Origin of the sequence: Sporosarcina sp. USHLN248, from assembly GCF_037144575.1 — a bacterium.
GTDB lineage: Bacteria > Bacillota > Bacilli > Bacillales_A > Planococcaceae > Sporosarcina > Sporosarcina contaminans.
In genome coordinates, this window is record NZ_JBBCZC010000010.1 from 1 (window position 1) to 55,971 (window position 55,971).

Here is a 55,971-nt window from a genome sequence, read left to right on the forward strand (position 1 = left end):
GAAAGCGTCCGACCGCAGTGGAAATCAACTTTTCTAGTATTACTTCTATTTTAAAAGAAAAAAGACTGTAGGCAAACACCAAAAATTCCTGGTGTTTGTCTACAGTCTGAAGAATCCATTGTAATGGATTCTTTGTCATTTTCCACTATATCCGCGCTGATCGTTTAAAAAGTTTTCACTGCTGAATCTTCATTTTATAGTTACAATTCTGTTCCCAACTATCATTCATTCCCAACGACCAAGTCAAATGTGTCTGGAGAACGAAGAACCGAAAAGTAGTAGTCTTCAACAGGATCCCAACGCAAATGCCATTCCGTATCGTCAGTATCTTCCCTTAAATTATGGCGCTTATACCGAACTTCAGATGATACATCTACAAGCACTGAAAGGTGGACCAAATCAGCTAACCAATATGAACTGTATATTCCATCAAGAAGTATAATTTGTGAAGGTTCCTTCTCTACCCTTGTTGATAAATCGTTCGCAGTCAAAAGATAGAACGGGTGATATGCTGCCTTTTTCCCTTTAAGCAAAGGCAACAGAGCCTCATTGCGTAATCTCTCCCAATCAATACAGTAACGGCATCTCTTTTCAAGTGAGAAAGTGTCCCAATCCCCGTCAGGTATTTTAATATTGAAAAAATCATCACATTGAACGACTGTAGCCCCCTATGTATGAGGCTACTTCAGACGCAATTGATGATTTACCTGCGCCACTCCCGCCATCTATCGAAACAACCAATGGACTTGTATGATCTTTTAAACATTGTTGAATACAATTTACAACGATTTGAACTGGTTCCTTTACGTTCCATGAATGATTGCTTTCCATAACCGATTCCTCCCCCACAATGCATTTTAATTGCGGAGCTTGATAATGTATAGCTACTGTAGTTCATTGTCTTTTAATACATTTTTGAAATGAATGATATCGTATAGATAAAACACCCAATGCAATTCCTACTTTTTTATTCTTACCCAAATGATGGTCCCCCCTTCATACTAATTCTTACATTCCTCAGTCAATGGCTAAGTTTATCTACATCTTCAAATACGGTAGATTCTGATTGCCCGTTAGTAATCGTAATTTACTTGGCACAATCACAGTTTAAGCTTCATTCCTTTTCCACATAAAAAAGTTATAAACGATCTGTATTAAAAATAGGAAAACAAAAAATAACCCGATTAATGTATTTCCCAACGTACTCCAGTTTGAAAAGCTGTAAAGAACGATGAGTAGCAAAATGATTATCGGAATGTTTGCGAGTGTTCTAATCATTTTTCGTCTATACGATAATTTAAAATAATTCAACTCAACTCCTTTATCCGCTTTCGAAGAATTTTTAAAAACCAATGACAAAATAAGAGTACCAATTAATGCTACCACGGCAGGCATAATGAAATAGATCATACGCTTCCCCCCTTCATGAATCGTGGATTTGGATTGCTGCTTGAACGAATCGATCCGACAGGATGTTGTTACTTATAAAGATAACTAAATTTGGATTCTATAATTGCCTAAATAAAAGAGAATTATCTCTATGCTCTTTAAAACTTATATGCTTTTTAGTTGAAGTTCCTACGATAATCTTCTTTTGGATCAGCTATTTCATTTTCAATTAAAAATTTAGCCTCATCTATCATATATTCTATATAGTTCTTCCTCTTAAAAGGTTTCGTATGTTTATAAATTCCTATAAGACTTCCTTTAGCCACGGTAGTTTGGCTATGAACATTTACAAAGACAGTCAAATATACCTTATCATTATGTTTGACTTGGCCAGTAACTTGCCCACTTTCCAAGTCCACTATATACTCGGGGATAATCCTTAATTGGGCAAATGTTGTCCTACCTCCATTGTGAGGCCTTTTTCCAAACAGGCTAAACGCCCTTTCCTTATAGTATTCTTTGAGTTTATTCATAATCTTTCTCCCTCAACGACTTCATTACATTACTATTCAACATACACTTGGTAATTCCCTGCACATTCAATTAAATGACGAAATGGGTCACCATTTTTACTGTGTGGTAGGCTAAATATACGTTAAGGCTCTGGAGAGAAGGCTAGACGATAGAATTTTTTGTATTTTTTCGATTGGAATTATAGGTAATGTAGTTGGCACGTTGGTAGGAGGTGCTGGACTGATTAGCTTACCAGCGATGTTACTTATGGGAATACCAGTGCATTCAGCAATCGGTGCGAACAAGGTTTCCAATACGGTCAGTTCACTCTCAAGCTTTCTTGTCATCTTTAAGAGTAAAGAAGTTTCCATGAAAGAAGCATTGTCGGTCCTCATGTTCTGTCTAGGGGGAGGTATTTTAGGTGGACTTATTGCGTCCTTTTTAAGTGGAAGTATGCTGACAATCATTGCAATACTTTTATTAAGCTTTGCATTTGTAACTTCTTTCCTAAGTAACGGTAATTTTGATGGTACTGAACAGTTTAATGTTAATTATAAATCTGGTCCTGCACTGATTGGTATAGGAATGTACGATGGAATGTTTGAACCAGGAAGCAGCACGCTTGCGTTGTACTTATATGCAAGTCGAAAAATAGCTTATATTCGAGCAGTTGGCTTAGAATTGGCGTTTTTGCGAGTTGCTTTGGATCTGCCATCACCTATATCGCAGCTGGTAAAATCATTTGGCCACTCACTTTAACATTAATGCTTGGAGGAATCGTAGGTGCGCAGTTCGGAGTAAGACTAGCTCGCAAACTAAACACCGAACATGTAAAGCCACTTCTTAGATTCGTAACAATTCTTTTAATTATACAAATGACCGTAGAATAGGATTAAATAAAAATTTAGGTAGAAATTTTAAAAATCTTTTGTTTAGATGCATAAAAAAAGACGCCTTCTTACTAAAGATAAAGCGCCCGTTCGTGGATATTTTTCACCTATAAATTTAGTCTTCCTTTGATTCGACTTTATAATAAATTAGTTTCAAGAGATCACTTATCATTCATAAACGGTCACAATGACTCCATCCATATTGTCACCTGAAATCACATATTCCTGATTGATGGGTGTATTAATGATCATGTTTTCTGAAAGAGGGTAATAAGAAACTGTATATTTTTCACCTTCAATCTTAACCGAAATCTTCTTTTTCTCCTTTAGGTAATCTAAATACTCTTCTAAAACAAAATCCTTTTTCTTCATAATCGCACTATGCGGCAACCCAACATAGCGGATATGCCATGGTTCGTATTGTATGCCCGTTATGTCAGATTTATCTTGTGGATATCGTAAAATGAACCCGTGTTTCCAAGCATTTTTTTCTATCCACTCTCCTTCAGGTGCTTTAGCCATCGTCGTTTGAGTAGTTCCAACATCAAGCGATAACCCCAAATTATGTTCGCTATATCCGGCAGGCAAAGCAGCATCAGAGCCCATTTCTTGATAAAGTTTTCTTTGCTCATCAAAGTTGCGGTAGCCACTAGTAATCCAGAAATTATCAACTCCTTCTTTTTTTGCGGAAGCAATCATTTTTGAAAATTTATGTGCGATCTCCTCTGACAAATAAGTATCGTTATACAACAATCCGTATCCCTTTACCAACTCATTTTGTGTAAAAAGATTGACGACATCGGATTTTATACCTTCTTGGCGAACAGGATATTCACTATTGACTAAAAGCAGATCCCCTTGATAAATTTGTTCTTCTGTAATCTTTATAGTTTGGATATTATCAATATCCTCTCCTTGATCATTTTCCTCTACTTCTACGTTTGGAACATCTGCTTTTGGTTCGAAAAAAGAGCCATTTTTTATGAAAACAAAACACAAGCACGCTATTAATAAAACTAAAAAGCCCCACTTCTTCATTTTTAAGCTACCTCCTATTTCTCCTACATTAAAAGAGTAGCTAAAACTTCTTAAAAAAAGAGTAGGGTAATTCTTAAATTTTTCTTAATAAAGTACTTCCTTATTTTTTCTTTTGTCAATTAGTAACAAAACTGACAACACTACCACACTTAATATCACTATAAACAGAAAAGACAAGTATAGTGTCATAAATCCCCCAAATGCCTCATCAAACTTTAATAGAGCAACATCTGAGTCATACATGCCTCCTATTGAGATATATCTAGCCACTTCAAGATAAACAATATGAAAGATAATACTCATCCATAGTGTTCCTGTATACTTTCTATATAGCTGTAGAGCAATTCCAAAAGTAAAGAGTAAAATAAAATAGTCTATAGTTACTGCAAATGGATCACCAAAGAATATTGACGCAATACCCATCACCATAATCGGCACACAAATGAAAATTAACGGTTGTAAAATCAAAGAGATGAGAAATCTATATTTCTTATGCAACTCTTCAAATATTAGTCCACGGATAAAAACTTCTTCTGGAAACGCCTCATACATAAATGCCGTCACTGAATTGATTAAAATAGCAATGATAACATTTTTCGTTAAGTTCAAGCTGACATTTTCTATGCCTCCAAATAAATAAGCTGTAAAAATGCCTGATACGAGTAAAATAAAAGGCAATGCAATTCCGACCAACAACTTAGATGATGAATTCACGCCCTTCAAACCAATATTTTTGAACAGGTCTGGATTTTTTCTTTTCAGTATAAACATTACAACAAGCGTTAACCCCGTAAAAATTACACCTTGTAAAAGTACGGCTTTTTGTTTATCTATACCTTGAGTTTCTACCAAATATCGTCCGACAACATTTCCCGATACAAATAGAAATAGTGATACGAGCACAAAGTACAAAAGCAGCCGACTGACACTGAATTTCGAAGAACTCATTTGAGAATATCCCCCTATAATTAATGTGGTAATGTTATACTACGTATCAAGCATGTCCGTAGTTTCAATTTTCTTAATTTCAGTAATAAGAATAACCCTACTATCCACATCTACTATTGGGAAACAACTCACTAAACTTTATTCCATTAGCCGATTATTGGATAATATATTACAAGGATTTTGCATTGCTTTTCTATTTCTCAATAGTTCCGATCTCCGTTTCATAATTTCATCTTAAATGGTGGATTTATTATTAGCTTCTCCATCAAGCGCCATGGAAACCATTGATCTATCCGTTGCCTTTTCTGTGTGGACAGGAATTGGTACAGTAGTATCTTCTTCTGTCGAGTCATCCCTTTTATAAAAAAGATGAGCCTATTTCGTGTCTCATCTATTTTTGGAGTTATTGTTTGTGTCTTAGTATTAAGAATTTTGGCATAAAAAAACCCCTTCCCGATTCTCTCGGGAAGAGGCTGTAAACATCGGCATGTAGCCAATATTAACGTTTTGAAAATTGAGGTGCACGACGAGCGCCTTTAAGACCGTATTTCTTACGTTCTTTCATGCGTGCGTCACGTGTTAGAAGACCTGCTGCTTTCAATGGAGCACGGAAGTCAGGGTCTACGTTAAGAAGTGCACGAGCAACACCGTGACGGATTGCGCCTGCTTGACCAGTGTAACCGCCGCCGTGGACGTTTACATGGATATCGTAGCTGCCAAGAGTTTGAGTTGCCACGAGTGGTTGTTTAATCACTTCACGAAGTGTTTCGAATGGTACGTAGTCTTCTACGTCGCGTTTGTTTACGACGATTTTTCCATCGCCAGGTACGAGACGTACACGAGCTACTGAGCTTTTACGACGGCCAGTGCCGATATATTGTACTTGTGCCAAAAGTGTTTCCTCCTCTTAATTATCCGCGAAGCTCATATGCTTCTGGTTTTTGTGCCGCATGTGGATGTTCCGGTCCAGCGTAAACATGAAGTTTTTTGATCGTTTGACGACCTAATGGACCTTTTGGAAGCATGCCTTTTACTGCTAGTTCCAACATTTTTGTTGGGTAGTTTGTACGCATTTCAAGCGCTGTACGAGACTTGATACCGCCTGGGTGGTTCGTGTGACGGTAGTAGATTTTGTCGTTTAATTTATTGCCAGTCAATTGGATTTTTTCAGCATTGATAATGATTACGTGATCGCCAGTGTCAACGTGTGGCGTGAACGTTGGCTTGTTTTTGCCGCGCAAAATAGATGCAACTTCAGAAGCAAGACGTCCAAGCGTCTGTCCTTCAGCGTCGACAACGAGCCATTTACGCTCTACTTCGTGACCTTTAGCCATGAATGTTGTACGCATGTGTTGTTTCCTCCTAAGTTTTCAAATCAAATTGTTCCGTTTTCTCTATCCCTAAACACAAATAAACTTTCCGGGGCTTATTGTGGGGTTATTGAAATACCATTTACCATCTTATATCGTTTACCGCTTTAAGTCAAGCATTTTCATAGAAAACACCTGGAAAAGTTGGCTCAGTCATCATATGTCACACTCATCAAGTACAAACCGTGAGCTGGCGCAGTTTTACCCGCTTTTTTGCGATCTTTTGCTTCGATGATTTTCTTCATATCTTCAGGGTCGTTCCAGCCGATTCCAACTGCGAACAGCATCCCCGCTATAGTGCGCACCATATTGTATAAAAAGCCGTTTCCTTCAATCATCATAATCAGCTCTTCATCCCTCTTCGTAAGCGTCAATTCACGAACTGTACGCACTTTCGTCGATGTCGCTGTTTTCGATGAGCAAAAGCTCGTAAAATCATGCGTGCCAATAAAATAGTGTGCTGCTTCCCGCATACGCTCGATATCTGGTCGCCACTTCCCTAAATGGACGGAATAATTCCGATCAAAAGGGCTTTGTACTTCGCTATACGACCACTTGAACATATACGTCTTCCCGGTCGCTGAATAGCGCGCGTGGAACTCATCATCAACATATTCCGTTCCGACAATACGGATATCTTTTGGAAGCAAAACATTTAACGCCATTTGCCACCGATCCAATTCCAACTCAAGTGGAGTATCGAAATGGATCACTTGGCCCCATGCATGTACACCTGCATCCGTTCTGCCGCTCGCTACCGAGTAAATGGCAGGATCTTTATGCAGCTTTCTGAGCGCCTTGTCGATCTCTGATTGGACAGTGCGCATTTTGGGTTGGAATTGATAGCCTGCAAAATTTGTGCCATCATATGCGACCGTAGCTTTCACTCGATTCATTTCAATTTACCCCCTGAACCAAAACAAGGCTGCAACGAGTGCAGCAAATACAAAAAGGATAAGCGTGTCCCGCCAGCCCCATTGCAATTGCCGATACCTTGTCCTTCCTTCTCCTCCACGATAGCCACGCACTTCCATCGCAATCGCTAAATCTTCAGCCCGTTTAAATGCGCTGACGAATAATGGCACTAAAAGCGGAACCACAGCCTTGATTCGTTCTTTCATCGTTCCGCTCGTTAAATCGGAACCACGGGCCAACTGTGCCTTCATAATTTTATCCGTCTCGTCCATCAATGTTGGAATAAAACGGAGCGAAATCGACATCATAAGCGCCAACTCGTGGACCGGTAATTTCAATCGCTTCAATGGATTTAGCAATGTTTCCATGCCGTCCGTAATGGAAATCGGCGAAGTCGTTAGCGTCAATACAGTCGTTATAAGCACCAACACTAAAAAACGGACCGATATGTAAATCCCTTGCCGAATCCCTTCCTCATAAATTCGGATGAACTTCCACTCGAACACCAATGCTCCTTCTTTAGTAAAAATAATATGCATGAGCAAGGTGAAAATAATTAAAAATAGAATCGGCTTTAATCCGTTAAATAAAAAATAAGGACGAATGCGCGATGATAGGATAACGATTAATGTAAACGCCAATAAAATGACATACGTTGCAGTATTATTTGCTAAAAAAACTGCGACGATAAATAAAAAAACGAATATTAATTTGGAACGCGGATCGAGCCGATGGACGAATGAGTCACCCGGCACATACCTTCCAAAAATCATTTTTTCCAACACTATTGGCCACCTTCTTCCTTCAATGCAGCCGCGATGGAAGCAGATAGTTGCTCTTCTGTTAGCGCAATACCGCCGAGCGGTTTACCGATAAGTTTCTCGACATCACGCTGAAAGGCTACAGAACGCGGCAGGCCAAGGCGGAAGGAGGAAAGCAGCTCTTCCTCTGCAAACACTTCTTCAGGCGTTCCTGAGAGCACAGAGCGCCCTTCGTGCATGACGATAATCTGATCAGCGTAGCGTGCCGCATCCTCCATACTATGAGTAACAAGGATCGTTGTGAGACCTTCTTCTTTATGAAGCCGCGCAAATAATTCCATAATCTCTTTACGACCTCTTGGATCGAGCCCTGCAGTGGGCTCGTCCAATATAAGGATGGATGGCTTAAAAGCAAGTACGCCTGCAATCGCAACACGCCGCATTTGCCCACCCGACAATTCGAACGGTGACTTCTGAGAGACATCAGAAGGCAACCCTAAAAGCTCGATCAATTCCAAAGCTCGCCGCCTTGCTTCCTCTTCCGGCACACCAAAATTCATTGGTCCAAACATTATATCCTTTTCAACGGTTTCCTCGAAGAGTTGATGTTCAGGAAACTGAAAAACAATGCCGACATGCTTCCGGACATCCTTCAAGGCCTTCCCCTTCGTCTCAGAGGTAATTGTCAGGTCACCGATGCGCACTTCCCCTTCAGTCGGTTTCAATAAACCATTTAAATGGAGCAGCAACGTCGACTTGCCGGAGCCTGTATGACCAATAATCGCAGTATATGAATTGGAAGGAATAACAGCATTCACCTCATATAAAGCTCTTTTCTCGAATGGCGTCCCTTTGGCATACGAATATTCTACTTGTTGAAGTGCGATGTCCATAATTCATTCACCAACTCTTCTTCTGTCATATGTTCCCCTTTGATGTTTAGACCGTCTTTGCGCAGCATACGGGATATTCTTTGCGCAAATGGCAAGTCCAAGCCGATCGACTCCAGCTCATCACCATGAGCGAAAATTTCTTCTGGCTTCCCTGACCTTAACATTTTCCCTTGGTTCATGACGATCACCCGGTCTGCCAGTAACACTTCCTCAAGGTCATGTGTAATGGAGATAACCGTTAAACCGGTTTGCCGCCTAAGCTCCCCGACCACTCCAATCACTTCCTCCCGTCCTTGCGGGTCCAACATGGAAGTCGCCTCGTCCAAAATTAATAGCTTTGGCTGCAAAGCTAATGCACCGGCAATCGCCACACGCTGTTTCTGACCTCCAGATAAATGATGCGGTTCATGATTCATGAATTGGTCCATTTTCACTTGGGACAAAGCTTCGTGTACACGTGGCACCATTTCTTCAAAAGGCACGCCATTGTTCTCTAAAGCGAACGCGACATCGTCCTGTACAGTAGAGCCAACAAATTGATTGTCGGGATTTTGGAAAACAATGCCCATTTGCGAACGGATATCCCATAGATTCTCATCTTTTAATTCTTCTAAAAAAACTTTAATCGTACCTTCTTTTGGGAACATCAAGCCGATCATCAATTTGGCAAGCGTGGATTTACCAGAGCCATTATGGCCAACAATCGCAATCCACTCTCCGTCATTTACTGTAAAACTTATATTCTCAACTGCATTCCTACTGTTTCCCTCTTCGCTGTCATATGCAAATGTCACATGATCCATCGATAAAATTTCTTTCAATCCGGTCACCCCCGTTGTTTTCGAAATTATGTATGAAACTTGACTTCGTAATTACTTGATAGAAAGAAAAATACGCACATTTAAAGATAGCTACGGAAGCCATGCCCGCAGAAAGCATCCGCCTGTAATGAAAACCATTTACTTTATTAATTGCTTTATATACATAGTTGAGTAAATTTCATAACGACTTGTTTCTGAACGTCAATTCATATTTCTTCTTTAATGACCGATTATTGATTGAAAGAAAAAAATAAAGCCATATACGTAGAAATCGACCATTAAAAATCAAATGTATTTGGATTTTGTATTGAAAAAGATTGCTTCGAAATTAACTCAAGTATGTATATAAATAAAAAAAGCGCGCACCTCATCCGAAGAAATGCGCTCATATCTATTCTGAACCGGGTGCTCAATCCGAATCAGCGGACGAGGTACGTAGAGCTAGACCAATCGGCAATGGCCGTCAATCATAACACTCAGCTTTTAATATTGTCGTATAAATCATAAGTATAAAAAAAGGGTGTGGCTGTGCGTACGACAGACACACCCTTCAAAGAACCTAACTCTTCTTTGTTTCAATAGACCAACAAGTTTATGGATAAATCCATTCAATGCGTCCAACTATAAGCATTGAAACCGTCAGCTTTTGAATTAAACAAGTTCAATTACGACGACAGGTGCTCCGTCACCGCGGCGAGGTCCCATTTTCATGATACGTGTGTAACCACCTTGGCGGTCTGCATAGCGTGGTGCAACGTTATCAAATAATTTTTGAAGTGCAAAGATTTCTTTCTCGTTGCCTTCCTCGTCAGCAGTTTTTACAACTTCACGACGAATGAACTCAGCAGCTTGACGACGTGCGTGCAAATCACCACGTTTACCAAGCGTAATCATCTTTTCAACAACTGAACGCAATTCTTTTGCACGTGCTTCAGTTGTTTGGATGCGCTCATGTACGATAAGATCTGTCGCCAAATCGCGTAGCATCGCTTTACGTTGTGAACTTGTACGTCCAAGTTTTCTGTATGCCATAGAAGTTTCCCTCCTTCAATCTATATGTTGTTAATCTTCCGAGCGCAACTCGAGGTTCAACTCGTCCAATTTCGCCTTCACTTCTTCAAGTGATTTACGGCCAAGATTACGCACTTTCATCATTTCGTCCTCAGACTTATTTGCAAGCTCCAAGACCGTATTGATGCCTGCGCGTTTCAGGCAGTTATAAGATCTCACGGAAAGGTCAAGCTCTTCGATCGTCATCTCAAGCACTTTCTCTTTCTGATCTTCTTCTTTTTCCACCATGATTTCCGCAGCTTGTGCTTCGTCAGTCATTCCGACAAATATGTTCAGATGCTCCGTCAGGATTTTTGCTCCGAGCGAAACAGCTTCTTTCGGACCGATGCTGCCATCTGTCCAAACGTCAAACGTCAACTTGTCAAAGTTCGTGCTCTGACCTACACGAGTGTTCTCGACTTGGAAATTGACGCGTGAAACTGGAGTGTAAATAGAGTCGATCGGAATAACACCAATCGCAAGATCCTCACGTTTGTTTTGATCGGAAGGTGCATATCCTCGCCCACGTACGGCGTACATGCGCATACGCAGATGTCCATTTTTACCAAGCGTAGCAATATGAAGATCCGGATTTAGGATTTCTACATCACTGTCGTGAGTAATATCCGCAGCCGTTACTGTACCTTCGCCTTTTACATCTATTTCAATCACTTTCTCATCATCTGAATAGATTTTGAGAGCAAGTTTCTTCACATTCAAAATAATTGTTGCAACGTCTTCAAAGACACCTTCAATTGTAGAGAATTCATGAAGAACACCGTCGATCTGGATAGATGTCACGGCAGCCCCTGGCAATGAGGAAAGAAGAATGCGGCGCAAGGAATTCCCTAAAGTGTTTCCATATCCACGCTCCAATGGTTCGATAATAAATTTACCGAACTTGGAATCTTCACTGATCATAACTGTTTCAATCTTCGGTTTTTCAATCTCGATCATTCATTTACCCTCCTTCAAACGTCTAATGTATAGGCCGTTCCATATTGAAATCGATCATCAAAAACAGCAAAATGTAATCACACAATTCAGTTTTGCCATAAATTGTGTTTTTCAATCAATTGGAGAACAAACCATTACACACGACGACGTTTTGGCGGGCGGCAACCGTTGTGAGGAACTGGAGTAACGTCTCTGATTGCAGTTACTTCAAGACCAGCAGCTTGCAAAGAACGAATTGCAGCTTCACGTCCTGCGCCAGGTCCTTTAACTGTAACTTCCAATGATTTCAAACCATGTTCCATTGAAGCTTTTGCAGCAGTTTCTGCAGCCATTTGTGCAGCAAACGGAGTTGATTTACGAGATCCACGGAATCCAAGTGCACCAGCACTAGACCAAGAAAGGGCATTCCCGTGGCTATCAGTGATCGTAACGATTGTATTGTTGAATGTTGAACGGATATGCGCGATACCAGTTTCAATATTCTTTTTCACACGACGTTTACGTGTTTGTTGTTTACGTGCCATGTCTACGAAAAACCTCCTTTACCTATTATTTCTTTTTGTTAGCAACTGTCCGTTTAGGACCTTTACGTGTACGTGCATTGTTTTTCGTGTTTTGTCCGCGAACAGGAAGACCGCGACGGTGACGGATTCCACGGAAGCTTCCGATTTCCATCAAACGTTTGATGTTAAGTGAAGTTTCACGGCGAAGATCCCCTTCAACTTTTAACGCATCAATTTGTTCACGAATTTTATCAAGTTCTGCATCCGTTAGATCACGAACGCGAGTTTCTTCTGAAACGCCTGCAGCCGCAAGAACTTTTTGTGCAGTTGTTTTACCGATTCCATAAATGTATGTCAATGAAATGACAACGCGCTTATCGCGCGGTACGTCTACACCAGCAATACGTGCCATATAGATTGTGCACCTCCCTTTGTATTAACCTTGTCGTTGTTTATGTTTTGGATTTTCACAGATTACCATTACTCGGCCGCGTCTGCGAATAACTTTACATTTTTCGCAGATCGGTTTTACAGATGGTCTTACTTTCATCTTACCCAACCTCCTTCAATATTCCGGAGTTGCAAAAGTTTATTTGAAACGGTATGTGATACGACCGCGTGTTAAATCATAAGGCGAAAGTTCCATCGTCACTTTGTCGCCAGGTAGGATGCGGATGAAATGCATGCGAATCTTGCCTGAAACGTGTGCAAGAATCGTATGACCATTTTCCAATTCAACCTTGAACATCGCGTTCGGCAACGTTTCGACTACGGTTCCTTCAACTTCAATTACGTCGTCCTTCGCCATCAATCCTGTCTCCCTTCTATATCCAATAAAGGTCCTAACCATCGAGCGGCAGCAGTCGCCTTCAAAGCTTCCTTCAACATATGTCCGGATTGCATGAGTGATGTTCGAAAGACGTCTGTCACATTTTGTTTCCCGTACGTCAGTCCCCGACTTTAAATGGAATGCTCCATCGGAAAAGACACGATCAACAGGAATAGCCGTTGGTGAGTTCCAATGTTAGGATACTGTTCTTTTGACATCTACATTATACCCATTTTGTTGGACACATGCATTTGCCGAGTTTACGAACTGTATCATGATCGGAAATCAACCAGTACCTATACCGGGCACCATATGCTTTTGCAGCTCGCTAATTCAATTACGCCTCGACGTAATTGCGCCCAATTTCATGTAAAAGAAAATTTGGCAACCGCCAGAGGCACTGTCTTCATTCATATAAGAACGAAGTTGAGCGTTCTTTCCGCGCAACAGGGCGATGCTGCCCACAATATGGCGTGCATGGATTGCGCCCGGAAAGGATTACTGTCCGCTCCCTTGCAAGATAGCGTCCAAATCTTCAAAAACATCATTGATGTTCTGTTGCCCATCTATGTTCGTCAACACGCCTTTTGCATCATAGAATGCTAGCAGCGGTGCTGTTTGATTCATATTTACTTCCAGACGGTTCGTGACAGTTTCCGGATTGTCATCCGCTCGCTGATAAAGTTCCCCGCCATCCTTATCACAAACGCCTTCAACCTTCGGTGGGTTGAATTGCAAGTGGTAGGATGTGCCGCATACTTTGCAAATTCTGCGACCGGTCAATCTTGCGACAAGCTCATCTTTGTCTACTTTGATGTTGAGTACATGCTCTATTTTCCGTCCCATGTCCGCAAGCAACGCATCTAATGCTTCAGCCTGCGCAACTGTACGTGGAAAACCATCAAGCAGGAATCCATTATCGCAATCGGACTTGCTTAATCGTTCGCGGACAATGCCAATTGTCACCTCATCAGGGACAAGTGCACCTTGATCCATGAACGATTTTGCTTTGACTCCAAGTTCCGTGCCTTCCTGAATTGCAGCACGGAACATATCGCCTGTAGAAATATGAGGGATTTCGTACTTTTCGACAATTTTATCTGCTTGCGTGCCTTTTCCGGCACCCGGCAGACCCATTAATACGATATTCATACGTCTTGCCCTCCATCCTTTGACAGCCGATAGAAAAGATCTATCAGTTGCTTATTTCATAAAGCCTTTATAATGCCGTTTCACTAATTGTGACTCAAGCTGTTTCATCGTTTCAAGGGCAACCCCTACGACGATGAGCAAGCTCGTTCCACCAATTTGCAAGGACTGTGGAAGGTTTGCTAAATTGATGAAGAAAATCGGCATGACTGCAACGACAGCAAGGAAAATCGAGCCGACGAATGTCAGTCTATATAAAGTGCTTGTTAAATACTTTTGCGTATTTTGCCCTGGGCGAATGCCTGGGATATAAGCGCCTTGCTTCTTCAGATTATCAGCCATATTTTCCGGATTCACTTGAATGAATGCGTAGAAATATGTAAAAGCAAGGATAAGTGCTACATAGAGAATCATTCCGACTGGTTGATTGTAATCAAATGTTCTCGTAATGAATTTCGTCACACTATTATCGCCAAAAAATGCAGCTAATTGTTGTGGTGTTATAAAGAACGCCACAGCAAAGATTACTGGAATAACCCCAGCAGCATTCAATTTCAACGGCAGATGTGTTTGTTGTCCCGCAGTCGATTGCCCGCGGCCTGTCATACGTTTTGCATACTGAATAGGAATTTTACGAAGTGCTTCTTGTACATAAACGACTCCGACAATAATCGCCACAATGACGATCAATAGCAATACCATCGTTGCAATTCGGATGAACAAAGCGTCACCTGCATCTTGAATTTGAGTTGCGTACAGTTGGTTAACAGCGTTTGGAATGCCCGCGACAATCCCTGCGAAGATGATAATGGAAATACCATTTCCAACACCTTTCGCCGTGATTTGTTCACCAAGCCATAATAAAAACGATGTTCCAGCAGTCAAGACAATCGCAATCACGATATACGTTGATATCCCCTCATCTTGGATCAAAGTACCGCCAAACATTTGGTTAAATCCAAATGACATGGCAATCGCTTGGATGAAAGCGAGGACGACTGTGAAATATCTTGTGAATTGAGCAAGCTTCCGTCTTCCGACATCGCCTTGCTTCGCCCATTCAGTGAACTTCGGAACGACATCCATCTGCAATAATTGCACAATGATGGAAGCGGTGATATATGGCATGATTCCCATCGCAAAGATGGAGAACTGAGATAACGCGCCACCGCCAAATGTGTTTAGAAATCCAATGAATTGGTTGTTTGTTTGTTGTAACGCAGTAGCATCAACGTTTGGGACAGGAATAAATGTTCCAAGCCTAAAAACGATGAGTACAAGTAGTGTGAAAATGATTTTAGACCTTATATCTCTAACGCGCATAAAGTTGGAGATTGTCTGAAACATTATACCACCTCGGTTTTCCCGCCCGCTTTCTCGATAGCGTCTTTGGCAGAAGCAGAGAATTTATGAGCTTTGACAGTAATCTTTTTCTCAAGAATTCCGTTTCCAAGAATCTTAATACCTGATTTTTCATTGCTCACGATTCCAGTTTCAATTAGCAATTCAGGAGTGACTTCCGTGCCCTCTTCAAAACGATTAAGTACGTCAAGGTTCACGATCGCATACTCTTTACGGTTGATGTTCGTGAATCCACGCTTAGGAAGACGTTGGAATAAAGGAATTTGACCACCTTCAAATCCAAGACGCACGCCACCGCCTGAACGAGCTTTTTGACCTTTGTGTCCTTTACCGGAAGTTTTACCTGTACCGGAACCGATTCCACGACCAATACGTTTGCGTGCTTTACGAGCACCTTCAGCTGGTTTCATTTCGTGCAATTTCATCTTATCGGCACCTCCTTATTTCGAAAATGTGCATTAGTTTTCTTTAACAGTAACTAAGTGGCTTACTTTGTTGATCATGCCACGGATTGCTACGTTATCTTCATGTTCAACTGTTTGGTTTAATTTGCGTAAACCAAGAGCTTCGACTGTTTTACGTTGTGCCGGTTTTGCACCGATTACACTTTTCGTAAGGGTGATTTCAAGTTTATTTGCCATTGTTATTCCCCCCTTAACCTAACAGTTCTTCAACGGATTTGCCGCGCAATTTCGCAACTTCTTCAGCGCGTTTCAAATTCTTCAACCCTTCAATTGTTGCACGCACCATGTTGATTGGTGTGCTTGATCCCAAGGATTTTGAAAGGATATCCGTGATTCCTGCAAGTTCAAGTACCGCACGGACAGGTCCGCCGGCGATAACTCCGGTACCAGGTGCTGCTGGCTTAATAAGAATTTGTCCAGCACCAAAGCGTCCAAGGATTTCGTGCGGAGTTGTTCCGTTAACCATTGGCACTTCGATCAGGTTCTTTTTCGCATCTTCGATTGCCTTACGGATCGCATCTGGAACTTCCTGTGCCTTTCCAGTACCGAAACCGACGCGGCCGTTTTTATCTCCGACAACGACAAGAGCAGTAAAGCGGAAACGACGTCCACCTTTAACCACTTTCGCTACGCGGTTAATCGTAACTACGCGTTCTTCGAATTCACTTCTATTTTGATCATTACGACGCATGAAATATGTCCCTCCTTCTTAATTAAAATTCCAGTCCATTTTCGCGTGCTGCGTCCGCAAGAGCTTTAACACGGCCATGGAATAAGTATCCGCCACGGTCGAAAACAACCGACTTTACGTCTTTTTCAGCTGCTTTCTTCGCGATCATCTCGCCGACTTTAGCTGCTGCTTCTGCATTCGCTTTGGAATCCATCTCGAATCCTTTATCCATAGTGGAAGCACTAGCAATCGTAACGCCGTTCACATCATCGATTAGTTGTGCATAGATATGTTTGTTTGAACGATATACATTCAAACGTGGACGAGCTGCAGATCCGCTAATTTTCGTACGCACACGTGCATGACGTTTTTTACGGACTACATTCTTATCTTGTTTTGTGATCATCGTGGTCACTCCTTCCGGATGCCTAAGCGGCATTATTTACCTGTCTTACCTTCTTTACGACGGATATGTTCGCCTTCATACTTGATACCTTTACCTTTATAAGGCTCTGGCGGACGAACTTGTCTGATATTCGAAGCAAGAGCACCTACGCGTTCTTTGTTGATACCGCGAACGATAACTTTTGTGTTTGAAGGAACTTCAACTTCTACACCATCTTCTGGTGTGAACTCAACCGGGTGAGAGTAGCCGACGTTCAAGACAAGCTTTTTGCCTTGAAGCTGTGCACGGTAACCAACACCGATTAGCTCAAGAGCGCGTTCGAAACCTTGGGAAACACCCACTACCATATTGTTAAGAAGTGAACGTGTTGTTCCGTGGATTGAACGGTGTTCTTTTGAATCTGAAGGACGGCTTACAGTAATGATGTTGCCTTCCTGTTCGATCTTAATATCTTTGTTAAATGTATTTGTCAATTCGCCTTTAGGTCCTTTAACAGTGACTACATTGTTTTCTCCTAATGTAACAGTCACGCCTTCAGGAACTTCGATAGGACGATTACCAATTCGGGACATCCAATTGCACCTCCATTCATTTGTTACAGATTACCAAACGTAAGCTACGACTTCTCCGCCTACTTGTTTAGCGCGGGCTTCCTTGTCAGTAAGTACGCCGTGTGATGTAGAGACGAGGGCGATACCAAGGCCGTTCAAAACTTTTGGAACTTCATTTGTTTTTGCATAAACACGAAGACCAGGTTTTGAGATACGTTTAAGACCAGTGATAACACGCTCATTGTTTTGACCATATTTAAGGAAAATGCGGATAATGCCTTGTTTGCTATCTTCCACATATTCAACATCGCGAACGAAACCTTCACGTTTCAAGATTTCAGCGATTTGTTTTTTCATGTTTGAAGCAGGTACTTCAAGCTTCTCGTGGCGAACCATGTTCGCGTTACGGATGCGTGTAAGCATATCTGCAATCGGATCACTCATTGTCATTCCATTAACCTCCTTCCCAAGTTAGGGGATTACCAACTAGCTTTTTTAACGCCAGGAATTTGTCCCTTATATGCAAGTTCGCGGAAACAAATACGGCAAAGTTTAAATTTGCGATATACGGAATGCGGACGACCACAGCGCTCGCAACGTGTATATTCTTGTACTTTGAACTTTGGCGTACGTTTCTGTTTAGCGATCATTGATTTCTTAGCCACGTTTTCGCCTCCCTTTAGTTTACTTTTGGAACGGCATGCCGAACTGCGTCAACAACTCGCGTGCTTCTTCGTCTGTATTAGCAGTCGTAACGATGACGATATCCATTCCGCGTACTTTAGATACTTTATCGTAGTCAATTTCAGGGAAAATAAGTTGTTCCTTCACACCAAGTGTGTAGTTTCCGCGACCGTCGAATGCTTTTTTAGAAACACCACGGAAGTCACGTACACGTGGAAGTGAAACTGAAATTAACTTGTCGAGGAATTCGTACATACGATCGCCACGAAGTGTAACTTTAGCTCCGATAGGCATTCCTTCACGTAGACGGAATCCAGCGATTGATTTTTTCGCTTTTGTAACAACAGGTTTTTGACCTGAGATAATCGTTAAATCTTCAACTGCAGCATCAAGTGCTTTTGAGTTTTGGACAGCGTCGCCTACACCCATGTTGATAACGATTTTTTCTACTTTAGGTACTTGCATTACTGAACTATATTCAAACTTGCTCATAAGAGCAGGTGTGATTTCTTTCGAAAATTTCTCTTTTAATCGGCTCATCAGTTGGACCTCCTTTCATCCATTACTCATTTGTCCAGCGCTTCACCGGATTTTTTAGCAATACGAATCTTTTTGCCATCTTCGATTTTATATCCTACACGAGTTGGCTCGCCTGTCTTAGGATCAATCGGCATGACATTGGATACATGGATAGCCGCCTCTTGGCTGACAATTCCGCCTTGAGGATTTACTTGGTTAGGCTTCGTATGCTTTTTCACGATGTTAACACCTTCTACAAGCACGCGATCCTTTTTCGGATAAGCAGCTAAGATAACGCCTGTTTTGCCTTTATCTTTTCCGGTGATAACCATAACTTTATCGCCTTTTTTAACGTGCATTCTATCGCACCTCCTTGATTGGCACTGTCATGTGATTAAAGAACTTCTGGAGCAAGTGAAATGATTTTCATGAAGTTGTTGTCGCGAAGTTCACGAGCAACTGGTCCGAAAATACGTGTTCCACGTGGGCTCTTGTCGTCACGGATGATGACACATGCGTTTTCGTCGAATGTAATGTAGGAGCCATCTTTACGACGAACCCCACTTTTCGTACGGACGATAACAGCTTTAACCACGTCGCCTTTCTTGACAACGCCACCTGGTGTTGCTTTTTTCACTGTTACAACAACGACGTCACCGATGTTTGCAGTTTTACGGCCTGTTCCACCAAGAACTTTAATTGTCAGAACTTCACGTGCTCCTGAGTTATCGGCAACTTTCATACGACTTTCTTGTTGAATCATTGAGGCTACCTCCTCTCGGAATAAAATATCCGAACGTTATTAGATGATGACCGCTTTCTCGACTACTTCAACGAGACGGAAACGCTTTGTCGCTGATAGCGGGCGTGTTTCCATAATGCGAACGATATCGCCGATTTTAGCTTCGTTTAATTCGTCATGGGCCTTGAATTTCTTAGAATACTTTACACGTTTGCCGTATAAAGAATGCTTTTTGTGTGTCTCTACCATTACAGTAACGGTTTTATCCATTTTGTCTGATACGACACGGCCTGTATACACTTTGCGCTGATTACGCTCAGTCATGGCTGCAACCTCCTTCATCAGTTATTTGCACTGATCTCTCTTTGACGTATAACAGTTTTCATGCGCGCAATCGATTTGCGTACTTCACGGATGCGTGCAGTGTTTTCTAATTGTCCTGTCGCTAATTGGAAGCGAAGGTTGAAAAGCTCTTCTTTCAGTGATTTCACTTTTTGCTCGATCTCTGCAGTTGTCAAGTCACGGATTTCTTTAGCTTTCATTAGACTCACCACCAATTTCTTCACGTTTTACAAACTTGCTCTTCACAGGCAGTTTGTGAGATGCGAGTCGAAGCGCTTCGCGTGCAACTTCTTCAGACACACCTGCGATTTCAAACATCACACGACCAGGTTTAACTACCGCTACCCAGCCTTCTACAGCACCTTTACCGGAACCCATCCGGACTTCAAGAGGCTTCTTTGTATATGGCTTGTGTGGGAAAATATTGATCCAAACTTTACCGCCACGTTTCATATAACGTGTCATTGCAATACGGGCAGATTCGATTTGGCGATTTGTGATCCAACCAGATTCAGTCGCTTGAAGACCGAATTCACCAAATTGAACAGATGCGCCGCCTTTTGTCATCCCGCGCATTTTCCCACGGAATACACGACGGTGTTTAACGCGTTTAGGCATTAACATATTATTTGCCTCCTTCCTCAGAGTTCTTCTTCACTGGAAGGACTTCTCCCCGGTAGATCCATACTTTAACGCCGAGCTTACCATATGTAGTGTCAGCTTCTGCGTGTGCATAGTCAATGTCAGCACGTAATGTATGAAGAGGAACAGTTCCTTCACTATAGTGCTCCGCACGAGCGATGTCGGCACCGCCAAGACGTCCGGATACTTGTGTTTTGATACCTTTTGCGCCAGCACGGATTGTACGTTGAATTGCTTGTTTTTGTGCACGACGGAAAGATACACGGCTTTCAAGTTGACGAGCGATTGATTCTGCAACCAATTTCGCGTCAAGATCAGCACGTTTGATTTCTACGATATTAATGTGAACACGCTTGCCAGTGATTTCGTTAAGCTGTTTACGAAGTGCTTCTACTTCAGAACCGCCTTTACCAATCACCATACCTGGCTTCGCAGTGTGAATTGTAATGTTAACGCGCTTTGCGGCTCTTTCGATTTCCACTTTGGAAACCGCTGCATCCACTAAGCGTTGTTCGATGTATTCACGGACTTTCAAGTCTTCGTGCAATAGATCCGCATAGTCTTTTTCAGCATACCATTTCGAATCCCAGTCACGAATAACGCCAACCCGTAAACCATTAGGATGTACTTTTTGACCCACGAATTACCCCTCCTTCTTTTCAGATACCACTACAGTAATGTGGCTCGTACGTTTGTTGATCGCACTTGCACGACCTTGTGCACGTGGACGGAAACGTTTCATTGTTGGACCTTCGTCTACGAACACTTCGCTTACGATGAGGTTCTCAACATCCATTTCATAGTTGTGTTCAGCGTTTGCAATCGCTGATTTCAATACTTTTTCTACAACCGGAGATGCCGCTTTAGGCGTCAGGCGTAGAATCGCGACAGCTTCACCGATTTTCTTGCCCCGGATAAGATCAACGACCAAACGGACTTTGCGAGGAGCAATACGGACTGTGCGGGCAGTAGCTTTTGCTTGTTGCATCAGGAATACCTCCTCTCAAATTAGCGTTTTGTTTTCTTATCGTCGGCACCATGGCCTTTGTATGTGCGCGTAGGTACGAATTCACCTAATTTATGACCAACCATATCTTCAGTCACGTAAACTGGTACGTGTTTGCGACCGTCATAAACGGCAATTGTCAAACCGATGAATGACGGGAAGATTGTAGAACGGCGAGACCATGTTTTAATGACCTGTTTTTTCTGTGCATCTTTTTGTGCGTCAACCTTTTTCATAAGATGATCGTCTGCAAAAGGTCCTTTTTTCAAGCTGCGGCCCATGTCGAAACCTCCCTCCGTGATCGTACTACGGTCCAGTCGTTGAACCGCAGTTGTATCACATTATTTTTTACGGCGACGAACGATAAGTTTGTCGGATTTGTTGTTTTTCTTACGAGTTTTGTAACCAAGAGCTGGTTTACCCCAAGGTGTAACTGGGCTCGGACGGCCAATTGGTGTACGTCCTTCACCACCACCGTGTGGGTGATCGTTAGGGTTCATAACAGATCCACGTACTGTTGGACGTTTGCCCATCCAGCGAGAACGACCTGCTTTACCGATGTTGATCAATTCGTGTTGCTCGTTGCCCACTTGACCGATTGTTGCACGGCAAGTTGAAAGGATCATACGAACTTCTCCTGATTGTAGACGAATGATTACATATTTGCCTTCACGTCCAAGCAATTGTGCGGAAGTACCAGCAGAACGAACCAATTGTCCACCTTTACCAGGTTTCAATTCGATGTTATGGATTGTAGAACCCATTGGAATGTTTTCAAGTGGCAGTGAGTTCCCTACGCGGATGTCCGCTTCAGGTCCTGACATAACAGTCATGCCCACTTCCAAACCTTTTGGAGCAAGGATGTAACGTTTTTCTCCATCAACATAGTTGATAAGAGCAATATTAGCAGAACGGTTTGGATCGTATTCGATCGTAGCAACGCGTCCTGGAATGCCATCTTTCCGGCGTTGGAAGTCGATGACACGGTATTGGCGCTTGTGGCCTCCACCTTGGTGACGAACAGTAGTCCTACCTTGGTTGTTACGGCCGCCTTTCCGTTTTACCGGTGTAAGCAATGATTTTTCCGGCTTGTCTGTAGTAATCGCAGAGAAGTCAGAGCTTGTCATGTTACGACGTCCGTTGGAGGTAGGTTTGTATTTCTTAATCGCCATTGTTGTTCCCTCCTTCGTTTATTTACGTTTCAATTACATTTCGAAAAGTTCGATGTCTTTTGAATCAGCAGTCAATGTAACAATCGCTTTGCGGCGTTTGTTCGTGTAACCAGCATGTCTTCCCATGCGCTTGAACTTGCCTTTGTAGTTTTGTACGTTGACTTTTTCAACTTTCACTCCGAAGATTTCTTCGACAGCTTGCTTCACATGCGTTTTGTTAGCGCGAGTGTCAATTTCGAAAGTGTATTTTTTGAATTCCATTTGTTCTGAAGAACGCTCGGTAATGACCGGACGTTTTAGTACATCACGTGCTTCCATTAACCAAGCACCTCCTCAATTTTTTGGACAGCATCTTTCGTCAAGACGAGCTTGTCATGGCCGACAAGGTCAAGGACATTGATGCCATTTGCTGTAACAACACTGATGCCAGGGATGTTGCGAGCAGACAATGCTACTGTTTCATCAAGGTCAGCTGTTACAAATAATGCTTTTTTATCGATTGAAAGATCTTTAAGAACTTTCGTGAATTCTTTCGTTTTTGGAGCATCAAATGAAAGAGCGTCCAATACGATGATTTCTTCTTCGCGAACTTTAGAAGATAGCGCTGAAAGAAGTGCTAAGCGACGAACTTTCTTAGGAAGTTTGTAGCTGTAGCTTCTTGGAGTTGGTCCGAATACGATACCGCCTCCACGCCATTGTGGCGAACGGATAGAACCTTGACGTGCACGGCCCGTTCCTTTTTGGCGCCATGGTTTACGGCCACCGCCTGCTACTTCCGCGCGAGATTTTACTTTATGGTTACCTTGGCGCAACGATGAACGTTGTTGAACCAATGCTTCAAATAGAACAGCTTCGTTTGGCTCAATACCGAAGATCGCTTCGTTCAATTCGATATCGCCTACTGAAGAACCTGTTTGACTTAGTACGGATACTTTAGGCATTCTTGTTTCCTCCTTCCTCTAAAAAATTAGTTCCCTTTTACAGCGCTTTTCACTTGGATAAGTGATTTGCGTGCTCCTGGAACGTTTCCTTTAACAAGCAGTAAGTTGCGCTCAGCGTCAACTCGTACGATTTCAAGATTTTGAATCGTTACTGTATCTCCACCTGTACGGCCTGGTAATTTATGACCTTTGAATACACGTTGTCCGTCAACCGAACCTAGAGAACCTGGTGCACGGTGGAAACGGGAACCGTGGCTCATTGGCCCACGTGAATGTCCGTGGCGTTTAATAACACCTTGGAATCCTTTACCTTTTGATACTCCTGTAATGTCGACAATATCGCCTTCCGCGAATGTATCAACTTTGACTTCCTGACCAACTTCGTACCCAGCTACATCAACTCCGCGGAATTCGCGAATGAAGCGCTTAGGTGCCGTTTCAGCTTTTGCAACGTGTCCTTTTTCAGGTTTGTTTGCAAGCTTTTCACGTTTATCATCGAATCCAAGCTGGATTGCTTCATAGCCATCTGTTTCGTTTGTCTTCTTTTGAAGAACAACGTTTGGTGTAGCCTCAATCACAGTTACTGGAATAAGATCACCGTTTTCAGCAAAAATTTGCGTCATACCGATTTTTCTTCCTAAGATTCCTTTGGTCATTTGTCACACCTCCTGAATAAATGAATTTGTTATTTTTATCGATTAAAGTTTGATTTCAATGTCTACGCCTGATGGTAAATCGAGTTTCATCAATGCATCAACAGTTTGTGGTGTCGGGTTGACGATATCGATTAGACGTTTGTGTGTACGCATTTCGAACTGCTCGCGCGAATCTTTGTACTTATGTACCGCACGAAGGATCGTGTAAACAGATCTTTCAGTTGGTAGAGGTATCGGACCTGACACACTCGCACCTGAACGTTTTGCTGTTTCTACAATCTTTTCAGCTGACTGATCAAGAATTCTGTGATCATATGCTTTTAAACGAATACGAATCTTTTGTTTTGCCATTATTTTCCCTCCTTCTCGCCTATTTTCTAGACATTCTCCACGGAAATTTCCCACACACATGCCATGGCAAAGCGGCCGGGTGTGTCGGCAACCTCCCGCTTCATCGCAGTCAAAGACCAACATTCAACATTATACACAAGGAAAAAGAATCCCGCAACCCTTTTGGCGAAATTCTTTTCTCGACTTTTTAATTATATACATGGTAATTATTATTTTCAACTCCGAGCAGCAAATTGGCGGCATTTACCTATGCCTATTAATCGATTTTCATTAAACTACACCGTTTATTTAAACCGCCAATTAATATTTCAAGAAGGTTCTTTCTGAATTTTTTCTTATGATTGTTGCGGAGCGTCTATAGATGAAGAATTTCAAATTTTAAAGGATAAGATTGTTTGGTTTATCCTCAAGAATTAATCCTATAAACAACTCGCGCACCTCTCCCCGCTTTACTGTTTATAAGATGGACTATTTATTTTCATTACGAATGTATATGAGGAGAAAATTTTCTGAATAGAAGAGCGTGCAAACTTATGAATAATCAGGAGAATGTTGCTACCCTAGTCATTCACTGGCTGCCGCCTTAATGGAGGTGGAACGCTGGTGCTTATATAATAGAAGGAAGAGCATTTACTTATAAATCGTTAACTCATTAACAAGGGTTGAATAACGAGGAAAGTGATAATGTTGCTCATAAAGGAAAATCAATGCTAATCAATCATGAAAGGACGCATAAACACTAATCAAGAACGCATAAATGATGGTTGCGTACTCATCAAACGAAAAAAGAACGCATATGTACTCATTATGGACTCATAAATTGTTAGTAAAACGCATAAAACGGAGATAAGACGCATAAGTTAATCGATAATAGAGGAAAGAAAGCAGAAGCACTGATCAGAGGCTCTTTGATTGTAAGAGAAACAATGATAAAACGCATAAATAAATGATGGTTGCGTACTTATTAAGCGATAGAAGATACAGAGGTATTGTTATGCCACTCATAATTGGGTTAATGAAACAGATCCCGTGCCAATAAGGAATAAAGGTAAGGGCGCAATGTTTATAGATGGATAGAAAATGCTTTGATTACACACACTTTCAATCATAAACGGCTTGGAAAGTTGCGTATAAGCGAACAGTGAATCAATCACTTAAATGCACTGACCATTTATATTAGAACTTATCACTGCATATCAACTATTCAATGCTTATCCGCCGCCCTACAAGCATAAAAGCTGTTTTCTACAACGCTTATCGTAAGCTTGCTTAAGCATCCCGTGATTTTGTAGATTTATGGTGTTGGTAGACAAATAAATACCGTCAACTGTATTTCTACAATTTAATCTGAATGTTTATTCATTTTGACCAGCAATTATGCGTTTATAGATGCTTTTATGCGTTTTGACCAGCGATTATGCGTTTTTGACACTTTTATGCGTTTTGACCAGCGGTTATTCGTCATTCGATGTATTTTTACGTCCATTACATTCGTATCCTGCGTTTACGTTTAATAAAAAATCCCGCCTATACCATAGACGGGATTTTTGTGTGCGCACAAGTTATATTGCTAATTATTTTTCGATTGTTGCTACTACGCCAGCGCCAACAGTACGGCCGCCTTCACGGATTGAGAATTTAGTACCTTCTTCAATCGCGATCGGAGCAATCAATTCTACAGTCATTTCAACGTTGTCGCCAGGCATAACCATTTCTACGCCTTCTGGAAGAGTGATGATTCCAGTTACGTCAGTTGTACGGAAGTAGAACTGTGGGCGATAGTTAGAGAAGAATGGAGTGTGACGTCCACCTTCTTCTTTTGAAAGAACATAAACTTCTGATTTGAATTTAGTGTGTGGTGTGATTGTACCTGGTTTAGCAAGTACTTGACCACGTTCGATGTCTTCACGTGAAACACCACGAAGAAGTGCACCGATGTTGTCGCCAGCTTCAGCATAGTCAAGAAGCTTACGGAACATTTCTACACCTGTAACAGTTGTAGATTTTGGTTCTTCAGACAAACCGATGATGTCAACAACGTCACCGACTTTAACTTGGCCACGCTCAACACGGCCAGTTGCTACTGTACCACGACCAGTGATAGAGAATACGTCCTCAACTGGCATCATGAATGGTTTTTCAGTGTCGCGTTCTGGAGTTGGAATGTATTCGTCAACAGCGTTCATAAGCTCAACGATTTTTTCTTCCCACTCAGCTTCACCTTCAAGCGCTTTAAGAGCAGAACCTTTAATCACTGGGATATCATCGCCAGGGAATTCGTACTCAGAAAGAAGGTCACGGATTTCCATTTCAACAAGCTCTAGAAGCTCTTCGTCGTCAACCATGTCACATTTGTTCATGAATACAACTAGGTAAGGAACACCTACTTGACGAGAAAGAAGGATGTGCTCACGAGTTTGTGGCATTGGGCCATCAGCTGCGGAAACAACCAAAATTCCGCCGTCCATTTGAGCAGCACCTGTGATCATGTTTTTAACATAGTCAGCGTGACCTGGGCAGTCAACGTGTGCGTAGTGGCGTTTTTCAGTTTCGTACTCGATGTGAGAAGTACTGATTGTAATACCACGCTCTTTTTCTTCTGGAGCGTTATCTACGTCAGCGTATGATTTCGCTTCTCCACCCATTCTTTTTGAAAGAACTGTTGCGATTGCAGCAGTCAAAGTTGTTTTACCATGGTCAACGTGACCGATTGTACCAACGTTAGCATGCTCCTTGGAGCGGTCGAATTTTTCTTTAGCCATTTTGGAATTCCTCCTTAAAAATATGAATGTGTTTGATTTTTTTATAGCTATGGAAGCTGGAGAAATGAATTCCCTCCAACTATCCATATCTTACAAGTAATTATCTTTAGAAACAAGTCGAAACTAGCTTATTCGCCTTTATTTTTCTTGATAACTTCTTCAGCGATTGATTTCGGTACATCTTCATAGTGATCGAATACCATCGAGAATACTCCGCGACCTTGTGTATTCGAGCGAAGTGAAGTTGCGTAGCCGAACATTTCAGCAAGTGGTACCATTGCACGAACAACTTGTGCGTTACCACGTGCATCCATACCTTCAACGCGACCACGGCGTGATGTAATATCACCCATGATGTCTCCCATGTACTCTTCTGGAATAATGACTTCAACTTTCATCATTGGTTCAAGAAGAACTGGGTTACATTTTGATGCGGCATTTTTAAGTGCCATAGATGCTGCAATTTTAAACGCCATCTCATTGGAGTCAACGTCATGGTAAGAACCGTCGAATAGACGAGCTTTAATGTCGATCAATGGATAGCCTGCCAATACCCCGTTGTCAAGAGCATCGCGAAGACCTGCTTCAACGGATGGAATGTATTCACGAGGAACGACACCACCGACGATTGCATTTTGGAATTCGAAGCCTTTTCCTTCTTCGTTTGGAGAGAATTCGATCCAAACGTGACCGTATTGACCACGTCCACCAGACTGGCGTACGAACTTACCTTCAACTTCCGCAGCGCTACGGAATGTTTCACGATAAGATACTTGTGGTGCTCCAACATTCGCTTCTACTTTAAACTCACGTTTCAAGCGGTCAACGATAATGTCAAGGTGAAGCTCACCCATACCTGCGATGATAACTTCTCCTGTTTCTTGGTCTGTATGAGCGCGGAATGTAGGGTCTTCTTCTTGAAGCTTCGCAAGAGCAGTACCCATTTTGTCTTGGTCGCCTTTTGTTTTCGGTTCGATCGCAACCGAGATAACAGGCTCAGGGAATTCCATAGACTCAAGGATGATCGGTGCTTTGTCGTCACAAAGCGTGTCACCTGTTCCAGTATCTTTCAGACCAACTGCTGCAGCAATTTCACCAGAGTGAACTTCAGCAATTTCTTCACGGCTGTTCGCGTGCATTTGTAGGATACGGCCTACACGCTCACGTTTGCCTTTTGTAGAGTTTTGTACATAAGAACCTGATTCAAGTACACCTGAGTAAACTCGGAAGAATGTAAGTTTACCAACATAAGGGTCAGTCATAACTTTGAATGCAAGAGCAGAGAATGGCTCTTCATCGCTTGCATGACGTTCTTCTTCTTCTTCAGTATCAGGATTGATACCAGTCATTGCAGGGATGTCAAGTGGTGATGGCAAGTAGTCAACTACTGCATCAAGAACCAATTGAACCCCTTTGTTTTTAAACGCAGTACCGCAAACTACTGGGTAGAATTCTACCGCAAGTGTCGCTTTACGGATTGCAGTTTTGATTTCCTCAATTGAAAGTTCTTCTCCACCGAGGTATTTTTCCATGAGGTCTTCATCGAAATCAACGACAGCTTCGATTAATTTCTCACGGTATTCTTCAGCTTGCGCTTTATATTCTTCAGGAATTTCCTCAACAGTTGTATCTGTTCCAAGGTCATTACCGTACATAGTAGCTTTCATCTCAACCAAGTCGATGATTCCGCTGAAGTTATCTTCGGAACCGATCGGCAATTGAATCGGATGAGCATTCGCTTGTAGACGGTCATGAAGCGTGCCTACAGAATAAAGGAAATCCGCACCTGTCTTGTCCATCTTATTGACGAATACAATACGAGGTACGCCATAAGTAGTCGCTTGACGCCAAACTGTTTCAGTTTGAGGTTCAACACCTGACTGTGCATCAAGAACTGTTACAGCCCCATCAAGAACACGCAGGGAACGTTCAACCTCAACTGTGAAGTCCACGTGTCCTGGTGTATCGATGATGTTTACACGATGGCCTTTCCATGAAGCTGTTGTTGCAGCGGAAGTGATCGTGATACCACGCTCTTGCTCCTGCTCCATCCAGTCCATTTGGGAAGCACCTTCGTGAGTTTCTCCAATCTTATGGATCTTACCTGTGTAAAAAAGGATCCGCTCAGTCGTCGTTGTTTTACCAGCGTCGATATGAGCCATGATACCAATGTTACGAGTATTCTCTAAGGAGAACTCTCTAGCCATTTTGTATATCTCCTTCCGTTTCGGATTAAGGTGTCAATCAATCACGCCTCGGCGTGATTGTGTCAGGATTTTTTCGAACAAGCTCGAAAACCTTCCCTTAAAAATCCTTGACATCCGCCGGAGGCTTTTATCTTTGTTCAGCTGAATCTCAACACCCGCTAAGCAGTATACAAAATTACATGCATCTCGATACCTTTAGAGGCGGCAACCTTCTGCTGAATAAAGATAAACCGTCCGATCTTACCAGCGGTAGTGAGCGAATGCTTTGTTCGCTTCTGCCATTTTGTGCATTTCCTCACGACGTTTAACGGATGCACCTGTGTTGTTGGAAGCGTCAAGAATTTCGTTCGCAAGACGTTCTTCCATCGTTTTTTCACCGCGAGTGCGTGAGTAGTTTACAAGGTAGCGCAGACCAAGTGTTGTACGGCGCTCTGGACGTACTTCGACCGGAACTTGATAGTTCGCACCGCCGACACGGCGAGCACGCACTTCAAGTACAGGCATTACATTGTTCAATGCAGCTTCAAATACTTCGATTGGATCTTTACCAGAACGTTCTTTAACAAGCTCGAACGCACCATAGAGGATTTTTTGTGATGTACCTTTTTTACCGTCTACCATCATTTTGTTGATAAGACGAGTGACAAGCTTCGAATTGTAAATTGGATCCGGTAATACGTCGCGTTTTGCAACAGGACCTTTACGAGGCATATTGTTTTCCTCCTTTCGAAATGATCATTTCGTTATTAGTTTTTCTTTTCTTTAGGTTTCTTAGCACCGTATTGTGAACGGCTTTGCATACGGCCAGTAACACCAGCAGTATCAAGCGCGCCACGAACGATGTGGTAACGAACACCCGGTAAGTCTTTAACACGTCCTCCACGGATTAGAACAACGCTGTGTTCTTGAAGGTTGTGGCCTTCACCAGGGATATATGCGTTAACTTCCAAAGTGTTAGTCAAACGTACACGCGCATATTTACGAAGAGCCGAGTTCGGTTTCTTCGGAGTCATTGTACCCACACGAGTACAAACACCTCTTTTTTGTGGCGAGTTGACGTTTGTCATCGACTTTTTGAAGCTGTTATAACTTTTTCCGAGTGCTGGTGCCTTGGAAGTGTCCGATTTCGATTTACGAGGTTTACGGACCAATTGGTTAATTGTAGGCATCGGATTTTCCTCCTTTCACTGTGCTTTTCATAAGACCACACATCCAGGTGGTTCATTTTTGGGGTAAAAACAAAGTCTTTGTGTTTTCATTAACACAAAAACCATCAATCAGTAATTGCAACTGTTGCTGCACCGACTTGTATGCCGCATGCCCGACCTAATTTTTCTCTTGAATCGACATAAACTATGGGAATATTATGCGTCTTAGCTTCTTCGATAACCGAAGAGACAAGCCTTTGTTCCGCATCCTCCGCAATGACGACTTTCTGTACGATACCAGCTCGTATTGCTTTTACTGTTTGCTTTGTACCGATGATCGTATCTTTTGCCTGCTCGACTTTATCATAAGACATGATGATATCCTCCAAAGTACAGACATTCAACTATCAACCTTTTGTATATTACCACTTGCGTAGAAAACTGTCAACAGATAATCGAAAAATGGGGGAGAAATTTTACTCCCCCATTTCCCTGACTATATGTCGTTTATTCTGCACCGACTGCTGAAGCTTCTTCCTCTTCACGTTCCATTTCGATATGGCGGTAACGCTGCATACCTGTTCCAGCTGGAACTAACTTCCCGATAATGACGTTTTCTTTCAGACCTAATAATTCGTCTGTTTTGCCTTTGATGGCTGCGTCAGTTAGGACACGAGTCGTTTCTTGGAATGAAGCTGCAGATAGGAATGATTCAGTTTCAAGCGATGCTTTCGTAATACCGAGTATAACCGGACGTGAAGTCGCAGGAACCTTGCCCTCTTTCAATACAGTTTCATTCGCTTCTGAGAATTGGTGAATATCGAGCAGGGATCCTGGTAGAAGATCTGTGTCTCCCGCTTCGATGACACGGACTTTACGAAGCATTTGGCGAACCATAACTTCGACGTGTTTATCACCGATTTCTACACCTTGCATACGGTATACTTTTTGAACTTCTTTCAGTAAGTATTCTTGAACCGTAGCAACGTCTTTAACGATAATCAATTCTTTCGGGTCTACCGAACCTTCTGTAATATTGTCTCCACGATCAATTTCATCGCCAACTTGAACTTTTAGGCGAGCATTGTATGGTGCCAAATATTTTCGAGTTTCGACTTCGCCTTGAATTGTAATTTCTTTTTGCCCTTCTCGAATTTCATCGATGTCGGACACAGTACCTTTAATTTCGGAGATGACTGCCTGACCTTTCGGATTACGCGCTTCGAAAATCTCTTGAATACGCGGAAGACCGGAAGTGATATCGTCTCCTGCAACACCGCCGGTATGGAATGTACGCATCGTCAGCTGTGTACCTGGTTCACCGATTGATTGAGCGGCGATAATACCGACTGCTTCGCCAACTTCAACCGCTTCACCAGTAGCCAAGTTGATGCCGTAGCATTTTTTACATACGCCGTGTTTTGTATTACATGTAAACGCCGAGCGGATCGTCGCTTTTTCGATTCCCGCATCAACGACTGCCCGAGCTAAATCAGCAGTAATTAAAGCATCTTTCTCAACGATGACTTCCTTCGTTTCTGGATGACGAATCGTCTTCTTCGCATGGCGTCCTTCAATTCGCTCTTCCAATGTTTCGATGATTTCAGAGCCTTCCGTAAGCGCCGTAATTTCAAGGCCGCGATCTGTTCCACAATCATCTTCACGAACGATGACATCTTGTGCAACGTCAACGAGACGGCGTGTCAAGTAACCTGAGTCGGCAGTTTTCAGAGCTGTATCCGCGAGACCTTTACGAGCACCGTGAGTGGAGATGAAATATTCCAATACGGTTAACCCTTCACGGAACGATGATTTGATCGGCAACTCAATAATACGTCCAGCCGGGTTGGCCATCAATCCACGCATCCCTGCTAACTGTGTAAAGTTAGACGCATTACCCCGGGCTCCGGAATCACTCATCATATAGATCGGGTTCGTATTTTCCAAGGAATCCATCAGTTTGTCTTGAATGATATCTTTCGCATTACTCCAATAAGAAATGACACGATCATAACGCTCTTCTTCCGTAATTAAACCACGACGGAATTGTTGCGTAACCTTATCAACTTTATCTTGAGCCTCTTGGAGAATCTCATCTTTGTTCGGAAGAACGACAATGTCGGAAATTCCGACTGTAATGCCCGCTCTTGTCGAATATTTGAAGCCAAGATTTTTCATGCGGTCCAGCATTTTGGAAGTTTCCGTAATGTGGAATCTCTTAAAGATTTCCGCGATAATATTACCAAGAATTTTCTTCTTGAACGGAAGTACCAATTCGGCTTGCTCAAGATGTTCTTTAATATTTACTGTACCTTCAACGAAGTATTTATCTGGCGTTTCCATTTGTAAGTTATGATCTGTCGGTTCGTTAATGTACGGGAATGTTTCCGGCAAGATTTCATTGAAAATAAGTTTACCTACTGTCGTTAAGAGCAATTTACGGTTTTGCTCTTCCGTAAATGTCGGGTTGTTCAATGAGCCTGCTTGAATCGCGATGCGGGAATGCAAGTGGACATGCCCGTTCTGATACGCGATCAACGCTTCGTTCATATCGCTGAATACCGTACCTTCACCGATAGCGCCTTTACGTTCCAATGTGAGATAGTAGTTACCTAAAACCATATCCTGAGAAGGCGTAACAACCGGCTTACCATCTTTCGGGTTCAAGATGTTTTGTGCTGCAAGCATTAACAGACGTGCTTCCGCTTGCGCTTCTGCTGATAAAGGAACGTGAACCGCCATTTGGTCACCGTCAAAGTCGGCATTGTAAGCCGTACATACTAACGGGTGAAGCTGGATGGCGCGGCCTTCTACCAACATCGGCTCGAAAGCTTGGATCCCTAATCTGTGAAGCGTAGGGGCGCGGTTCAATAGAACAGGATGTTCTTTTATGACATCTTCAAGGACGTCCCATACTTCCGAATGAAGTCTTTCAATTTTCCGCTTAGCACTTTTAATGTTATGCGCAAGTCCGCGCTCAACAAGCTCTTTCATGACGAAAGGCTTGAAAAGCTCAATTGCCATTTCTTTCGGCAACCCACATTGATACATTTTCAAATTCGGTCCTACGACGATTACCGAACGACCTGAATAGTCGACCCGTTTACCCAATAAGTTTTGACGGAAACGACCTTGTTTCCCTTTCAACATATGGGAGAGGGATTTTAACGGGCGGTTACCCGGTCCTGTTACTGGGCGTCCACGTCTGCCATTGTCAACAAGGGCATCTACCGCTTCTTGAAGCATACGCTTCTCGTTTTGAACGATAATTCCCGGCGCTCCAAGATCAAGCAGTCTTTTCAGACGGTTGTTCCGGTTAATCACTCTACGGTAAAGGTCATTCAAGTCAGATGTTGCAAAACGACCGCCGTCCAATTGAACCATGGGACGCAATTCAGGAGGGATGACAGGTAGTACTTCAAGTACCATCCACTCAGGACGGTTGCCTGAATTCCGGAAAGACTCGACAACTTCCAAGCGTCTGATCGCACGAGTACGACGTTGTCCTTGAACAGTTTTCAGCTCTTCCTTCAATGCTTCTGTTTCCTTATCCAAATCGATTGCCATTAAAAGCTGTTCGATTGCTTCAGCGCCCATTAGCGCTTGAAATTTAGAGCCATACTTTTCACGGTAAAGTCGATATTCCTTTTCTGAAAGAAGTTGCTTTCTTTCCAAAGGCGTATCTGCCGGATCAATTACGACATAAGATGCAAAATAGATAATCTCTTCCAAGGCACGAGGCGTCATATCTAAAATGAGACCCATACGGCTCGGAATTCCTTTGAAATACCAAATATGTGTTACCGGAGCCGCCAATTCAATATGGCCCATTCGTTCCCGGCGGACTTTTTGACGCGTAACTTCTACTCCGCAACGGTCACAAACTACACCTTTGTAGCGAACTCGTTTGTACTTACCGCAATGGCACTCCCAGTCTTTAGTAGGTCCGAAGATCCGTTCACAGAACAGTCCATCCTTCTCCGGCTTCAATGTACGGTAGTTGATTGTTTCAGGCTTTTTCACTTCTCCATATGACCAAGAACGAATCTTATCCGGTGAAGCGAGTCCGATTTTCATATACTCAAAATTGTTTACATCTATCAAGGAGCCTACCTCCCTCTAATCTTATCTCCGCGATGGCTTCAATTTTATCGTTAAAAGAAGGGTCCCCAAGCCGAAACACGGGGTTGGGACCCTATTCAATTGCACAAGTCAATCATACGTATCTATTCAAAAATTACTGCTGCTATTTTTTTGAGCTTCAAAAGGCTAAACGCCTATCGAGGCTAAGCGGTGTTCTTCGCTTTTGGTTCGTCCAGACTTCAAGGGGCAGCGACTAGGAAACTTCAATCCCCCTCCCTGCGATAAGTCAACATCGGATCGCTGCGCTTACCGTGTTTCCTTTATCTCGTACGAGGGATCTCCAGTTTCTACGTCGCTTAACGCCCCTTTCCGCTTTTGATTACGTCCAGACTCCGAACGCCAGCCTCTCGGGTCGTTTGGGCCTGCACGATGCAGGTCATGCAGTCGTTGTCACAGGACGCGACGATTTTAGACTGCCTTCCTTTCATAAGGCAGAGAGCGCCTTATGTTCAAGCCCTCCAACGCCTGTCGAGGCTAAACGGCGTTCTTCGCTTTTGATTATACTGGTTGGTCTTCTGTCATTAGGTTTAGTGCGTCAGTTGGTTGCATGTCGTCGTCTTCGTCCAAGTCGCGCATTTCGATTTCCTCGAAATCCTCAGTGAGCATTTTCACATCCAAGCCTAAGCTTTGAAGTTCTTTGATTAATACTTTGAAGGATTCAGGAACGCCAGGTTGCGGTACACTTTGGCCTTTGACAATTGCTTCGTATGTTTTCACACGGCCGACTACGTCATCCGACTTCACTGTAAGAATTTCTTGCAATGTATAGGCAGCACCATACGCTTCAAGTGCCCAAACTTCCATCTCACCGAAACGCTGTCCTCCAAATTGAGCTTTACCACCCAACGGTTGTTGTGTAACGAGTGAGTAAGGACCTGTGGAACGCGCGTGCAATTTATCGTCAACCATGTGGGCAAGCTTGATAAGGTACATGACACCAACTGAAACTCGGTTGTCGAATGGTTCGCCAGTGCGTCCATCATAAAGAACCGTTTTACCGTCTCTATTCATGCCCGCTTCTTCCATTGTTTCCCACACATCTTCTTCGTTTGCACCATCGAAAACAGGGGTTGCCATATGGACACCTAAGTTGCGAGCAGCCATTCCTAAGTGCATTTCCAATACCTGTCCGATGTTCATCCGAGAAGGTACGCCTAATGGATTCAACATGACATCGATCGGTGTGCCATCCGGTAAGTAAGGCATATCCGCTTCAGGAAGTATGCGGGAGATAACCCCTTTGTTACCGTGACGCCCTGCCATCTTGTCCCCTACAGATATCTTTCTCTTCTGAACGATATACGCACGAACCAATTGGTTGACGCCAGGAGGCAATTCATCTCCATCTTCACGGTTAAATACTTTTACATCCAAGACGATACCGCCAGCGCCGTGTGGTACACGTAAAGACGTATCCCGCACTTCGCGAGCTTTTTCACCGAAAATCGCATGCAATAGACGCTCTTCCGCAGTCAATTCAGTAACCCCTTTAGGTGTCACTTTCCCGACAAGGATGTCGCCATCTCTTACTTCAGCACCGATACGGATAATGCCTCGATCATCCAAGTTGCGAAGCGCTTCTTCACCGACGTTCGGAATGTCTCTCGTAATTTCTTCAGGCCCTAATTTTGTATCGCGGGCTTCGGATTCATATTCTTCAATATGAATAGAAGTGAAGACATCATCTTTCACAAGTCTTTCACTCATGATGATCGCGTCCTCATAGTTATAACCATCCCATGTCATGAATGCAGTAAGGACATTTCGGCCCAATGCCAATTCACCATTGTCCATTGAAGGACCATCCGCAATAATATCACGTGGTTTTACACGATCTCCGACACGGACGATCGGACGTTGGTTGTAGCATGTTCCTTGGTTCGAACGAATAAAATTCTCAAGCTTGTAAACCGTCAAGTCGCCTTTCACTTCTTTGCCATCGACTGTTTCAATACGACGAATGCGAATTTCTTTCGCTTCAACATGCTCAACAATCCCATGGAATTTAGCTAAGACAGCAGCACCTGAGTCGCGTGCAGATACGTGTTCCATACCTGTACCGACGAACGGAGCTTCTGGGTTCAACAACGGCACCGCTTGACGTTGCATGTTCGCTCCCATCAATGCACGGTTGGAGTCGTCATTTTCAAGGAAAGGAATACAAGCTGTCGCCGCAGAAACTACCTGTTTAGGAGATACGTCCATGTAGTCGATCTGTTCGCGCTTAAATACTGTATTATCCCCTTGGAAACGCCCTACTACTTCAGGATTAACATAAGAGCCATCTTCGTTCAAAGGAGCGTTCGCTTGTGCAACGATATAGTTGTCTTCAATATCAGCTGTCAAATAATCAATTTGGTCTGTCACACGGTTCGTTTCAGGATCTACCTTCCGATAAGGCGTCTCGATGAAGCCAAACTTGTTGACGCGTGCAAATGTAGAGAGTGAATTGATTAGCCCGATGTTCGGACCTTCCGGTGTTTCGATTGGACACATACGCCCATAGTGGGAATAGTGAACATCTCGCACTTCCATCCCTGCTCGTTCCCTTGTCAAACCACCAGGCCCAAGGGCAGATAAACGACGTTTGTGCGTCAATTCTGCTAATGGGTTCGTCTGATCCATGAACTGGGATAGCTGGGAGCTTCCAAAGAATTCTTTGATCGAAGCGATAACCGGACGGATATTAATCAATTGTTGGGGAACAATCGATTGTGTATCGTTAATTGACATCCGCTCTTTTACAACACGTTCCATACGGGAAAGCCCGATACGGAATTGGTTTTGCAGTAATTCACCGACAGAGCGCAAACGACGATTACCCAAGTGGTCAATATCATCCGTGTTTCCAACGCCATGTAGCAAGTTGAAGAAATAGCTAATTGAAGCCACGATGTCAGCTGGTGTCACATGCTTGATAGCTTCGTCGATATTCGCATTGGATATGACATTAATTACCTGCTTCTCTTCGCTTTTCGGAGCATAAATTTTGACCGTTTGAATCGTAATATCCTCGTCCAAGACACCGCCCACATGGGAAATTTCCTGAACGCCTACTCCATTTTCAAAGTAAGGCAATAAACGATCCAAAGTTCTACGATCAATCAACTGATCCTTCTCAACAAGAATTTCTCCTGTCTCCGGATCAACCAACGTTTCAGCAACGATTTGGTTGAACAGACGGTTTTGAAGGTGAAGTTTTTTATTCATCTTATAACGGCCTACGTTTGCCAAATCATATCTTTTTGGGTCGAAGAAACGGGAGTATAAAAGGCTTTTCGCGCTATCCAAAGTAGGTGGCTCACCTGGACGCAGGCGCTCATAAATTTCAAGCAATGCTTTTTCCGAGTTTTCCGTGTTATCTTTTTCTAACGTATTGCGCAAATACTCGTTATCACCAATCAACTCAATAATTTCTTGGTCGCTCGAGAATCCAAGCGCGCGCAATAACACAGTAATTGGCAGCTTACGCGTACGGTCGATGCGCACATGCACAACATCTTTTGCATCCGTTTCGTATTCAAGCCAAGCACCACGGTTCGGTATTACAGTAGCAGCAAAGCCACGTTTACCGTTTTTATCTGTCTTATCGTTAAAATAGACGCTCGGGGAACGTACTAATTGGGATACGATTACCCTTTCCGCACCATTGATGATGAAAGTTCCGTTCTCAGTCATAAGCGGGAAGTCACCCATGAAAACGTCCTGCTCTTTCACTTCTTCAGTTTCCTTGTTGTGCAAGCGTACTTTCACCCGGAGTGGTGCTGCATACGTAACATCGCGCTCCTTCGATTCATCAACAGGGTATTTCGGCTCACCAAGTTGATAATCGATAAATTCCAAAGATAGATTCCCCGTAAAGTCTTGAATAGGGGAAATATCGCGGAACATTTCACGCAGACCTTCTTCCAAGAACCACTCATAAGATGCCGTCTGAATCTCAATCAAGTTCGGCAATTCAAGAACTTCATTGATTCGCGCAAAACTTCTGCGCTGACGGTGTTGACCATACTGAACTAAATGACCTGTCAACTCTTTCACCCCTCAAACAATATTAGTCCTTTGCGAAATCATAAAAATAGTGTATGATATCGAAAAAACAAAAAGAAAACGAGTTCCGGCAAGAGCTCATTTTCGGTTTCACAATCTTTTATCCATCGCCAGCATGCCCTAACAATTCAAAATTTATGCAAAAGGGCACACGACCGCATTATAATATTTGCATTTTCCAATGCTATCATACCATCAGCCTATAGTCAAGACTTTTTACTCTTTACTATAAAGTAGCCTTTCTTTTTTGCAACAGTTTCCACGTTGCCGAAAAGTTCCTCCAGCCGGTTCATCGTCGAAGGAGCACCTTGTTTCTTTTGAATGACGACCCACAGCTCTCCACCCTTTGCCAATTTCGAAAATGCACCTTCGTAAATGTTGAACACCGTCTCTTTTCCTGCCCGGATTGGCGGATTTGTTAAAACAGCGGCAAATCCATCTCTCGTTACAGCAGAAAGCGCATCGCTTGGATAAATTTCCACATTTTCTGCGCCATTTCTTTCGGCATTACGTTTTGCTAACGATAACGCTCTTTCGTTCACATCTACCATATGGACATTCCGATTCGGAAAAGAAACGGCGATCGATAACCCGATCGGGCCATATCCGCAGCCGACATCTAATAACGGACCATCGACATCAGGCAAGCAAAAAGATTCCGCTAGAAGACGAGAGCCAAAGTCAACATCACCTTTACTAAATACGCCTGCGTCTGTTTCGAAATGAAACTGCTTATTTCGGATCGTCGCACTCCACTCTTTCGGATCGCTCTTTACCGAGGGGTTTTTCGAGTAGTAATGTTCAGACATAATCATTCTCCTTCCTCACCGAAAGGCTAGCCAATTTAAAACTAAAAACTACACACTGTTGCATTTTAACGAATTTCTCACTATACACGTTTGTTTTCATCCAGACTCTGCCGGTATAAAAAAACGAAGAAAAGCCCGTCCTTTTCGACGAGCTTTTCTTCACTATTTCAAATTACTTAAGTTCGATAGCTGCGCCAACTTCTTCAAGTTTAGCTTTCATTTCTTCAGCTTCTTCTTTAGAAACGCCTTCTTTAATTGCTTTTGGAGCGTTATCAACTACTTCTTTCGCTTCTTTCAAGCCAAGGCCAGTGATTTCGCGAACAACTTTGATAACTTTAATTTTTTGGTCTCCAGCAGAAGCAAGAACCACTTCGAATTCTGTTTGTTCTGCAGCAGCTTCACCAGCACCTGCACCGCCAACCATTGCAACAGGAGCTGCAGCAGTTACGCCGAATTCTTCTTCGATTGCTTTTACAAGGTCATTCAATTCAAGAACTGTCATTTCTTTAATCGCGTCAAGGATTTGTTCTTTAGTCATTATATTTTCCTCCTAAATAGGTTTTTTCGGGTTTAACCCGTATATTTTCGTTCACGCCACAAACTTAAGCGCCTTGTTCCTCTTTTTGCTCTGCAACTGCTTTTGTCGCAAGCGCGAAGTTGCGCATTGGAGCTTGCAGTACGCTGAGTAGCATAGAAAGAAGTCCTTCGCGGGATGGAAGATCAGCCAATGCTTTCACTTCTTCAACCGATGCGATTGTACCTTCAATCACGCCTGCTTTAATTTCAAGTTGTTCGTTATTTTTAGCAAATTCGTTAAGGATTTTTGCAGGAGCAACAACATCTTCTTCAGAAAATGCGATTGCGTTTGGTCCTGTCAAGTGTTCGTTCAATCCTTCAAGTCCAGCAGCTTCAGCTGCACGGCGAGTCATAGAGTTTTTGTAAACTTTAAAATCGATGCCCGCTTCACGAAGTTGTTTACGAAGCTCTGTCACTTGGCTGACGTTAAGACCGCGATAGTCAACAACGACAACAGAAACAGCTGATTTCAACTTGCCTGAAATCTCTTCAACGACCGCTTGTTTAGCTTCAATAATTTTGCTCATCTTGACACCTCCTATAAGATTTGGGTCACTTATACCGATATGAAAAGCCCTCATGTCATACAAAAGTAGACATGAGGGCTGAAAAGTCGTCATCTTTAATAAAAGAGCGTCTTGTCCTCGGCAGGAAATTAAGCGAAGTACGCACCTGCTGTCTACGGTACAAATGAGTGATTATACAACAAACGAATCTTACTATATGAAAATCAGTTTGTCAATGGTTTTATTTAATTACAACAGATGTTGGATCGATTTTCACTGCAGGACCCATAGTAGTTGTAATGTTTACAGACTTCATATAAGTTCCTTTTGCAGCAGCAGGTTTCGCTTTTTGAATTGTTTCAAAAACAGTCAAGAAGTTCTCTTCAAGCTTTTCGTTATCGAAAGATGCTTTGCCGATAGGAGCGTGGATGATACCAGCTTTATCTGCACGATATTCAACTTTACCTGCTTTGATTTCTTCAACAGCTTTCGCAACATCAAATGTTACAGTACCTGTTTTAGGGTTCGGCATAAGGCCTTTCGGTCCTAATACACGACCGATTTTACCAACTTCACCCATCATGTCAGGAGTTGCAACGATTACGTCAAATTCGAACCAACCTTGTTGGATTTTATTGATGTACTCCGCGTCGCCAACGTAGTCTGCACCAGCAGCTTCCGCTTCTTTTAATTTTTCGCCTTTAGCGAAAACTAATACGCGTTGAGTTTTACCAGTACCGTTTGGAAGCACGACTGCCCCACGGATTTGCTGATCGTTTTTACGAGTGTCAATACCAAGACGGAATGCAACTTCCACAGTAGCGTCAAAGTTTACTGTACTTGTTTTTTTCGCAAGCTCGATCGCTTCTTTTACATCATATGCTTTTGTGCGATCTACAAGCTTCGCCGCTTCAGTGAATTTTTTACCTCTTTTAACCATTATAAATTTCCTCCTCGTTTGTGGTTTTAACGGATTGAACCTCCCACGAATAAGGGTTGCGTGTTCGATGAACAAGCGCAACCCCCACTACAAAGAAACATCGCGATATGGAAAATCAGTCTTCGATCGTGATTCCCATACTGCGTGCAGTACCTTCAACCATTGCCATCGCCGCTTCGACTGACGCCGCGTTTAGATCCTGCATCTTTTGTTCTGCAATTTCGCGAACTTTATCACGTTTTACAGTAGCAACTTTCTTCTTGTTCGGCTCACCAGAACCTTTTTGAAGATTCGCTGCAACCTTCAGCAATACTGCTGCTGGTGGTGTTTTTGTAATGAATGTGAATGAACGGTCCTCGAATACAGTTATTTCAACAGGGATGATTAAGCCTGCTTGATCTGCTGTACGTGCGTTGAAATCTTTACAGAATCCCATGATGTTGACACCTGCTTGACCAAGAGCCGGTCCAACTGGTGGAGCTGGATTCGCTTTACCTGCTGGGATTTGCAATTTAACAATCTTCGTTACTTTTTTAGCCACGAGACACACCTCCTTAAGTCCGTGATGTGGTAATTGGGTCGCCCCTCCCACTCAATATGTGCCTGCCGGTTTCTGCCGGTAGAATTGGTTAATCCGTCCAGACTATTCTGTTGACAGTCTGACCTTTGAAATGATACCACTTTTATGCATGTCTTGCAAGTAGGAATCCCTTATAATTTTTCAACTTGTTCAAAGTCAAGTTCCATAATTGTTTCTCTTCCGAACATGTCGACAGAAACTTTCACCTTGCCTTTGTCCGCATCGATTTCTTCCACTTTTCCTTGGAAATGAGCAAATGGCCCTTCTAAAACTTGAATCATTTCGCCTAACTCATAATCTACTTCTGTTTTACGCTCTTTCATGCCCATTTGCTTAAGGATGAATTCGACCTCTTCCGGCAATAGCGGAGTCGGTTTCGCGCCGCCGCCAGACGAACCGATGAACCCAGTGACACCAGGTGTATTCCGGACAACGTACCAAGAATCATCTGTCATGACCAATTCTACAAGGACATAGCCCGGGAAAGTCTTTTTCATAACAGTTTTTTTCTTGCCATCTTTAATATCCGTTTCTTGCTCCTCAGGTATGACAACACGGAATATTTTATCTTGCATGCCCATCGTTTCAACACGTTTTTCCAAGTTGGCTTTTACTTTGTTTTCATAGCCAGAATACGTATGGACAACGTACCAATTTTTCTCCATCTCCATAATGACGAGGACTAGACGTCCGTCCCTCCTATTCGTTTGAAATTACGGCACAAACAGCCGAACACTCAATCTTCAGCAAGTATGGCCCGATCCCGACAATTACATTTTTTAAAAATGAAAAAACCCGTTCATACAACAGACGGGATATTTTTCAACAAAAGATATTCATGCTCACTAATTATAACGCAAGATACCATTCCATTACTTCTGAAATGCCCAAGTCGACAAGACCGAAATAAATAGCCATGAAAACAACCGTCGTAATAACGACAATCGTATAACGTGTCAATTGTTTACGTTTTGGCCAGCTAACTTTCCTCATTTCAGAGACGACATCTTTTAAAAATCCGGTTATCTTACCCATGTAATCGTTAACCTCCGAATAATAAATATATTGCTGCCGTGAACTACTATGCCTTTTGAAAGCATAAGAAATATAATCCGCTTTTGCCTTTCTCGAAAGAAAGAATAGCGTTAAACTGTCTGTTTGTGTACTGTATGTGCATTGCAATGTTTGCAAAATTTCTTTACTGTAAGCCGGGTAGTCGGCTCGGCATTGCCAGCCGGAACAACATAATTCCGCGAACCGCATCGGTCGCAGCATAAGATTGTTTTTTTAGACATTTTACCACCCTTGTCTACAGATTCTGGACATTGTCTTGCTAAAGAGTAACACCTTACTACCATGCTGTCAACTTGATGGAAATCCATTGGAAGCTAACAAATATAGCTTTCTATTGCACAACATCCAACTGCATATGTCGCTCCAATTTACGCTTTATTCTCTGCAAGGCATTGTCGACCGATTTCACTTGGCGGTTCAGTTCATCGGAAATCTCCTGATAGGTTTGGCCCTGCAAATAGAGCGACAACACTTGTTTTTCGAGTCCACTTAACACTTTATTGATCTCTTCTTCCATCAAATTAAAATCTTCTTTATGAATCATCAAATCTTCCGGATCGTCAAGAACCGAACCCGCTATAACATCTAACAATGTCCGGTCCGACTCCTCATCGAAAACAGGCTTGTCCAGCGAAACTGACGTATTTAAAGGGATGTGTTTTTGCCGAGTCGCCGTCTTGATGGCCGTAATGATTTGCCTTGTAATACATAGTTCAGCAAAAACTTTGAAAGAACTTAAACGATCACCCTTGAAATCTCTGATTGCCTTGTAAAGTCCGATCATCCCCTCTTGAATGATATCTTCCCGATCTCCTCCCATCATGAAATATGATCGCGCTTTCATTTTAACAAAAGATTGATATTTTGTTATGAGGTAATCAAGTGCATCCGTACTACCATTTTGAATTAGAACAATAATCTCTTCATCGGACAGACAAGTATAATCCGACAAGTTCTCTAGAGCGTAAGTCTTCCCCACCAATTACTACACACCCCGATTCTTATTGCCGTTTCAAACAGTATACCGTATGGAATTTTTTTGCGTCAACAGCTCATTTCATTCCACGTCTCCACTTTTCGAAAATTTCCGCTACTTCATCCGACAGCGGAATCTTTGAAAAAGGGCGCTGATCTTGAATATCTTTTACTTTGTCCGTAATCAATTTATCGATTTCATCCATCTCAATTTTCAATTCTCTTGCAGATTTGCGGAGGGCACCTTGCGCGAAAATGACCCATTGCTCTGTCCGATCTGAAGTAGCGACGTGAATTTGCACTCGTCGCCCGCTTAATTCAGCGACTAATTTCTCAATCCGCTCATCAGCCGTTTCATTTTCACGCGTAAAGATGATCTCCAATTTATGTTTTGAATTTTTCCTTTCGATTCCGGGAACCAAATGCGCGTCAAATAGCACAATGACTCGCCATCCCGTATGCGCTTGGTATTCAGCCATTCGTTCAATGAGCCTGTCCCGCGCGTCCGCAAGCCTTTCTCGTTTCAACTTACGCAGTTCAGGCCAAGCGCCGATCACATTGTAACCGTCGACTAACAAAATATCTTTTTTCATCGTCACGGCTGTTCAGGCGAACGCTTGCGTAACACTTCATACATCAAAATGGAAGCAGCTACAGAAGCGTTCAAGGAAGTAACATGTCCTACCATCGGCAAATGGTAGAGAAAATCGCATTTCTCTTTCAAAATACGCGACATCCCTTTCCCTTCGCTCCCGATAATAATAGCGAGCGGCAAAGTCGCGTCCATTGAACGATAGTCCTGTGATCCCGCTGCATCTGTTCCGGCAATCCAAACATTTCTCTTTTTTAATTCATCTACAGTTTGAGAAAGATTATTGACACGCACGACAGGGATATGCTCAATCGCACCGGTAGAAGCTTTCGCCACTACTCCAGTCAAACCAACTGAGCGCCGCTTTGGAATGATGACGCCGTGCGCGCCGACTGCATCAGCAGTACGTAGAATGGATCCTAAGTTATGAGGGTCTTCCAATTCATCCAAAATGATGAAGAACGGATCTTCCTCCCGGTTTTCCGCTATCGCAAATAAATCATCAAGCTCTGCATAGCTGTATGCTGCTACCGATGCGATAATCCCTTGGTGATTGACATCTAACATTCCGTCCAATTTTTGCTTCGGAACCGGCTGGACAATGATTCCCGACTTCTTGGCAAGCGACAAAATTTCACCGATGCTTTTTTTATTCAATCCTTCGGCAATGAAGATCTTATTCAATTCCCTGCCCGAGCGGAGTGCTTCTACGACTGGGTTCTTTCCGCCAATCAATTCTGTTTCTTGCATGCTGCCGCCTCCTCTTTCGGTCCTTCCACCAATTTCACCGTTTCCCGAATCACTTCATTGACACGGTCATATCTTTCCAATAAAAATAAATAGCCAATTACCGCTTCAAATCCTGAGCTTTGATTGTAAGTAACCACATCCGTATTTTTCGGAACAGTGCCAGACTTCGCATTCCGTCCGCGGCGCAGAACGGCCTGCTCTTCCTCGGTCAAAAATCCGGTTTCCTGCATTCTTTTGACCGAGGCAGCTTGTGCTTTCGCAGACACGTACTTCGTCGCCTCTCTATGCAATACGTTTGGCTTCACGCGCCCGGAACGAAGAAGATGTTCGCGGATCGCCTGTTCATATACAGCATCTCCCATATAAGCGAGCGCTAATGCATTTAATTGCTTCACATCTGCGGGTCTCAGTTGATACACGTTGCTCATCCCCTTTTCCACCTTGTGCCTTGTGCGGTATCTTCCAAAAGGATGCCTTGCGCCTTCAACTTATCACGAATTTCATCTGCCCGGGCAAAGTTGCGCTCTCTTCTTGCCGTTAATCTTTCCTCGATCAAAGCCTCAACTTCCTCATCCAATATACTTTCTTCAAGAAGCGGAATTCCTAACACCGTCATGAGCTGATCAAACAAAGTAATGAAATGTTCTAAAACAACTGTTTCCGTATTCTTTTCCAATAAATACATATTCGACAGCTTCACTAATTCAAAGATCGCCGCAATGCCGTTAGCTGTGTTAAAATCATCGTCCATCGCTTCCTCGAACTGACGAACAATTTCATCCGCTTTATAGATCCAAATATCCTTCTGATCTCCTAAGTTCGCAGAGGAGCTCAACCGATGCTTTACATTATTATAAGCCGTCTCAATACGCTCTAACCCATTCGCCGCACTTTCAACAAGCTCCTGCGAAAAATTCACAGGGTGACGGTAATGGACAGATAGCATGAAGAAACGAAGTACTTTCGGATCAATCTTTTTACGGATATCATGGACTAAAATGAAATTCCCGAGTGATTTTGACATTTTTTCATTATCAATATTAATATAGCCATTATGCATCCAATAACGAGCGAACGGTTCGCCTGTCATCGCTTCCGATTGCGCAATTTCATTTTCATGATGCGGGAATGTCAAATCTTGCCCGCCCGCATGAATATCGATCGTATCGCCCAAATGCTCGCGTGCCATGACCGAGCACTCAATATGCCACCCAGGACGGCCAGGGCCCCATGGACTATCCCAAGATATTTCTCCTTCTTTCGCCGACTTCCATAGCGCAAAGTCTAAAGCATTTTCTTTAATGTCGCTTTCCTCAATCCGGGCGCCGACTTTCAATTCGTCGATTGATTGATGGGAAAGCTTGCCATATCCTTCAAACTTCCTTGTCCGGTAATATACATCTCCAGACGACTCGTATGCGTACCCCTTATTGATGAGCACTTGGACGAAAGCGATAATATCATCGATATGCTCCGTCACTCGCGGATGGGCATCCGCTTTGCTGCATCCTAAAGCAGTGACATCTTCGAAGTAAGCATTGATGAACCGCTCTGTCAGCTCTCCAACTTCCTCGCCTAATTCATTAGCTGTTTTTATAATTTTATCATCCACATCTGTAAAGTTGGAAACAAATTTCACGTCATAGCCTCTATATTCGAGATATCTGCGCACCATATCAAATACGATAACTGGTCTCGCATTCCCAATATGAATGTAGTTATATACGGTAGGTCCGCAAACGTACATTTTCACCTTGCCTTCCTCTAAAGGAATGAAAGGCTCCTTTTTCCTCGTCAATGTGTTATATATTTGTATACTCATCTTTTTCTCCCTCTTTCTTTTCCAATTGAGCAAGACGTTGCTTCAACTGCATAATCTCATTTTCAAGGCGATTGCAAGTATCGGCAACAGGATCAGGCATCTTATGATGATCCAATCTATCCTTAACGCGGACACCATTCATCATGACCACTTTCCCCGGGATTCCAACGACCGTTGAATCTGCCGGTACATCCTTCAACACGACTGATCCTGCACCGATTTTACTGTTTTCTCCAATCGTAATCGATCCTAATACTTTTGCACCTGAAGCAACTAACACATTATTATGCAACGTAGGATGGCGTTTTCCTTTTTCCTTCCCTGTTCCTCCTAATGTGACACCTTGGTAGAGCGTTACATCATCACCGATTTCACAAGTTTCCCCGATGACAATACCCATTCCGTGGTCAATGAAGAGACGCCTACCAATCCGCGCTCCCGGATGGATTTCAATGCCAGTCAAAAAGCGGCCTACTTGCGAAATCACCCTTGCGATGAACAATAATTTTCTTTTATAAAACCAATGTGCAATCCGATGCAGCCAAACCGCATGCAATCCTGAATACGTCAATATCACTTCAATTGAACTTCTCGCCGCAGGGTCCTGTTCAAAAACGCATCGTATATCTTCCTTCATCCGACGGAACACTTGCCTTCCTCCTTTATTAACTGATGAAATACGCATAAAGCAGCCCAAAAGCGCATAAAAGCCCAACTATGATCCATAAATGCCGGCCTCATGTGCACACAGTCTATCAAAAGCGCATAAGCACCTTCCTAAGCGCATATCGCTCTCCAAACAAGCATAAGCACCGCTTTACACGTCTTCAAAGCAAAGCAATAAAAAACGCCTCTGTCCATAAATAGACAGAGACGCAAAAATGCGCGGTTCCACTCCACTTGAAAAGGCTTCTGCCTTTCCCGCTTAAGGCCGCTAACGCCGGCAAGACGTCTATGCCTACTATGATTCGGCACAGCGCTCAAAGGGGCATTTCCAAATCGCAGAGGCACGGATCACTTTCAGCCGGTGATGATCCTCTCTAATGAGCATGCAATCTGTACTTCTCCTTCTCAATGCTTTCGTTCAATATAGATGTATGTCAATTTTACATAGAATGTTTAAAATGTCAACTACATTACGCTTTTGCGAATTTCGCAACCCGCTCAATTGTTTTTTCCTTGCCGATCAAAGCGATGGAATCCGGTAATTCCGGACCGTGCGCTTGCCCAGTCGTTACGACACGAATCGGCATGAATAGGTTTTTCCCTTTATGACCCGTCTCTTTTTGCACTTCTTTAATTACCGCTTTAATTGCCGCTGGCTCAAATGTTTCAAGCGCCTTCAATTGACGTTCGAAAGAAGCCATCACTTCAGGAACTTGCTCTCCGGAGAGAATTTCCTTGGATTGTTCATCATATTCAATATCATCGTTGAAGAATTGGGCTGTCAATTCGACAATTTCTGCACCATAGCTTAATTGCGCTTGGTACAGGGCGATCAAGTCATGAACCCATTTGCGTTCCTCTTCGGTCATTTCCTGATTGACACGGCCAGCTGCCTGAAGATGCGGCAATGTCAGATCAATTACCTCATCCAAGCTCAATTTCTTCACATATTGGTTGTTCATCCAAGTCAGTTTTTGCTTGTCAAACATAGAAGGCGACTTCGATAAACGACTTTCATCGAACATCTCGATCAACTGTTCACGTGAGAAGATTTCCTCTTCCCCACCTGGAGACCAGCCTAACAGCGCAAAGAAGTTGAACATTGCATCTGGCAAATAGCCTAACTCTTTATATTGTGAAATGAATTGAATAATTGATTCGTCACGCTTCGAAAGTTTTTTACGATCTTCATTGACAATTAACGTCATATGACCGTAACGAGGAGATTCCCATCCGAACACATCGTAAACCATCAGTTGCTTTGGCGTGTTTGTCAAATGTTCTTCACCACGGAAAACATGGGATATTTTCATTAAATGGTCATCGACAACAACAGCAAAGTTGTACGTAGGGATACCATTTGCTTTCACAAGAACCCAGTCGCCAATATCTTTCGATTCAAAGGAAACAGAGCCGCGCACAAGATCATCGACTTCATATGTTACATTCTCAGGTACTCTCATGCGGATCGTATACGGCATGCCTGCCGCTTCCTTCTCCGCAACTTCTTCAGCAGTCAAATTACGGCATGTACCTGCGTACATCGGCGCTGCCACTCCTGCAGCTTTTTGTCTTTCACGTTCCGCTTCCAATTCTTCAGAAGTACAGAAGCATTTATACGCATGGCCTTTCTCCAACATTTCTTGCGCATACTTTGTATATAATTCAAGTCTTTCCATTTGACGATACGGACCGTATTCGCCGCCAACGTCAACAGACTCATCGTGTTCGATGCCTAACCATTTCAAGTTATCCAGCTGTGATAATTCGCCAGCCTCAATATTTCTTTCCGTATCCGTATCTTCAATACGGACGATGAATTTGCCGCCGTGATGACGTGCAAACAAATAGTTGAATAAAGCCGTCCGTGCACCGCCAATATGTAAATGGCCGGTCGGGCTCGGCGCATAGCGTACGCGTACTTCAGTTGTCATATTCGTGCATCTCCGTTCTTATTTGATTCAGTGTCATTTTAACACTGCTTCATTCAATTTGAAAGAACTCAATCTTTCATGAGAAGAATCGTCGCCATAGAAGCGATTCCTTCTCCACGCCCAGTGAATCCCAATTTCTCCGTCGTTGTCGCTTTTACATTCACTTGGGACACGTCTGCCTTCAATAGCTCGGCAATTCTCGAACGAATCGCATCAATATGTGGCGCCATTTTCGGTTTTTGGGCAATAATCGTACAATCAATATTGCCTAAACGATATCCTTTCTCTTCTACAAGCGCCCATATTTTCTCCAATAAAACCGCAGAATCCGCATCCTTGAATGCAGCATCCGTATCCGGGAAATGCCTGCCAATATCTCCTTCACCGATTGCCCCAAGTGCCGCATCCGTCACTGTATGCAATAAAACATCCGCATCTGAATGGCCTGTCAGCCCTTTCTCGTACGGAATCGTAACTCCCCCAATAATTAAAGGGCGCCCTTCCTCAAACTGATGTACATCAAACCCTTGCCCAATACGGATCATCATCATTTCCTCCTACCGACCTTGCCTCAATAGCGCTTCGCCAAACACTATGTCTTCTTTCGTCGTCATTTTCACATTTTCATACGTACCTTCAACAATTCGCACAGAGTAGCCTAAACGTTCAACAATCATCGATTCGTCTGTGCCTAAAAATCCTTCGGCCTCCGCTTTATCGGAAGCTTCCTTCAATATAGCATAACGGAATGCCTGCGGTGTTTGGATTGACCAAAGTTTCGAACGCTCAACGGTTTCCGCAACCATTCCATCTTCAACAATCTTTATCGTATCCTTTACCGGAACACCGGCAACAGCCGCTCCATGCACGCTCGCAACTTCAACCAATTTGCCGATGACTTCATGTTCAATAAAAGGCCGAGCCGCGTCATGAACAAGAACAACGCCATTACCCTCATATGCTCGCAGGCAGGCAGCTACGCTCTGTTGTCGCTCGTTGCCACCTTCGACAAGAGCCACCACTTTCGATATGCTAAACCGATTAAGCATCGATTCAATCACTGTCCGTTCTGATTCCTTTATCGACAGAATGATGTTTGAACAGGAGGCATCATTTTCAAAAACCTCAAGCGTATGAATCAATATCGGCTTGCCATCCAATTTAAGAAAAAGCTTGTTCATACCGGCGCCCATGCGCTGCCCACTTCCTGCAGCAGGTATCATAACTGTATAACGTTCCATCTTCAAATCCTCATCTTTCTTGCCAACCAATTGACTTCGGTCTAATCGGACCGGATTTTCCTATTACATTCGACCGGATAATATCAGTTCGCTTTGGCGCTTTTCCCGTTTTTAGGCTTTGCAAAAATCATGCGGCCAGCAGAAGTTTGCAAGACACTTGTTACAACGACGTCAATGGATTGGCCAATTTGTGATCTTCCATCTTCAATGACAATCATCGTCCCATCTTCCAAATAAGCGACGCCCTGATTGTATTCCTTGCCATCCTTAATGACAGCCACATGCATTTCCTCACCTGGAATGACGACAGGCTTCACAGCATTCGCCAAATCGTTAATATTTAACACGGATACCCCATGCAAATCAGCGACTTTATTCAAATTGAAATCATTTGTCACGACAAGGCCATTCATTTGCTTTGCTAAGCGGACCAATTTTAAATCCACTTCTGCGACATCGTTAAAATCCACATCTGTAATCAAAATATTCGGACCGTCATCTGTTTGTAGACGCTTTAGCACATCCAGACCTCGTCTCCCTTTCGTCCTTTTCAATGTATCCGATGAGTCGGCGATATGCTGCAACTCTGTTAAAACGAATTGAGGAACAACGAGCAGACCTTCTAAAAAACCTGTTGCGGCAATGTCCGCAATTCTGCCGTCAATAATGACACTTGTATCAAGTATTTTATTCATTTTCGATTGGGGGCCGCGAGCAGACGCATCACTTGCCTCTTTCTTTTTAGGCGTATTGCTTCTCATCGCCAAGACAGCATGAAGAAATTCTTCTCTCTTTTTAAATCCAACTTGGAAACCAAGGTACCCTAATAAGATGGAGAGCAGGACGGGCAGAACAGATGTAATGAATCCAATTTCCACACTGCTCAGACCAAAGCTGACGAGAAAAGCGACACTTAAACCTACAATCAGACCAATTGTTCCAAACAGCAAATCGAAAATAGGGGTCTTCAATAGCCGGTCTTCCATCCACTTAATGAAATTTACAATAGGATCCGTAACTACAAGACCAATGAGAGATAGTAAAACAGCACCCAAAGTTGCGGCAACATACGGATTGTCGATCACCGGCTTCGAGGTAAATGAAGATAAAGAAAATAAATGCGGTAAAAATAAAACACCAAGCGTTCCACCAATGAGGATCAATCCGATCTGAACCACTCTTTTCAACATGTACAACACCTCCTTATCTTACTTTTAACTATACATGTTTTCCATTTTTTCCGCCGTTCAGAACCTTCCTACAATACATTTTTCATTCTTTATTAGGAGCGTTTTAAAATAAATGAAGTTCCGAAGTAGGAGAAAAAGAAGGACATCGGAACTGCTTTTCCAACAGTTCCGTGAACTTTTACTGTCCAAACGCAACTTGCATCGCATCTTTAATTGTTTCGACGCCTACAACTTGAATCCCTGCCGGATAATCCCACCCTCCAAGATTCGAAGACGGGATAATGGCGCGCTCAAACCCCAATTTTGCCGCTTCTGTCACCCGTTGTTCTATGCGAGAAACACGGCGCACCTCGCCGGTGAGCCCCACCTCTCCGATAAAACAATCGGAAATCCCTACGGACGCATCCCGATAACTCGAAACGATGCTCATTAACACTGCTAAGTCAATCGCAGGCTCATCTAATTTAACGCCGCCAGCGACTTTTATATAAGCATCCTGCGCCTGCAAAAGCATGCCCATACGCTTTTCCAAGACAGCCATTAATAATGAAACTCGGTTTTGATCAAGCCCTGTCGCCATGCGCTTCGGATAATTGAAGCTCGACGGTGTGACAAGTGCTTGAATTTCGACCAAGATAGGCCTCGTACCTTCCATAGACGCGACAACAGTCGATCCCGCCCCTCCTTGTGAACGCTCTCTAAGAAACAGTTCAGAAGGGTTTAACACTTCTTTCAGCCCGGATTGCAGCATTTCAAAAATAGCAATCTCATTCGTTGAGCCAAATCTATTTTTGACACTTCGCAAAATCCTATACGTATGATGGCGTTCTCCTTCAAAATAGAGGACCGTGTCAACCATATGTTCAAGTAAACGAGGACCGGCAATCTGGCCATCTTTCGTTACATGTCCAACAATGAAGATTGCGATGTTCTGCGTTTTTGCAATCCGCATAAGTTCTGCTGTACACTCGCGTACTTGCGACACACTCCCAGGAGCTGAAGTGACCTCTGGATGATGGATCGTTTGAATGGAATCTGCAATAACAAATTGTGGCTTCACATCGTTAATCGTTTCATGGATTTTTGATAAATCCGTTTCGGCGTAAATAAATAGTTCATCTGATTTAACGCCCAATCGTTCTGCTCTCAGCTTCGTCTGCCGAATCGATTCTTCACCAGAAATATAGAGGACGCGCTGTTTTTTATTGGCAAGCAATGAAGACACTTGCAGCAACAAAGTCGATTTACCTATGCCCGGATCACCGCCGATTAAAACAAGTGAACCAGGAACGATCCCACCGCCTAATACGCGGTTCAACTCATCAAGATCAGTTTCTACGCGCGGCTCCTCCACCGTTTCAATTGCACTAATCGGCATTGCCTTGCTTTGAATTGTTTCCGTATGCTGAAATGCTCCACGCGGCCCTTTCTGTACAAATTCAACTTCTTCATCCATCGTATTCCATTCCCCGCAGCCCGGACATCTGCCCATCCATTTCGGAGATTCGTAACCGCAATCCCGGCACATGAACTTCACTTTTTTCTTCGCCATAAAATCCTCCATATATGAAAAAGATAGCCCTTCTTTGTAGAAATCATTCTACAGAAGGGCCATTCTATTTTCATTATTTCTCCGTCGCAACCATTTTTTCAGTTTTTACAACAAATTGATTATCTTCTACATCGACAATCACTTTGCCACCCATTAAGTCTTTGCCTTTCAACAACTCTTCTGATAAGCGGTCTTCAACATGCTTTTGGAGAGCTCTGCGCAATGGGCGTGCCCCGTATTCAGGGTCGTAGCCTTCATCCGCAATTTTGTTTTTCGCCTCATCCGTTAGGACGAGTTCAATATCTTGCTCAGCAAGACGTTTTGTTAACTCATCGGACATTAACGTAACAATTTCACGCAATTGTTCTTTTTCCAATGAGTGGAATACGATCATTTCGTCTACACGATTCAAGAACTCCGGACGGAATGCCTTTTTAAGAGCATCCAACATACTCTTCTTCATATCATCATAATCTCTTTCGCCGTCTTGCAAATTAAAGCCGACATAGCGGTTTTTCTTCAATGTTTCTGCTCCAACGTTTGATGTCATAATGACAACCGTATTCCGGAAATCTACTGTACGGCCTTTCGAATCGGTCAAACGACCATCCTCAAGCACTTGAAGAAGGATATTGAAAACATCGGGATGTGCTTTTTCAATTTCATCCAACAAGACGACCGAGTACGGTTTCCTGCGAACTTTTTCTGTTAGCTGTCCACCCTCGTCATAACCTACATATCCCGGTGGAGATCCGACCAAACGTGAAGTTGCATGTTTTTCCATGTACTCGGACATATCGATACGAATCATCGCGTCTTCATCGCCAAACATCGATTCAGCCAACGCTCTGGCCAACTCGGTTTTACCGACACCTGTAGGACCTAAGAAGATGAAGGAGCCGATCGGACGTTTTGGATCTTTCAACCCTGCACGCGCTCTTCGGATCGCACGAGAAATCGCTGTCACTGCTTCTTTCTGCCCGATGACGCGTTCATGCAAATGCTCTTCCATATTCAATAACTTCGCAGACTCGGTCTCCGCAATCTTTGCAACCGGTATGCCGGTCCACATCGCTACAACTTCGGCAATGTCATTCACAGTCACTTCAGACTCTTTCTTGCCTTGTTTTTCTTTCCATTCTGTTTTCGTTCTTTCGAGCTCGTCTTTCATCTTTTGCTCTTTGTCTCGGAATGATGCTGCTTTTTCAAACTCTTGACTTTGTACCGCTGCATTCTTTTCATGTCGAATCGCTTCTAATTTCGCTTCCAACTCTTTTAAATCCGGCGGAGTCGTGTAGGAGCGCAAGCGCACTTTTGAACCCGCCTCATCAATCAAGTCAATTGCTTTGTCTGGCAAGAAACGATCTGAAATATATCTGTCTGACATTTTCGCTGCCGCTTCAATTGCCTCATCCGTAATTTTTACGCGATGATGCGCTTCATAACGGTCACGCAAGCCGTTGATAATTTGAATCGTTTCATCCACAGTTGGCTCATCAACTTGGATCGGCTGGAATCTTCTTTCAAGCGCAGCATCTTTCTCGATATATTTGCGGTATTCATCGAGCGTTGTGGCACCGATGCATTGCAGTTCACCGCGGGCAAGTGACGGCTTCAAAATATTCGATGCATCGATAGCGCCTTCCGCTCCACCAGCACCAATCAACGTATGCAACTCGTCTATGAATAAAATGATATTGCCCGCCTGACGGATTTCTTCCATCACTTTCTTCATGCGGTCTTCAAATTCTCCACGATATTTTGTTCCCGCGACAACAGTTCCCATATCCAATGTCATGACACGTTTGTCACGCAAAATTTCAGGAACTTCATTATTAACAATTTGTTGCGCGAGCCCTTCTGCAATAGCCGTCTTACCTACACCCGGCTCACCGATTAGTACCGGATTGTTTTTCGTCC

Annotated in this window: 70 protein-coding genes, 1 pseudogene and 2 other annotated features (1 of these 73 only partly in view); of the genes and pseudogenes, 2 read left to right on the top strand and 69 right to left on the bottom strand. The window is 43.1% G+C overall.

What is annotated here, in order from left to right; translation table 11 throughout:
- Positions 1–221: 221 nt before the first annotated feature.
- The 4 genes from WFH04_RS05610 to WFH04_RS05625 form a co-directional block, all read right to left on the bottom strand.
- Positions 222–539, bottom strand: a complete 318-nt coding sequence (locus WFH04_RS05610) for a hypothetical protein (RefSeq protein ID WP_336823090.1) — start codon at positions 537–539, stop codon at positions 222–224.
- 106 nt (positions 540–645) lie between these two features.
- Positions 646–831: a hypothetical protein gene (locus WFH04_RS05615; RefSeq protein ID WP_336823091.1), complete on the bottom strand. Its 186-nt coding sequence runs from the start codon at positions 829–831 to the stop codon at positions 646–648.
- 276 nt (positions 832–1,107) lie between these two features.
- Positions 1,108–1,410: a hypothetical protein gene (locus WFH04_RS05620; RefSeq protein ID WP_336823092.1), complete on the bottom strand. Its 303-nt coding sequence runs from the start codon at positions 1,408–1,410 to the stop codon at positions 1,108–1,110.
- A 155-nt stretch (positions 1,411–1,565) separates the two neighbouring features.
- Positions 1,566–1,922: a hypothetical protein gene (locus WFH04_RS05625; protein ID WP_336823093.1), complete on the bottom strand. Its 357-nt coding sequence runs from the start codon at positions 1,920–1,922 to the stop codon at positions 1,566–1,568.
- Positions 1,923–2,145: 223 nt separating this feature from the next.
- Between WFH04_RS05625 and WFH04_RS05630 the strand changes: the two are divergent.
- Positions 2,146–2,792, top strand: a pseudogene (locus WFH04_RS05630) (sulfite exporter TauE/SafE family protein).
- Between the two features lie 168 nt (positions 2,793–2,960).
- Here WFH04_RS05630 and vanY read toward each other — a convergent pair.
- Both vanY and WFH04_RS05640 read right to left on the bottom strand, forming a co-directional pair.
- Positions 2,961–3,830 carry a VanY-A/VanY-F/VanY-M family D-Ala-D-Ala carboxypeptidase gene (vanY, locus tag WFH04_RS05635; RefSeq protein ID WP_336823094.1) on the bottom strand — a complete coding sequence of 290 codons (870 nt, stop codon included), beginning with the start codon at positions 3,828–3,830 and terminating at the stop codon, positions 2,961–2,963.
- 84 nt (positions 3,831–3,914) lie between these two features.
- Entirely contained in the window at positions 3,915–4,778 is an 864-nt protein-coding gene (locus tag WFH04_RS05640; RefSeq protein WP_336823095.1) for a CPBP family glutamic-type intramembrane protease, read from the bottom strand.
- A gap of 274 nt (positions 4,779–5,052) precedes the next feature.
- Between WFH04_RS05640 and WFH04_RS18330 the strand changes: the two genes are divergently transcribed.
- The gene (locus tag WFH04_RS18330; protein ID WP_408020172.1) at positions 5,053–5,142 is read left to right on the top strand and encodes an SMR family transporter; all 90 of its coding nucleotides are present in this window, start codon (positions 5,053–5,055) and stop codon (positions 5,140–5,142) included.
- A 135-nt stretch (positions 5,143–5,277) separates the two neighbouring features.
- Here WFH04_RS18330 and rpsI read toward each other — a convergent pair whose 3' ends face one another.
- The 63 genes from rpsI to clpC all read right to left on the bottom strand — a co-directional run.
- The gene (rpsI, locus tag WFH04_RS05645) at positions 5,278–5,670 is read right to left on the bottom strand and encodes a 30S ribosomal protein S9 (protein WP_336823096.1); all 393 of its coding nucleotides are present in this window, start codon (positions 5,668–5,670) and stop codon (positions 5,278–5,280) included.
- Positions 5,671–5,689: 19 nt separating this feature from the next.
- Positions 5,690–6,127, bottom strand: coding sequence for a 50S ribosomal protein L13 (gene rplM, locus WFH04_RS05650; protein WP_336823097.1), 438 nt, complete (start codon positions 6,125–6,127; stop codon positions 5,690–5,692).
- Positions 6,128–6,297: 170 nt separating this feature from the next.
- Positions 6,298–7,044: a tRNA pseudouridine(38-40) synthase TruA gene (truA, locus tag WFH04_RS05655; RefSeq protein WP_336823098.1), complete on the bottom strand. Its 747-nt coding sequence runs from the start codon at positions 7,042–7,044 to the stop codon at positions 6,298–6,300.
- Between the two features lie 6 nt (positions 7,045–7,050).
- Entirely contained in the window at positions 7,051–7,848 is a 798-nt protein-coding gene (locus WFH04_RS05660) for an energy-coupling factor transporter transmembrane component T family protein (protein ID WP_336823099.1), read from the bottom strand.
- A complete protein-coding gene (locus WFH04_RS05665; protein ID WP_336823100.1) occupies positions 7,848–8,717 on the bottom strand; it encodes an energy-coupling factor ABC transporter ATP-binding protein in 870 nt (289 codons plus the stop codon). Before WFH04_RS05665 ends, WFH04_RS05660 begins: the two co-directional genes overlap by 1 nt.
- Positions 8,693–9,538: an energy-coupling factor ABC transporter ATP-binding protein gene (locus WFH04_RS05670; protein ID WP_336823101.1), complete on the bottom strand. Its 846-nt coding sequence runs from the start codon at positions 9,536–9,538 to the stop codon at positions 8,693–8,695. Before WFH04_RS05670 ends, WFH04_RS05665 begins: the two co-directional genes overlap by 25 nt.
- 651 nt (positions 9,539–10,189) lie before the next feature.
- Positions 10,190–10,570: a 50S ribosomal protein L17 gene (gene rplQ / locus WFH04_RS05675; protein WP_336823102.1), complete on the bottom strand. Its 381-nt coding sequence runs from the start codon at positions 10,568–10,570 to the stop codon at positions 10,190–10,192.
- Positions 10,571–10,600: 30 nt separating this feature from the next.
- Positions 10,601–11,545, bottom strand: coding sequence for a DNA-directed RNA polymerase subunit alpha (locus WFH04_RS05680; RefSeq protein ID WP_336823103.1), 945 nt, complete (start codon positions 11,543–11,545; stop codon positions 10,601–10,603).
- A gap of 134 nt (positions 11,546–11,679) precedes the next feature.
- Positions 11,680–12,069 (bottom strand): 30S ribosomal protein S11, encoded by a 390-nt coding sequence (gene rpsK / locus WFH04_RS05685; protein ID WP_184209308.1) that lies wholly within the window; start codon positions 12,067–12,069, stop codon positions 11,680–11,682.
- A gap of 25 nt (positions 12,070–12,094) precedes the next feature.
- A complete protein-coding gene (rpsM, locus tag WFH04_RS05690; RefSeq protein WP_336823104.1) occupies positions 12,095–12,460 on the bottom strand; it encodes a 30S ribosomal protein S13 in 366 nt (121 codons plus the stop codon).
- A 24-nt stretch (positions 12,461–12,484) separates the two neighbouring features.
- The gene (gene rpmJ / locus WFH04_RS05695; protein WP_076758849.1) at positions 12,485–12,598 is read right to left on the bottom strand and encodes a 50S ribosomal protein L36; all 114 of its coding nucleotides are present in this window, start codon (positions 12,596–12,598) and stop codon (positions 12,485–12,487) included.
- Positions 12,599–12,637: 39 nt separating this feature from the next.
- Positions 12,638–12,856 (bottom strand): translation initiation factor IF-1, encoded by a 219-nt coding sequence (infA, locus tag WFH04_RS05700; protein ID WP_060203457.1) that lies wholly within the window; start codon positions 12,854–12,856, stop codon positions 12,638–12,640.
- The gene (locus tag WFH04_RS05705) at positions 12,856–12,978 is read right to left on the bottom strand and encodes a hypothetical protein (RefSeq protein ID WP_336823105.1); all 123 of its coding nucleotides are present in this window, start codon (positions 12,976–12,978) and stop codon (positions 12,856–12,858) included. Before WFH04_RS05705 ends, infA begins: the two co-directional genes overlap by 1 nt.
- Positions 12,979–13,375: 397 nt before the next feature.
- Positions 13,376–14,029 (bottom strand): adenylate kinase, encoded by a 654-nt coding sequence (locus WFH04_RS05710; RefSeq protein WP_336823106.1) that lies wholly within the window; start codon positions 14,027–14,029, stop codon positions 13,376–13,378.
- Positions 14,030–14,080: 51 nt separating this feature from the next.
- Positions 14,081–15,373 (bottom strand): preprotein translocase subunit SecY, encoded by a 1,293-nt coding sequence (gene secY / locus WFH04_RS05715; RefSeq protein WP_336823107.1) that lies wholly within the window; start codon positions 15,371–15,373, stop codon positions 14,081–14,083.
- Positions 15,373–15,813 carry a 50S ribosomal protein L15 gene (gene rplO, locus WFH04_RS05720; protein ID WP_336823108.1) on the bottom strand — a complete coding sequence of 147 codons (441 nt, stop codon included), beginning with the start codon at positions 15,811–15,813 and terminating at the stop codon, positions 15,373–15,375. Before rplO ends, secY begins: the two co-directional genes overlap by 1 nt.
- Positions 15,814–15,846: 33 nt before the next feature.
- Positions 15,847–16,029: a 50S ribosomal protein L30 gene (gene rpmD, locus WFH04_RS05725; RefSeq protein ID WP_336823109.1), complete on the bottom strand. Its 183-nt coding sequence runs from the start codon at positions 16,027–16,029 to the stop codon at positions 15,847–15,849.
- A 13-nt stretch (positions 16,030–16,042) separates the two neighbouring features.
- Positions 16,043–16,543 carry a 30S ribosomal protein S5 gene (rpsE, locus tag WFH04_RS05730; protein WP_336823110.1) on the bottom strand — a complete coding sequence of 167 codons (501 nt, stop codon included), beginning with the start codon at positions 16,541–16,543 and terminating at the stop codon, positions 16,043–16,045.
- 22 nt (positions 16,544–16,565) lie between these two features.
- A complete protein-coding gene (rplR, locus tag WFH04_RS05735) occupies positions 16,566–16,928 on the bottom strand; it encodes a 50S ribosomal protein L18 (RefSeq protein WP_336823111.1) in 363 nt (120 codons plus the stop codon).
- Between the two features lie 32 nt (positions 16,929–16,960).
- Complete coding sequence (gene rplF, locus WFH04_RS05740) at positions 16,961–17,500, bottom strand: 50S ribosomal protein L6 (RefSeq protein ID WP_336823112.1); 540 nt, start codon at positions 17,498–17,500, stop codon at positions 16,961–16,963.
- 30 nt (positions 17,501–17,530) lie between these two features.
- Positions 17,531–17,929 carry a 30S ribosomal protein S8 gene (gene rpsH, locus WFH04_RS05745; protein WP_067407722.1) on the bottom strand — a complete coding sequence of 133 codons (399 nt, stop codon included), beginning with the start codon at positions 17,927–17,929 and terminating at the stop codon, positions 17,531–17,533.
- A 29-nt stretch (positions 17,930–17,958) separates the two neighbouring features.
- Positions 17,959–18,144, bottom strand: coding sequence for a 30S ribosomal protein S14 (rpsN, locus tag WFH04_RS05750; protein ID WP_001085700.1), 186 nt, complete (start codon positions 18,142–18,144; stop codon positions 17,959–17,961).
- A gap of 19 nt (positions 18,145–18,163) precedes the next feature.
- Entirely contained in the window at positions 18,164–18,703 is a 540-nt protein-coding gene (gene rplE / locus WFH04_RS05755) for a 50S ribosomal protein L5 (RefSeq protein WP_336823113.1), read from the bottom strand.
- Between the two features lie 26 nt (positions 18,704–18,729).
- On the bottom strand, positions 18,730–19,041 hold the full coding sequence (gene rplX / locus WFH04_RS05760) for a 50S ribosomal protein L24 (protein WP_336823114.1): 312 nt from the start codon (positions 19,039–19,041) through the stop codon (positions 18,730–18,732).
- Positions 19,042–19,076: 35 nt separating this feature from the next.
- Positions 19,077–19,445 (bottom strand): 50S ribosomal protein L14, encoded by a 369-nt coding sequence (gene rplN / locus WFH04_RS05765; RefSeq protein ID WP_239430258.1) that lies wholly within the window; start codon positions 19,443–19,445, stop codon positions 19,077–19,079.
- A gap of 39 nt (positions 19,446–19,484) precedes the next feature.
- Complete coding sequence (gene rpsQ / locus WFH04_RS05770) at positions 19,485–19,748, bottom strand: 30S ribosomal protein S17 (protein ID WP_336823115.1); 264 nt, start codon at positions 19,746–19,748, stop codon at positions 19,485–19,487.
- A 17-nt stretch (positions 19,749–19,765) separates the two neighbouring features.
- Complete coding sequence (rpmC, locus tag WFH04_RS05775) at positions 19,766–19,966, bottom strand: 50S ribosomal protein L29 (RefSeq protein WP_009499049.1); 201 nt, start codon at positions 19,964–19,966, stop codon at positions 19,766–19,768.
- On the bottom strand, positions 19,956–20,390 hold the full coding sequence (gene rplP / locus WFH04_RS05780) for a 50S ribosomal protein L16 (protein WP_336823116.1): 435 nt from the start codon (positions 20,388–20,390) through the stop codon (positions 19,956–19,958). Before rplP ends, rpmC begins: the two co-directional genes overlap by 11 nt.
- 1 nt (position 20,391) lies before the next feature.
- On the bottom strand, positions 20,392–21,048 hold the full coding sequence (rpsC, locus tag WFH04_RS05785; protein ID WP_336823117.1) for a 30S ribosomal protein S3: 657 nt from the start codon (positions 21,046–21,048) through the stop codon (positions 20,392–20,394).
- A gap of 3 nt (positions 21,049–21,051) precedes the next feature.
- Entirely contained in the window at positions 21,052–21,396 is a 345-nt protein-coding gene (gene rplV / locus WFH04_RS05790) for a 50S ribosomal protein L22 (protein WP_238080290.1), read from the bottom strand.
- A 20-nt stretch (positions 21,397–21,416) separates the two neighbouring features.
- Positions 21,417–21,695, bottom strand: coding sequence for a 30S ribosomal protein S19 (rpsS, locus tag WFH04_RS05795; protein WP_336823118.1), 279 nt, complete (start codon positions 21,693–21,695; stop codon positions 21,417–21,419).
- 60 nt (positions 21,696–21,755) lie between these two features.
- Positions 21,756–22,586: a 50S ribosomal protein L2 gene (gene rplB, locus WFH04_RS05800; RefSeq protein ID WP_336823119.1), complete on the bottom strand. Its 831-nt coding sequence runs from the start codon at positions 22,584–22,586 to the stop codon at positions 21,756–21,758.
- 33 nt (positions 22,587–22,619) lie between these two features.
- Positions 22,620–22,904 carry a 50S ribosomal protein L23 gene (rplW, locus tag WFH04_RS05805; protein WP_336823120.1) on the bottom strand — a complete coding sequence of 95 codons (285 nt, stop codon included), beginning with the start codon at positions 22,902–22,904 and terminating at the stop codon, positions 22,620–22,622.
- Complete coding sequence (gene rplD, locus WFH04_RS05810; RefSeq protein ID WP_336823121.1) at positions 22,904–23,527, bottom strand: 50S ribosomal protein L4; 624 nt, start codon at positions 23,525–23,527, stop codon at positions 22,904–22,906. Before rplD ends, rplW begins: the two co-directional genes overlap by 1 nt.
- Before the next feature lie 26 nt (positions 23,528–23,553).
- Positions 23,554–24,183: a 50S ribosomal protein L3 gene (rplC, locus tag WFH04_RS05815; RefSeq protein WP_336823122.1), complete on the bottom strand. Its 630-nt coding sequence runs from the start codon at positions 24,181–24,183 to the stop codon at positions 23,554–23,556.
- 42 nt (positions 24,184–24,225) lie between these two features.
- Positions 24,226–24,534 (bottom strand): 30S ribosomal protein S10, encoded by a 309-nt coding sequence (gene rpsJ / locus WFH04_RS05820; protein WP_042478628.1) that lies wholly within the window; start codon positions 24,532–24,534, stop codon positions 24,226–24,228.
- A 1,574-nt stretch (positions 24,535–26,108) separates the two neighbouring features.
- Positions 26,109–27,296 (bottom strand): elongation factor Tu, encoded by a 1,188-nt coding sequence (tuf, locus tag WFH04_RS05825; RefSeq protein WP_336823123.1) that lies wholly within the window; start codon positions 27,294–27,296, stop codon positions 26,109–26,111.
- A gap of 128 nt (positions 27,297–27,424) precedes the next feature.
- Positions 27,425–29,503: an elongation factor G gene (gene fusA, locus WFH04_RS05830; RefSeq protein ID WP_336823124.1), complete on the bottom strand. Its 2,079-nt coding sequence runs from the start codon at positions 29,501–29,503 to the stop codon at positions 27,425–27,427.
- Positions 29,504–29,743: 240 nt separating this feature from the next.
- A complete protein-coding gene (gene rpsG, locus WFH04_RS05835; protein WP_207959161.1) occupies positions 29,744–30,214 on the bottom strand; it encodes a 30S ribosomal protein S7 in 471 nt (156 codons plus the stop codon).
- A 35-nt stretch (positions 30,215–30,249) separates the two neighbouring features.
- On the bottom strand, positions 30,250–30,672 hold the full coding sequence (gene rpsL / locus WFH04_RS05840) for a 30S ribosomal protein S12 (protein ID WP_336823125.1): 423 nt from the start codon (positions 30,670–30,672) through the stop codon (positions 30,250–30,252).
- A gap of 104 nt (positions 30,673–30,776) precedes the next feature.
- Entirely contained in the window at positions 30,777–31,025 is a 249-nt protein-coding gene (locus WFH04_RS05845; RefSeq protein ID WP_336823126.1) for a 50S ribosomal protein L7ae-like protein, read from the bottom strand.
- A gap of 133 nt (positions 31,026–31,158) precedes the next feature.
- On the bottom strand, positions 31,159–34,755 hold the full coding sequence (gene rpoC, locus WFH04_RS05850) for a DNA-directed RNA polymerase subunit beta' (protein WP_336823127.1): 3,597 nt from the start codon (positions 34,753–34,755) through the stop codon (positions 31,159–31,161).
- Positions 34,756–35,292: 537 nt separating this feature from the next.
- Complete coding sequence (gene rpoB, locus WFH04_RS05855; RefSeq protein ID WP_336823128.1) at positions 35,293–38,835, bottom strand: DNA-directed RNA polymerase subunit beta; 3,543 nt, start codon at positions 38,833–38,835, stop codon at positions 35,293–35,295.
- A gap of 215 nt (positions 38,836–39,050) precedes the next feature.
- Positions 39,051–39,653 (bottom strand): class I SAM-dependent methyltransferase, encoded by a 603-nt coding sequence (locus WFH04_RS05860; protein WP_336823129.1) that lies wholly within the window; start codon positions 39,651–39,653, stop codon positions 39,051–39,053.
- Positions 39,654–39,825: 172 nt separating this feature from the next.
- Positions 39,826–40,191, bottom strand: a complete 366-nt coding sequence (gene rplL / locus WFH04_RS05865; protein WP_336823130.1) for a 50S ribosomal protein L7/L12 — start codon at positions 40,189–40,191, stop codon at positions 39,826–39,828.
- 64 nt (positions 40,192–40,255) lie between these two features.
- Positions 40,256–40,756, bottom strand: coding sequence for a 50S ribosomal protein L10 (gene rplJ, locus WFH04_RS05870; protein ID WP_336823131.1), 501 nt, complete (start codon positions 40,754–40,756; stop codon positions 40,256–40,258).
- Positions 40,757–40,787: 31 nt separating this feature from the next.
- Positions 40,788–40,932 (bottom strand) — a sequence feature (ribosomal protein L10 leader region).
- A 44-nt stretch (positions 40,933–40,976) separates the two neighbouring features.
- A complete protein-coding gene (rplA, locus tag WFH04_RS05875; protein ID WP_336823132.1) occupies positions 40,977–41,675 on the bottom strand; it encodes a 50S ribosomal protein L1 in 699 nt (232 codons plus the stop codon).
- 115 nt (positions 41,676–41,790) lie between these two features.
- Entirely contained in the window at positions 41,791–42,216 is a 426-nt protein-coding gene (gene rplK, locus WFH04_RS05880; RefSeq protein WP_060203386.1) for a 50S ribosomal protein L11, read from the bottom strand.
- Between the two features lie 170 nt (positions 42,217–42,386).
- Positions 42,387–42,920, bottom strand: coding sequence for a transcription termination/antitermination protein NusG (gene nusG / locus WFH04_RS05885; protein WP_336823133.1), 534 nt, complete (start codon positions 42,918–42,920; stop codon positions 42,387–42,389).
- 184 nt (positions 42,921–43,104) lie between these two features.
- Complete coding sequence (gene secE, locus WFH04_RS05890; RefSeq protein ID WP_336823134.1) at positions 43,105–43,290, bottom strand: preprotein translocase subunit SecE; 186 nt, start codon at positions 43,288–43,290, stop codon at positions 43,105–43,107.
- 110 nt (positions 43,291–43,400) lie between these two features.
- Positions 43,401–43,550, bottom strand: coding sequence for a 50S ribosomal protein L33 (gene rpmG, locus WFH04_RS05895; RefSeq protein WP_336823135.1), 150 nt, complete (start codon positions 43,548–43,550; stop codon positions 43,401–43,403).
- Between the two features lie 110 nt (positions 43,551–43,660).
- Entirely contained in the window at positions 43,661–44,308 is a 648-nt protein-coding gene (gene sigH, locus WFH04_RS05900) for an RNA polymerase sporulation sigma factor SigH (protein ID WP_336823179.1), read from the bottom strand.
- Between the two features lie 73 nt (positions 44,309–44,381).
- Positions 44,382–44,897 (bottom strand): NYN domain-containing protein, encoded by a 516-nt coding sequence (locus WFH04_RS05905; protein WP_336823136.1) that lies wholly within the window; start codon positions 44,895–44,897, stop codon positions 44,382–44,384.
- Between the two features lie 2 nt (positions 44,898–44,899).
- The gene (gene rlmB / locus WFH04_RS05910) at positions 44,900–45,646 is read right to left on the bottom strand and encodes a 23S rRNA (guanosine(2251)-2'-O)-methyltransferase RlmB (protein ID WP_336823137.1); all 747 of its coding nucleotides are present in this window, start codon (positions 45,644–45,646) and stop codon (positions 44,900–44,902) included.
- Positions 45,628–46,074 carry a Mini-ribonuclease 3 gene (locus WFH04_RS05915; RefSeq protein WP_336823138.1) on the bottom strand — a complete coding sequence of 149 codons (447 nt, stop codon included), beginning with the start codon at positions 46,072–46,074 and terminating at the stop codon, positions 45,628–45,630. The genes rlmB and WFH04_RS05915 overlap by 19 nt, the downstream gene beginning before the upstream one ends.
- Positions 46,071–47,468 carry a cysteine--tRNA ligase gene (gene cysS, locus WFH04_RS05920; protein WP_336823139.1) on the bottom strand — a complete coding sequence of 466 codons (1,398 nt, stop codon included), beginning with the start codon at positions 47,466–47,468 and terminating at the stop codon, positions 46,071–46,073. The genes WFH04_RS05915 and cysS overlap by 4 nt, the downstream gene beginning before the upstream one ends.
- Positions 47,449–48,117: a serine O-acetyltransferase gene (gene cysE / locus WFH04_RS05925; RefSeq protein ID WP_336823140.1), complete on the bottom strand. Its 669-nt coding sequence runs from the start codon at positions 48,115–48,117 to the stop codon at positions 47,449–47,451. The genes cysS and cysE overlap by 20 nt, the downstream gene beginning before the upstream one ends.
- Positions 48,118–48,334: 217 nt before the next feature.
- Positions 48,335–48,552: a binding site (T-box leader), on the bottom strand.
- Between the two features lie 52 nt (positions 48,553–48,604).
- Entirely contained in the window at positions 48,605–50,068 is a 1,464-nt protein-coding gene (gene gltX, locus WFH04_RS05930) for a glutamate--tRNA ligase (RefSeq protein ID WP_336823141.1), read from the bottom strand.
- Positions 50,069–50,136: 68 nt separating this feature from the next.
- Positions 50,137–50,613 carry a 2-C-methyl-D-erythritol 2,4-cyclodiphosphate synthase gene (gene ispF / locus WFH04_RS05935; RefSeq protein WP_336823142.1) on the bottom strand — a complete coding sequence of 159 codons (477 nt, stop codon included), beginning with the start codon at positions 50,611–50,613 and terminating at the stop codon, positions 50,137–50,139.
- 12 nt (positions 50,614–50,625) lie between these two features.
- The gene (gene ispD, locus WFH04_RS05940; protein ID WP_336823143.1) at positions 50,626–51,309 is read right to left on the bottom strand and encodes a 2-C-methyl-D-erythritol 4-phosphate cytidylyltransferase; all 684 of its coding nucleotides are present in this window, start codon (positions 51,307–51,309) and stop codon (positions 50,626–50,628) included.
- Between the two features lie 83 nt (positions 51,310–51,392).
- Entirely contained in the window at positions 51,393–52,499 is a 1,107-nt protein-coding gene (locus WFH04_RS05945) for a PIN/TRAM domain-containing protein (protein ID WP_336823144.1), read from the bottom strand.
- A gap of 178 nt (positions 52,500–52,677) precedes the next feature.
- Positions 52,678–54,051 (bottom strand): DNA repair protein RadA, encoded by a 1,374-nt coding sequence (gene radA / locus WFH04_RS05950; RefSeq protein WP_336823145.1) that lies wholly within the window; start codon positions 54,049–54,051, stop codon positions 52,678–52,680.
- Positions 54,052–54,124: 73 nt separating this feature from the next.
- Positions 54,125–55,971, bottom strand: the 3' portion of a protein-coding gene (gene clpC, locus WFH04_RS05955) for an ATP-dependent protease ATP-binding subunit ClpC (protein ID WP_336823146.1). 598 nt of this gene lie beyond the right edge of the window; only the last 1,847 of its 2,445 coding nucleotides appear in the window; the start codon falls outside the window, past its right edge; the stop codon is at positions 54,125–54,127.

Excerpts from the sequence above, each read along its gene's own strand:
- WFH04_RS05620 (WP_336823092.1), bottom strand. The coding sequence starts at position 1,410 with ATGATCTATTTCATTATGCCTGCCGTGGTAGCATTAATTGGTACTCTT.
- WFH04_RS05710 (WP_336823106.1), bottom strand. The coding sequence starts at position 14,029 with ATGAATATCGTATTAATGGGTCTGCCGGGTGCCGGAAAAGGCACGCAA.
- WFH04_RS05845 (WP_336823126.1), bottom strand. The coding sequence starts at position 31,025 with ATGTCTTATGATAAAGTCGAGCAGGCAAAAGATACGATCATCGGTACA.
- radA (WP_336823145.1), bottom strand. The coding sequence starts at position 54,051 with ATGGCGAAGAAAAAAGTGAAGTTCATGTGCCGGGATTGCGGTTACGAA.
- rpsM (WP_336823104.1), bottom strand. The coding sequence starts at position 12,460 with ATGGCACGTATTGCTGGTGTAGACGTACCGCGCGATAAGCGCGTTGTC.
- WFH04_RS05905 (WP_336823136.1), bottom strand. The coding sequence starts at position 44,897 with ATGAAAAAAGATATTTTGTTAGTCGACGGTTACAATGTGATCGGCGCT.
- rpsQ (WP_336823115.1), bottom strand. The coding sequence starts at position 19,748 with ATGACTGAGCGTAATCAGCGCAAAGTGTATACAGGCCGTGTCGTATCA.
- rpmG (WP_336823135.1), bottom strand. The coding sequence starts at position 43,550 with ATGTCTAAAAAAACAATCTTATGCTGCGACCGATGCGGTTCGCGGAAT.
- rplX (WP_336823114.1), bottom strand. The coding sequence starts at position 19,041 with ATGCACGTTAAAAAAGGCGATAAAGTTATGGTTATCACCGGAAAAGAT.
- cysS (WP_336823139.1), bottom strand. The coding sequence starts at position 47,468 with ATGAGTATACAAATATATAACACATTGACGAGGAAAAAGGAGCCTTTC.
- rplN (WP_239430258.1), bottom strand. The coding sequence starts at position 19,445 with ATGATTCAACAAGAAAGTCGTATGAAAGTTGCCGATAACTCAGGAGCA.
- rplJ (WP_336823131.1), bottom strand. The coding sequence starts at position 40,756 with ATGAGCAAAATTATTGAAGCTAAACAAGCGGTCGTTGAAGAGATTTCA.
- WFH04_RS05640 (WP_336823095.1), bottom strand. The coding sequence starts at position 4,778 with ATGAGTTCTTCGAAATTCAGTGTCAGTCGGCTGCTTTTGTACTTTGTG.
- rplE (WP_336823113.1), bottom strand. The coding sequence starts at position 18,703 with ATGAGCCGATTAAAAGAGAAATTTTCGAAAGAAATCACACCTGCTCTT.
- rplD (WP_336823121.1), bottom strand. The coding sequence starts at position 23,527 with ATGCCTAAAGTATCCGTACTAAGTCAAACAGGTTCTTCAGTAGGCGAT.
- rpsH (WP_067407722.1), bottom strand. The coding sequence starts at position 17,929 with ATGACAATGAGTGATCCGATTGCAGATATGCTTACACGCATCCGTAAC.
- rplM (WP_336823097.1), bottom strand. The coding sequence starts at position 6,127 with ATGCGTACAACATTCATGGCTAAAGGTCACGAAGTAGAGCGTAAATGG.
- rplR (WP_336823111.1), bottom strand. The coding sequence starts at position 16,928 with ATGATCACAAAACAAGATAAGAATGTAGTCCGTAAAAAACGTCATGCA.
- rpsE (WP_336823110.1), bottom strand. The coding sequence starts at position 16,543 with ATGCGTCGTAATGATCAAAATAGAAGTGAATTCGAAGAACGCGTAGTT.
- rpmD (WP_336823109.1), bottom strand. The coding sequence starts at position 16,029 with ATGGCAAATAAACTTGAAATCACCCTTACGAAAAGTGTAATCGGTGCA.
- rplP (WP_336823116.1), bottom strand. The coding sequence starts at position 20,390 with ATGTTAATGCCTAAACGCGTTAAACACCGTCGTGTATTCCGTGGGAAA.
- rplO (WP_336823108.1), bottom strand. The coding sequence starts at position 15,813 with ATGAAATTGCACGAAATGAAACCAGCTGAAGGTGCTCGTAAAGCACGC.
- WFH04_RS05680 (WP_336823103.1), bottom strand. The coding sequence starts at position 11,545 with ATGATCGAGATTGAAAAACCGAAGATTGAAACAGTTATGATCAGTGAA.
- rpmJ (WP_076758849.1), bottom strand. The coding sequence starts at position 12,598 with ATGAAAGTAAGACCATCTGTAAAACCGATCTGCGAAAAATGTAAAGTT.
- ispD (WP_336823143.1), bottom strand. The coding sequence starts at position 51,309 with ATGGAACGTTATACAGTTATGATACCTGCTGCAGGAAGTGGGCAGCGC.
- rplF (WP_336823112.1), bottom strand. The coding sequence starts at position 17,500 with ATGTCCCGAATTGGTAATCGTCCTATCGAAGTTCCTGAAGGCGTGACT.
- rplW (WP_336823120.1), bottom strand. The coding sequence starts at position 22,904 with ATGGAAGCACGTGATGTACTAAAACGTCCGGTCATTACCGAGCGTTCT.
- WFH04_RS18330 (WP_408020172.1), top strand. The coding sequence starts at position 5,053 with ATGGAAACCATTGATCTATCCGTTGCCTTTTCTGTGTGGACAGGAATT.
- WFH04_RS05915 (WP_336823138.1), bottom strand. The coding sequence starts at position 46,074 with ATGAGCAACGTGTATCAACTGAGACCCGCAGATGTGAAGCAATTAAAT.
- WFH04_RS05945 (WP_336823144.1), bottom strand. The coding sequence starts at position 52,499 with ATGTTGAAAAGAGTGGTTCAGATCGGATTGATCCTCATTGGTGGAACG.
- tuf (WP_336823123.1), bottom strand. The coding sequence starts at position 27,296 with ATGGCTAAAGAAAAATTCGACCGCTCCAAGGAGCATGCTAACGTTGGT.
- secE (WP_336823134.1), bottom strand. The coding sequence starts at position 43,290 with ATGGGTAAGATAACCGGATTTTTAAAAGATGTCGTCTCTGAAATGAGG.
- vanY (WP_336823094.1), bottom strand. The coding sequence starts at position 3,830 with ATGAAGAAGTGGGGCTTTTTAGTTTTATTAATAGCGTGCTTGTGTTTT.
- WFH04_RS05625 (WP_336823093.1), bottom strand. The coding sequence starts at position 1,922 with ATGAATAAACTCAAAGAATACTATAAGGAAAGGGCGTTTAGCCTGTTT.
- WFH04_RS05860 (WP_336823129.1), bottom strand. The coding sequence starts at position 39,653 with ATGTCTGAACATTACTACTCGAAAAACCCCTCGGTAAAGAGCGATCCG.
- rlmB (WP_336823137.1), bottom strand. The coding sequence starts at position 45,646 with ATGCAAGAAACAGAATTGATTGGCGGAAAGAACCCAGTCGTAGAAGCA.
- rpsS (WP_336823118.1), bottom strand. The coding sequence starts at position 21,695 with ATGGGCCGCAGCTTGAAAAAAGGACCTTTTGCAGACGATCATCTTATG.
- ispF (WP_336823142.1), bottom strand. The coding sequence starts at position 50,613 with ATGATCCGTATTGGGCAAGGGTTTGATGTACATCAGTTTGAGGAAGGG.
- rplV (WP_238080290.1), bottom strand. The coding sequence starts at position 21,396 with ATGCAACAAGCAAAAGCTACTGCCCGCACAGTCCGTATTGCTCCTCGC.
- rplL (WP_336823130.1), bottom strand. The coding sequence starts at position 40,191 with ATGACTAAAGAACAAATCCTTGACGCGATTAAAGAAATGACAGTTCTT.
- gltX (WP_336823141.1), bottom strand. The coding sequence starts at position 50,068 with ATGACAACTGAAGTACGCGTACGCTATGCGCCGAGCCCGACCGGCCAT.
- rpsJ (WP_042478628.1), bottom strand. The coding sequence starts at position 24,534 with ATGGCAAAACAAAAGATTCGTATTCGTTTAAAAGCATATGATCACAGA.
- WFH04_RS05615 (WP_336823091.1), bottom strand. The coding sequence starts at position 831 with ATGGAAAGCAATCATTCATGGAACGTAAAGGAACCAGTTCAAATCGTT.
- rpmC (WP_009499049.1), bottom strand. The coding sequence starts at position 19,966 with ATGAAAGCTAAAGAAATCCGTGACTTGACAACTGCAGAGATCGAGCAA.
- secY (WP_336823107.1), bottom strand. The coding sequence starts at position 15,373 with ATGTTTCAGACAATCTCCAACTTTATGCGCGTTAGAGATATAAGGTCT.
- rplQ (WP_336823102.1), bottom strand. The coding sequence starts at position 10,570 with ATGGCATACAGAAAACTTGGACGTACAAGTTCACAACGTAAAGCGATG.
- fusA (WP_336823124.1), bottom strand. The coding sequence starts at position 29,503 with ATGGCTAGAGAGTTCTCCTTAGAGAATACTCGTAACATTGGTATCATG.
- truA (WP_336823098.1), bottom strand. The coding sequence starts at position 7,044 with ATGAATCGAGTGAAAGCTACGGTCGCATATGATGGCACAAATTTTGCA.
- rpsK (WP_184209308.1), bottom strand. The coding sequence starts at position 12,069 with ATGGCACGTAAACAACAAACACGTAAACGTCGTGTGAAAAAGAATATT.
- rplA (WP_336823132.1), bottom strand. The coding sequence starts at position 41,675 with ATGGTTAAAAGAGGTAAAAAATTCACTGAAGCGGCGAAGCTTGTAGAT.
- WFH04_RS05665 (WP_336823100.1), bottom strand. The coding sequence starts at position 8,717 with ATGGACATCGCACTTCAACAAGTAGAATATTCGTATGCCAAAGGGACG.
- nusG (WP_336823133.1), bottom strand. The coding sequence starts at position 42,920 with ATGGAGAAAAATTGGTACGTTGTCCATACGTATTCTGGCTATGAAAAC.
- infA (WP_060203457.1), bottom strand. The coding sequence starts at position 12,856 with ATGGCGAAGGACGACGTAATTGAAGTTGAAGGAACCGTAGTCGAAACG.
- rpsG (WP_207959161.1), bottom strand. The coding sequence starts at position 30,214 with ATGCCTCGTAAAGGTCCTGTTGCAAAACGCGACGTATTACCGGATCCA.
- rplB (WP_336823119.1), bottom strand. The coding sequence starts at position 22,586 with ATGGCGATTAAGAAATACAAACCTACCTCCAACGGACGTCGTAACATG.
- rplC (WP_336823122.1), bottom strand. The coding sequence starts at position 24,183 with ATGACCAAAGGAATCTTAGGAAGAAAAATCGGTATGACGCAAATTTTT.
- rpsL (WP_336823125.1), bottom strand. The coding sequence starts at position 30,672 with ATGCCTACAATTAACCAATTGGTCCGTAAACCTCGTAAATCGAAATCG.